A 56,167-nucleotide genomic window follows, 5' to 3' on the forward strand; every position below is an offset into this window, starting at 1 on the left:
GCCGACCTGTGGTCGCACCGACCCGCGGCCGATGTCGACGTGCTGTACGTGCACGGCTGGTCCGACTACTTCTTCCAGAAGGAGCTGGCGCGTTTCTGGCACGATCGCGGGGCACGGTTCTACGCGCTCGATCTGCGCAAGTACGGCCGGAGTCTGCGCGAAGGGCAGACTCCCGGATTCGTCGACGACCTGGCGACGTACGACGAGGACATCGCTGCGGCGCTCGACGCCATCGGCCACGCCTCCGGTGACGGTCGCCGTCTGCTGCTGCTGGGTCACTCGACCGGCGGACTCACGCTCAGCCTCTGGATCGATCGGCACCCCGGCCGGGCGCACGCGCTCGTGCTGAACAGCCCGTGGCTGGAGTTCCAGGCCGGCGGCCCCGGCAGGGCGGCGCTCGCCCCGCTGATCGATCTGCACGCCCGCCTCGACCCGAAGGCGGCCATGCCGAACGTCGACCTGGGCTACTACACACGGTCCGTGTCCGCGACGATGGACGGCGAGTGGGACTACGACCTGGCCTGGCGGCCGGTGCGCGGTTTCCGCATGCATCCCGCGTGGCTGACCGCCGTGCTCGCCGGGCACGCGCGGGTCGCGGCCGGGTTGTCGTTGGACGTGCCCGTGCTGACCCTCCTCTCGGCGCGGTCGGCACTGTTGCCCTACTGGACGCCGGAGATGATGAGCAGCGACGTCGTGCTGGTGGTGCAGGACATCGCCGTGCGGGCTCTGCGACTGGCGCCGACCGTGACGGTCTCGCGCATCGACGGAGCCCTGCACGACGTGTTCCTGTCGCGCGAGCCGGTGCGCGCGGCCGCCTACGGTGAGGTCGAGCGCTGGCTGCGCGGGTACGTCAGCGGAAGTTGACGAACTGGAGGGCGACGTCGAGGTCGGCGCCCTTCAGCAGGGCCATGGTGGCCTGGAGGTCGTCCCGGCTCTTCGACGAGACCCGGAGCTCGTCGCCCTGGATCTGCGCCTTGACCGACTTGGGGGCCTCGTCGCGGATCAGCTTCGAGATCTTCTTGGCGGCATCCTGCTCGATGCCGTTCTTGAGCCCGATCTCGATGCGGAACTCCTTGCCGGACGCGTACGGGTCTCCCGCGTCGAGCGACTTGAGCGTGATGCCACGCTTGATCATCTTGGACTCGACGACCTCGAGCACGGCCTTCACCCGCTCCTCGGTGTTGGCCTTGAGCAGGATCTTCTCGCCGCTCCACTCGACCGACGCGCCGACGTTCTTGAAGTCGTAGCGCTGCTCGACCTCCTTGCGCGCCTGGTTGACGGCGTTGTCCGCCTCCATCTTGTCGACCTTGCTGACGACGTCGAACGTGGAGTCTGCCACGGTGACCATCCCCTCCTGCGAGCTGTCTAGGTCCTCCAGTCTACGAGTCACAACCCGGTGGTCAGCCAGATCACGAGCAGGCTGGTGGCCGCGACGAGGGTGGAGAGCGTCGCGCCGAGCAGGAGGGGGCGCCACCCGGCGCGGCGGATGGCGGCCACGTCGGTCGAGAGGCCGATCCCCGCGAGCGCCACCGAGACCAGGAACACGCTGGCGGTGACGAGGCCGTCGTGCACCGGCGCGGGGATCGGGATGACCGTGTTCGCCACCGCGACCAGGAGGAAGCCGACGAGGAACCACGGCACGAGGCCGACCGCGCGCCGCACGGTCATCGGCTCTCCGGCGGCGCGGCGACGGTTCTCGGCGATGGCCAGGCCGATGCTGATCGGGATGATCATGAGGGTGCGGACGAGCTTCACCACGACGGCGAAGCCGAGTGCGGAGGTCGCGAACAGGCTGGCGGCCGCGACGACCGAGCTGGTGTCGTTGACCGCGGTGCCGGCGAAGAGGCCGAACGTGTGCGGGTCCATCCCGAGCGCGTGGCCGAGGTACGGGAAGACGACGACCGCGACCGCGTTGAACAGGAAGATCGTCGACACGGCGTAGGCGATCTCGGCGCTGGTCGCCCCGATGATGGGGGAGATCGCCGCGATCGCCGAGGCGCCGCAGATGCCCGTGCCGACGCCGATGAGGGTGCGCTCCCGCCCGGGGATGCGCAGCGCGCGGCCGATGAGCCATGCGGCGAGCAGGCACACGACGAGCGAACTGAGCATGACTGGGAGCGATTCGACCCCGACGACGAGGATGCTCGTGAGGGAGAGCTGCACGCCCAGCAGGACGACGGCGAGTTGCAGCAGGAACTTGCCCGAGTAGGCGACTCCCGGCGCGAAGCGCCCCGTCGGCTTGCGCACGACCGCGACGAGCACGCCGAGCAGCAGGGCGGGCAGCGCGCTCCCGAGCGCGGGGACGACCCGGGCGATCGCGGTGGCGACGAGAGCGATCGCCACGGCGATGCCGACGCCGGGTGCGACATCGACGGCGCGAGCGGCGAGGCGGGAGGGGAGGGTGCGGACGGGTGCGACGTTCATCCCGTCGAGCATCCCCCGACGGGCCGGGGCGGGGCTACCGGCGCGCGGTTGTGGCGTCACAAACGATCGTTGTGGCGCTCCGCCCGGCCCGCCGGCAGCCGCGCGACCTCAGCCCTGACGGCCCTTGAAGCGCGGGTTGAGCTTGTTGATGACGAACACCTTCCCGCGGCGGCGGACGACCTGCGCGCCGGGCTGCTTCGTGAGGGATTTGAGGGATGCACGGACCTTCATGGCGACTCCTATTGATAACCGTTATCGTTAAGGATAGACCCATCCGACCGACAGGAGACCTCCCGTGCCACAGATCGACGTGATCGCCGTCGTCGGCCCTCGCGCCCCGGAGCGTGTCCGCTGCGCCAAACGCCTCGCCGAGCGCACGCAGCGCGCGTTCATCCCGGCAGCGCGCCTCTCCGTCGCGGCCGACCCGATCGAGGAGGCCATCGCCCTCGTGCCGTGGACGACTCCGTCGAGCGGTGCCGTGGTCGAGTTCCCTGCGGAGACGCCGGTGCTGGAACTCATCGGCGCGCTGACCGCGCCGGAGGCTCCCACCCGGCTGCTCGCGGTGGTCTGCGTCGCGGACGCCGAACGGCTGGAGGTGGACCTCGCCGACGAGAGCTACGTCACGCGGACGGCCGGAGCCGGTGAGGTCGAGCACACGGCCCGGGCCTGGCTCACGGTGACGCAGGTCGAGCACGCGACCACCATCGTCCTGGCGAACGCCGACCGGCTGCACGCGGAGCGTCGCGACGACCTCATCGGGCTCCTCGGCCTGCTGGCCCCGACGGCGCGCATCCATGCAGCGGGGACGGGGTCCGTCTCGCCGATCCCGCTGGACCTCGCGGAACTCGGGCCCGCCCAGGCGCGGGCCGGATGGTCGCGCGCCCTGAGCGGGGACCTGGTGCGCGCGCCGCGCGGCGCCGCAGGCGCCTTCCGCTACGAGAACGAGCGGCCCCTCCATCCGTGGCGCCTGCACCTGCTCCTCGCCGAACGCTTCGAATCGGGGGAGTTCGGGACCATCATGCGCTCGGCCGGCTTCTGCCGGCTGGCGACCAGGCCCGGCGCGATCGCGCAGTGGGAGCAGGTGGGAGCGATGTTCGACCTGGTGCCGCTGGCGGACGCGGTGTGGTCGGAGGGAGGATCGGCTGCCGAGGAGGTCGAGCTCCTCACACTGGGGCAGGACCTCTTCGTCGCCGGCTACGATCTCGACCGCGCCGCGTTCACGGCCGCGCTCGACGATGCCGCCCTGCACGACGGCGAACTCGTGGCCGGGCCGGACGAATGGCGCACCTACCCGGACCCGTTCCCGGACTGGCTCGTGGCCGACGACCACGAGCATTGACGCGAGACGCGGCAGACCGAACCCCGCCGGGATCGGTCAGCCGAGGGTGACGGCCGTGCCGTAGGCGCAGACCTCGACGCCGCCCTGGCCGTAGTCGTTCGTCTCGAACCGGAAGGCGAGCACGGCGTCGGCGCCCTTCGCCTGCGCCTCGTCGGCGAGGCGGCCGAGCGCCTCCGTGCGGGCGTCGTGCAGCAGGGAGGTGATGCCCTTGAGCTCGCCGCCCGCCAGTGATTTGAAGCCGGCACCGAGGTTCGAGCCGAGGTTGCGGGAGCGCACGGTCAGGCCGAACACCTCGCCGATGACGTTCGTCACGGTGCGGCCCGGGATGTCGTTGGTCGTCACGATCAGCATGGTCAGACACTCGCACAGCGGCGGATGTCGCGCGGCCTCCAGTACGGGGCGCACGACATCGGCGAACGACACGCGCGCGAGTCGCTGCGCGACCGTAGCGCGGTGTCGCTACGCGGTCTGCTCGAGCTCGGCGTAGTAGGTGACGTGGCAGCCGTCGCCGGAGCACTCCACGCACACGGTGATCTCCTCACCGTGCTGGAGCGGGTCGGCACCGGTCCCGTCGCACCGTTCGCAAATCTCCAAGGTCCTCATGCGGACGATTCTGCGCCCGACCCCCGACATCCGCGGAAGGGACGTCGGGGTGTCGCGGATCGACGTCGTCGTCCGCGTGGATGACCCGGGAGGTGGTACGACGGTCCGACGACATCGCGGGCGGCGCCGCGTAGCGTCGGACCATGCGCATCGTCTACGACCCCGAACTGGATGTGGCGCACCTCCTGTTCGACGAGGACGCCGTGGCCACGGCGGTGCGCGGCGCTGTCGCCGGCGTCGCGGCCGGCGGCTACGTGGACGCGGAGTACGACGCCGCCGGACGGTTGGTCGGGCTGGAGGTGCTCGGGGCGCAGCGGGTGCTTCCGCCGGAGGTGCTCGCGGGCGCGGAGCCCGCATGACGGTGCCCCGGTGCGGCCCGGCCGCGTTCTGCTCTGAGCAGAATCCCCCGACCCGCCGGGTCCGGATCCGCGCCGGGCGGCTTAGGCTGGCGCCATGCTTCTGCGGCACGCCCTCGGCTCCGTGCTCCGTCGCATCCGGACGGAGCAGGGCACGACGCTGCGCCAGCTCTCCGAGACCTCCCGGGTGAGCATCCCGTACCTCTCGGAGATCGAGCGGGGTCGCAAGGAGGCGTCGTCCGAGATCCTCGCCGCGCTGTGCCGGGTACTCGGTGTCCCGGAGGGGGAGCTCCTGCTTCGGGTCGCGGCTGAGTACGCCGCCACGGCGTCGCCGGTCGCCGCTCCGGTGCAGGTGCTGAGCCTGGTGCCCGAGCGCGAGCGGGTCGAGACCCGTACGTCCGTGGCCGACGCCCCGGATGCGGCACCCGCCGCGCCCGCGGCGCTCCTCCTCGTCGCCTGACCGGCCTCCTCCTCGCCTGACCGGCCCCCTCGCCGTTTGGACCGAATGTCGTGATTGGCGTGCACTTTCGCGACATTTGGTCCAAATTGCGAGTGCCGAGTCAGGCGCGGAGGGCGCCCGTCGTGCCGACCACCGCGTCGACGAAGCCGTAGTCGAGCGCCTCGTCGGCCGTGAACCAGCGGTCGCGGTCGCCGTCCTCCACGATCTGCTCGACGGAGCGGCCGGTCTGCTCGCTCGTGAGCTGCGCCATCCTGCGCTTGAAGTGCAGGATCTGCTTCGCCTGCGTCTGGATGTCGGCGCTCGTGCCGCCGAAACCGCCGTGCGGCTGGTGCATGACGACGGACGCGTTCGGCAGGGCGTACCGCTTGCCGCGCGCCCCCGACGAGAGCAGGAACTGCCCCATCGACGCCGCGAACCCGAGCGCGACGGTCGCGACGTCGGCACGCACGAAGTTCATGGTGTCGTAGATGGCGAACCCGGCCGTGATGGAGCCGCCGGGGGAGTTGATGTAGAGGAAGATGTCCTTGTCCGAGGCGATCGAGTCGAGCAGCAGCAGCCGCGCGCAGATCTCGTTGGCGGCCTCGTCGGTCACCTCGGTGCCGAGGAAGACGATCCGCTCTTCCAGCAGGCGCTGGACCGGGGAGTTCGTGTCGGTGTCCATGCGCCCATCCTGAGTCGCCGCCCGACCCGGTGTCGCGGCCTTCTGCCGGTCGCGAATTCGCCGCGGGCAGACGCCTCTCCCACCCGATTTCGCGAGTCGGCGTGCGGCAAGTATCCTTATCTGGCGCCTTCGGTCAGCAGCTGACTGGTGGTCGGGAGCGCGAACGGCGAGTTACCCTAGCGGCCAAAGGGATCTGACTGTAAATCAGACGCGTAATGCTTCGGGGGTTCGAATCCCTCACTCGCCACCACCCGAAAGCCCCCGGTGCTCTGCGACCGGGGGCTTTCGTCGTTTCCGGCAGCCGACATTCGGCACGAATGGCGCGAAAGCGAGTGGTGGAGCCGACATTCTGCGCGAATGGGCCGCGCGTGTCAGGCTGGTCCCATGACCTCGAATGCAGAGCTCCGCGACATCGCCGTGTCCATCGCCAAGCGTGCGGCGGCGATCGTCCAGCAGCGGCGGCGAGACGGGGTGGAGATCGCCGCCTCCAAGTCGTCGGTGTCGGACATCGTGACGCGCGCGGACCGGGAGGCGGAAGAGCTGATCCGTGGCGCGCTCTCCGCGGCACGGCCGGCGGACGGGTTCCTCGGCGAGGAGTCGGGAGCCGAGGCGGGGACGAGCGGGCTCACCTGGGTGGTCGATCCGATCGACGGGACGGTCAACTACGCGTACGGCATCCCGGACTACGCGGTCAGCATCGCGGTCGTCGAGGGCGACCCCGATCCGGCGAGCTGGCGGACTCTGGCCGGTGCGGTCGTCGCCCCGGAACGCGGCGACGTGTTCGCCGCAGCGCTGGGGGAGGGCGCGACGCTCAATGGAGGACCGCTGCGGGTGAACGGGGCGGTGGAGCTGCCGGTCGCACTGGTCGGCACGGGCTTCAGCTACGACGCGGAGACGCGGATGCGCCAGGCGGAGTTCGTGGGCCGGCTCATCGGGGAGGTGCGCGACATCCGGCGCATCGGCTCGGCCGCACTCGACCTGTGCGGACTGGCGGCCGGTCGGCTCGACGCGTACTACGAGCGCGGGCTGAATCCGTGGGATCACGCGGCGGGTGCGCTCGTCGCACGCGAAGCGGGAGCGCGGGTCGGCGGGCTCGACGGCGGTCCGGAGGGGAGGCGGCTGCTCCTCGCCGCCGCACCGGGGCTCTATGAGGCGCTCGAACCCCGCATCGCCGCGTTCTTCGGGGCCTGGGACTGAGGAGGGGCGGAGCCGTCCGCGCCGGCGTGCGCGTCTGCGCGCGCCCGGCAGTCGCCTCTCGACTGGCATGATGTTTATCGATTTGTTACTTTTGGTCGAGTGCGCCCGACAACCGACCTCCGCGCCGGCCAGCCAGAGCCGGACGCGCCGCTGACCCGCCGGGCGATCCGGGAGGCCCGCGAAGCCGGGCGGAGGCGCCCCCGTGCGGTTCGCCGTCCCGCCGCTCCCACGGCCCCGGAGTCCCGCCCGCCGCAGGGCAAGCGCGGCCGCGGCGTCAGCCTCGTCGCGATGTTCGCGGTGCTCGGCATCGGCGTGGCCACCTCCCTTCCGGCGATGGCGCTGCTGACCGAGGATCAGGTGCGGGCGAAGGCGATCGCCGAAGCCTTCCCGGTCGCCGGCCAGGGCGAGGTGCAGGCGCTCGACCGCGTCGAGTCCGACCGCAGCGCCGTGGTCGACCGCGAGAGCCCGGAGGTCATCGCCGCCGAGCAGCTCGCCGCGGTGCGCTCGATGCGCATCGCCGACACGTTCACCAACAACCCGCGCGGAGCCGTCCAGTGGCCGTTCCCTGTGGGCGTCCCCATCTCGTCGTACTTCGGGCCGCGCGCGGCCCCGACCGCCGGTGCCTCCACGAATCACCTCGGCGTCGACTTCACGCCGGGTGAGGGCGTGCCCATCCAGATCATCGCCGACGGCGTGGTGCGGGAGGTCGTGCTCGGCGACAACGGCGGCTGCGGGGTCAACGTCACGATCGACCACATGATCGCCGGTGCCCTCGTGAGCAGCAAGTACTGCCACATGCAGCGCGGCTCGGTGCGGGTGCAGGTGGGACAGGTCGTGAGAGTCGCGGACACGGTCGGCAAGGTCGGCAACACCGGCGTCTCCACGGGTGCGCACCTCCACCTGGAGATCCGCCTCAACGGGACGGAGCCGGTCGACCCCTACGCATGGCTGAAGGCCAACGCGTCCTGAACCGACCGGCCCGTCGCTTCACCGTCCGATCGCGTCAGACCAGCCAGGCCGTGGTGTCCTGCGGGAGGCTGCGCCCGTCGAGCCGACCGCTCGACAGCAGCACGTCGCCGGCGGGCAGCTCCAGCGGCTCCTCGCGGAAGTTGGCCACGACGGTGACCTCGCCCGACCGGAAGGCGAGCGTGTCCGGGCCGAGGTCGAACCACTCCAGCTCGCCGAACGCGAGGTCGTGGGCCCGGCGGGCCGCCAGCGCCTCCTGGTACATGGTCAGCGTCGATCCCGGCACACCCTCCTGTGAGGAGCGCGTGTAGGCCGCCCACGAGGCGGGCTGCGGCAGCCAGCTCCGCGCGCCCGGGCCGAACCCGTACGACGGGTCCGCGCCCTCCCACGGGATCGGGACGCGGCAGCCGTCGCGGCCGTACCGCTCGCCGTTCGTGCGGAACCACGTCGGGTCCTGCCGGGCGTCATCGGGCAGGTCGATGGCCTCCGGAAGGCCGAGCTCCTCGCCGTTGTAGAGGTAGGCGGAGCCGGGCAGGGCGAGCATGAGCGCCGTGGCGGCCCGCGCGCGGTTGAGCGCGAAGGCCGGGTCGGGCAGCCCCGTGGTCTTCGGGCCGATGCCGTGCCCCTGCAGGTTCTCACCGGTGAGGGCCAGGCGGGTCGCGTGGCGCACGACGTCGTGATTCGACAGCACCCACGTGCTCGGCGCGCCCACACTGCCGAAGACGGCGATCGAGCGGTCGATCACCGTGCGGAGGGCCGCCGCGTTCCAGGGGGTCTCGAGGTAGCCGAAGTTGAAGGTCTGCTGCATCTCGTCCGGGCGCACCCAGCGCACGAGCTTCTCCAGGGGCTCGACCCAGGCCTCGCCGCAGAGCACGCGGTCGCCCTCGTACTCCGCCAGCACCCGGTGCCAGTCGCGGTAGATGTCGTGCACGCCGTCCTGGGCGAAGTACGGCGGGGTGGCGGGCTCGTCGCCCGCGTGGCCCTCGATGGCCGGCTCGAGCGTGACCGAGCCCGCGCCGCCGCCCATGCTGCCCACGTTCTCGGGCGGCGTGTAGTCGGGGAGGCCGGCCTCCTTGATCATGCCGTGGGCGACATCCACACGGAAACCGTCGACGCCGCGGTCGAGCCAGAAGCGCAGGATGCCGCGGAACTGCTCGCGCACCCACGGGTTGGTCCAGTCGAAGTCCGGCTGGGACTTGTCGAACAGGTGCAGGTACCACTGGCCCGGGGTGCCGTCGGCCTCCTCGATGCGGGTCCAGGCGGCTCCGCCGAAGATCGACTCCCAGTTGTTCGGGGGGAGCTCGCCGTGCTCGCCTTTCCCGTCGCGGAAGAGGTAGCGCCCGCGCTCCTCGCTCCCCGGCCCGGCGGCCAGGGCCTCCTGGAACCACACGTGGTCGCTGGAGGAGTGGTTGGGGACGATGTCGATGATGACGCGCAGGCCCAGCTCGTGGGCGGTCTCGAGCATCGTGTCGAAGTCGGCGAGCGTGCCGAAGAGCGGGTCGACGTCGCGGTAGTCGGCGACGTCGTACCCGGCATCGCGCTGCGGCGAGGTCTGGAACGGCGACAGCCAGACCGCGTCCACACCGAGGGAGCGCAGGGCGGGAAGGCGGTGCGTGATGCCCGGCAGGTCGCCGATCCCGTCGCCGTCGGCATCCGCGAACGAGCGCGGATAGACCTGGTAGATGACGGCGGAGCGCCACCACTCGCGTCCCGGGGAGCTGGGGGCGAGGGAGGAGGAAGGGCCGGGGGTCGTGGCGGCGATGGTGGTCACCTCTCGTTCGGGCTGTCGGCTGACAGGGCTTGCAGGGCGGGATCGGGCGCGGACGTGCTGGCGCGCACCACCAGGTCGGTGGAGACGGGGACGGTCACGGGAGCGGCCGTTCCCGCGTCCGTGCGGCGGCCGGCGGTCGCGGACCCGCGGGGGCCGGAGCGGCGGCGCACGTCCTCGATGCTCTGCACCAGCAGCTCGACGGCCTCCTCGCCCTGGCGTTCCGGGTACTGGGCGATGGTGCTCAGCCCGAAGAACGCGGCGAGGGGATGGTCGTCGACTCCGATGACGGAGAGGTCGCCCGGCACGGTGAGGCCGAGCTCCCGTGCCGCGAGGATGCACCCGATCGCCATCTCGTCGGAGGCGGCGAAGACGGCGGTGGGGCGCTCGTCGGCGCCGGCGAGCAGCTCGATCGCCGCGGCGTGGCCCCCGGGAATGGTGAAGTCGGAGCCGCGGAAGAGCGACGGGTCGGGGGTGATGCCGGCGTCGCGCAGCGCCGACTCGTAGCCGAGCCGGCGATTGCCCGGGGTGTGGAACTCGAGGTCGTACTCCTCGCTGCCCCCCACGTGGGCGATGCGCCGGTGCCCGAGGGAGAGGAGGTGCTCGGTGGCGACTCGCGCCACGGCGACGTCGTCGATCGTGATCGCACTCGCCCCGGGCAGCGGCCCTCCGACACCGGCGATCGGCTTGCCGAGGGAGAGCAGCCGGCTCACCTCGTCCTCGTCCAGGGCGAGCGCGACGGCGATCACCGCATCGACCCTGTTGCGCAGCAGGTGATGGTCGAAGACACGGCGCCGCTCCTCGCCGTCCCCGCTGAGGTTGTAGAGCGTGAGGTCGTAGCCGCGCCGCAGGAGCTCGCGCTCCGCACCCTCGATGACGGCGGTGAAGAACCAGCGGTTGAGGCGCGGGACCACCACGCCGATGTTGCGTGTGCGGCCCGACGCGAGGCTGGACGCGTCAGAGGAGACGACGTAGCCGAGCGCGGCGGCCGCGTCGGCGACGCGGGCTCGCGTGCGCTCGGAGACGGGACCGTTGCCGCTCAGTGCGCGGGAGACCGTGGCGGTCGAGACGCCGGCGAGGCGCGCGACGTCGTCGATGCCGGGCATCGCACCCCTTCCGCGGTCCGAGAGGCCGCGACCGGACGCGCGACCGGGACGAGTCTAGTCGCGGCGCCTCGGCGGGATGCAAGCGTTTCCAGGGTGCGGGCTCCCGAGTGCGGGTCCGGATCGCAGGACGATGCGGACCCGCACCGGCGTCAGCCGGCCTGCCCGGGGCGCTCGCCCTGGCGTTCCCGGCCGATGCGAAGGCGTCGCGCCCCGAGCAGGGAGAGGCCTGCCAGGAGGGCCAGCGCTGCGGCCGCGGCGAGAACGGGGGACGCGGTGGAGCCGGTGTGCGCGAGCGCTCCGGTCGTCGGCAGGGAGGTGGCGCCTGCGTCCGCCGGCCCGGGTGCGGGAGTCGGGGTGGCCGACGGGGCACCGCTCGGCGGCGGAGTGCCGGTTCCGCTGCCGGGAACGACGGGGGTCGCGGCGTAGGTGTTCGTGACCGTCACCCCGATCGGGTCGTCGCCTTCGGGAACCGTGATCGAAGCGGCAGGCGAGTAGGCGATCGATGTCGCGCCGCGGGAGTCGGTCTCGCTCACTGCGCACTGGGCACCCACGGGCACACGGGGGAAGACGTGGGTCTCGTCGGCCGCGATGGAGGCGCTGGCCGGGTAGCCCGCGACCGGGGCGCCACCGAGCGTGCAGGCGACGGTGATCGGGAACCCGCCGGTCGGTGCGACGCCGTCTCCCGCGACGCGCTTGGTGACGGCGAGTTCGCGCGTCGTCTCTCCGCTCGCGGCTCCGCCCGCGGAGACGTACGCGACGGACGCCTCGTCGGATCCGACGCCGTCGCCGCGGACCGTGTTGGCGAAAACGGTCCCGTCGGCTGTGCCGGCGGGGACGCTGAGCTGGTAGAGGACGACGTAGGTGCTCTGCGGGTCGGGCGCGTGGACGGTCAGCGTGAACGACGGAGGGGTCGAGCCGACGGTGTAGGCGCCGGCACCCGTGCCCTCGGCGAGCGGGACGGCGGAGCCGGACCAGTCGCCGCCGTTCCAGTCGGCGTCCGCCACGCGGAGGACCGAGAGGGAGCCGGGGACGAGCGACAGGCGCGCGTCGTAGGTGTCGGTGACCGTGACCTCCGCGCCGTCGTGGAGGAGCTGACTTCCCGGCAGGTAGATCAGCCAGCCGAGCGTGCCGTCCGCGTTCTGCCAGCCGCCTTTCGCCAGCGTGGTCGGCGGCTGGGTCGCCGGGGAGCCTGTGCCCTCCCCGATCCCGCCGCCGGGGACGGTGACGTGGTAGACCGTGCCGTTCGACGACTGGAACAGCAGCGTGCCGCCGGAGGTCTGGACGGCGCTGGCGTAGAAGAACAGCGTGCCGGTGATACCGGTGTGTGTCGCGGCGTAGTCGCCGAGCGTGCAGTGGAAGGAGTCGGAGTCGACGGTGCAGGTTCCGACCTCGGCTCCGGCGGCGTCGGTGAGCGTGAAGGAGGACGCGTAGCCATGGACGGGGGAGGGGAACGACACCGAGAACGTGTCTCCGGGGGCCGCGGCGGCGGGCAGCGACCAGGCGACGTCCACCCGGAACATCTGGCCGACGGTGAGCGGCACGGTCGGGTCGGCGGGATCCGGCGAGGAGATGGTGAGGGACGTGACGACGTCGAGGTCGGCGGCGCGGGCCTCGTCGGCGGCCAGGACGGGGACGAGGGTGAGCGCCGCAACCCCCAGTGCGGCGAGGACGGTTCTGTAGACGGGCATCGGGCTTCCTTGCGATCAGACGGGGAGGCTCGGGTGCCTTCCCGCGCCTGAGAGACCGCGCCGGGCGCGGATCATGACGCCGTTTGTCGAATAAATCTCACTTACGCCAGTGCGAGGGCCGTTCCAACCCGGCCGGGAGACGCGTGCGCGCATCGCCGGAGGCCGCGTTGACCTGGGCCTGGGTGAGGTAGAGCGCGTCGCGGAGGTCGGCGCCGTCGAGGCGTGCATCCCGCAGATCCGCGCCGAGGAGCTCGGCGAACGCGAGATCGGTGCCACGGAGGTCGGCCGCGATGAGGAGCGCCCCGCGCAGCTCGGTCGCGCGCAGGTCGGCGCCGCGCAGGTCGGCGCCGAGGAGGTCGGCGCCGGGGCGCAGGCGGGAGCGGGCGACGCGGGCACGGGCACCGGGAGCCGTCCCGGGGCGCGTTGCGGGCGGCCGCCTGGTCGCGGCCTCCCTGGTCAGGCGCGCGGACTCGCGGAGCAGCTCAGCGGCGGGCGCCCGCAGGGCGTCCACGTCGAGCGCGCGGATACGGTCGGGAGAGTCGTCGGCGGCCGCGCGGACCGCGCGCTCGGCTGCACGCAGACGCGCGTGGAGTCGCTCGGCGGCCGGCATGCCGAGCGCCTGGCGCAGGTACCAGAGCAGCTCGTGCAGCTGGCGGACGATCGGGAACACGGCGAACATCCCGTCGCGCACGTCGCCGCCGTCGCGCCAGGTCGCCCCGCCGAAGGTGTGCTGCGTCACGTGCTGACCGGCTCCGAAGCAGTCGAACACCGTGCATCCCTTGAAGCCGCTCTCCCGGAGGTGCGGATGGATGCGACAGCGGAAACCGTCGTCGAGGTTGTCGCAGGGGTCGCCCGCGGCTTTGTCGACCGCGAAGTCCGCCGAACGGGCGAACGCCAGCGCGACGCAGCACAGGCCGGCGCAGCTCGCACAGTCGGCCGAGAGCGGCGGGGCGGCGGCGACATCCATTCCTCCACAGTAGGGCCGCGCTGCAACCTTTCCACATCTTCATCCGCTCCCGGAATTTCGGCCGGTCGTCCGCGTTAGCGTGAAGGGACCGGAACGACAGACTCATGAACTGGGAGAGACCTTCTATGACTGCACCCCGTCGCACGATCGGAACCTCCGACCTCGACGTCTACCCGCTCTCGCTGGGCGGCAACGTCTTCGGCTGGACCGCGGACGCGGACACCTCGTTCGCGGTGCTCGACGCGTACGTCGCCGCGGGCGGCAACTTCGTCGACACGGCCGACGGCTACTCGGCGTGGGTGCCGGGCAACACCGGTGGCGACTCCGAGCGCATCCTGGGCCGGTGGTTCGACGCGCGGGGCAACCGCGAGGACGTCGTGCTGGCGACGAAGGTGAGCCAGCACCCCGACTTCAGGGGACTCGCCGCCGACAACATCCGTCGCGCCGCCGACGCCTCCCTCGAGCGCCTCGGCAGCGAGTACATCGACCTCTATTACGCGCACTTCGACGACGAGACCGTTCCGCTGGAGGAGACCGTCGCCGCTCTTTCCGGCCTGGTCGACGCCGGCAAGGTGCGTTACATCGGCATCTCCAACTACAGCCCCGAGCGCATCGAGGAGTGGTTCCGCATCACCGAGGCCGAGGGTCTGCACCGTGCGGTCGCGCTCCAGCCGCACTACAACCTCGTGGAGCGCTCCTACGAGCAGAACTACCGTCCGATCGCCGAGCGCGAGAACCTCGGCGTCTTCCCCTACTTCGCCCTGGCTGCGGGGTTCCTGACGGGCAAGTACCGCGACGGTGTGGCTGTGGACAGCGCCCGGGCGGCCGGTGCCGCCAAGTACCTCGACGACACCGGACGCGCGGTGCTCGGAGCGCTGGACGAGGTCGCCGCCGCACACGGCGTCTCGGTCGCAACGGTCTCGCTCGCCTGGCTCGCGGCCCAGCCGACCGTCACGGCGCCGATCGCGAGCGCCCGCACCCTCGACCAGTTGCCCGACCTCCTGGCGTCCGTCACCCTCGAGCTCACCGGCGACGAGATCGCCGCCCTCGACACCGCTTCGGAGGCCGCCCCTGGCGCCTGAGCCGGCGCACGTCGGCCGGGTCCGCGATGGTCGGAAGCACCCCCGCGGTGATGGTATCCTCGTACGGTTGCCAAAATCGTTCGGGCCTTCCGGCCAGGACCGGCTTCGCCCCCTTAGCTCATTGGTAGAGCACTTCCTTGGTAAGGAAGAGGTAGTGGGTCCGATTCCCACAGGGGGCTCTGTCTCCCCGTCCGTCGACGGGAGGCCGCGGCGGGGTAGCTCAGGTGGTTAGAGCACACGGCTCATAATCGTGGTGTCGCGGGTTCGAGTCCCGCCCTCGCTACAAGACCCCCGGAATCCTACGGTTCCGGGGGCTTTCTCGTTTCTCGGGCGGGGAAAGGCAAGATCGGTTTCGACCCACCGCTGGACGTCACTGTGTCGACTCTCACCGAGGTGTCGTGTTTCCTGGTCGGCGCTCGTGTGGGCGCCACGCAGACTCCAGCGCAGCCACCGATGACGGCGTGAGGTTGCTCTGTGCAGTCATCCACTGCTCGCCCAGGTCACCGATCGTCGCACCGGCGACTGACGCGTCGACGTCGGGGCTCGTGCGGGTTCTCGACCTCCGCGGGACGCCAGGCGCTCCGTGCCGTCGGAGGAGTCAGCGACAGCACCTCGGTCACTCCCGCCTCTCTGACAGCACCTTCACCTTCCGCTGGTGCCAGACGATCGGCGTCGGCAGCTCGTCGCTCATCATCGAGAGCACGCGCAGGACGATGATGTCGTGGTCGCCCGCCGGGTAGCTGTGCTCGACGGTGCACTCGAGCCAGGTGGGAGAACCTTCCAGGAACACCGCGCCGGAGGGCAGTTCGGCCTTGCGGACGCCGCGGAGACGGTTCCGCTTGTCGCGGGAGGCGAGCTGTCTCGTCTGTCCCGCGTGGTCCTCGCCGAGGACCGAGACACCGATCGCCGCTGCTGCCGCGAGGTCGGGCCAGGTCGTCGAACTGCGCTGCGCCGCGAAGGAGACCATCGGCGGGTCGAAGGAGACGCCGACCGAGAAAGAGGAGGTGATCATCACGACCGGCTCCTCCCCGATCATGGCGGCGAGGGCGGCGACGCCGGAGGGGAAGCCGGCGAAGGCCGCGCGCATCTGCTCGGGATCCGAGGTGAAGTCGTGCGTCATCGTCATCGCGACCGATCCATCCGCAGAGAGGCGTGGATCGCGGGCGCCCAGGCGTCCACCCATTTGTCGAGCGCGCCCTCCTCGGCGTAGCGGGAGTCGAGCTGGTAGAGCCCCTGGGCGGGGCAGATGGCGCCGAGCTCGACCAGCACGGGCTTGAGGGTGAGCTCGGGGGCGAGCGCATGCGCCGGGCCGGCGCCGAGCATGAGAGGCACGCCGACCTGGTCGGCGAGGCCGGTGCCGGTGGCGAACTGGTCGAGGAAGAGCTTCAGCAGACCGGTGTACGTGCCCTTGTAGGTGGGAGAGGCGGCGACGACCAGATCTGCATCCTGCACTCTGGCGACGGCTTCGGCGACGACCGGGTCCCCAAAACCCAGGAGACGCGGGCCGAGTTCGGAGACCTCGATGGTCGTCGCGCTCGCGCCGAGGACGGCGGCGAGGCGCTCGGCGGCGTCCCGAGTGCGCGACTGCGGCGTGGGGTTGCCCACGATGACGGCGGCAGTGAACATCAGGAGACATTCCTTTCGTGTGGGTTCCGGGCTGCGGCAAGCAGAGAGCGGGCCTCCCGCTCGTCCTGCCGCATGGCCTCGGCCAGTTCGTCGGGACTCGCGAAGGTCTTCTGGTCGCGGAGGAGCCGATCTGCGGTCACCTCGGCGCGGTGCCCGTAGAGGTCGCCGACGAAGTCCAGCACGTGCACCTCGACCGTGTGCGCGCGGCCGGGGAAGGTGTCGTTCGTCCCGATGGAGATCAGGGCAGGCAGCGGCTTTCTCCACGACTGGGAGCGGAAGCCACCGATGTAGACGCCGTCGGCGGGCCGGGTGCCGGGCTCTTCCAGGTCGATGTTCGCGGTCGGGAAGCCGAGGCCGACGCCGGCGCCTGCGCCGCCGACGACGGTGCCGACGAGGACGCCGCGCCGACCGTCGTCGTGGGCATCCGCTGGATGCGCGCCGAGGAGCACTGCGGCGACGATGCTCAGCACGGCCACGAGCGCGAGCGCGGCCAGTGCGGCAGCATTACCCGTCCACGCCAGCACGACGGCGGTCGCAGCGCTGCCGAGCACGGCGCCCAGCTGCTTCATCGCATTGAAGGCCCCGGAGGCGGCGCCGATCGACGATCGTGGGACAGCGCTGACGGTAGCGATGGAGAACGGCGACCAGATGAAGGAGTTCGCGATCCCGAACAGTGCGAACACCGCGGCGATGGTCCAGAGCGGCGCTTCCGCCCAGACCAGCGCGGAGGTGCCGCCGATCGACAGCACGAGCGCGATCCCGCCGATGACGGCGACCGTGCGTAGCCCGACGGTGTTGTTCAGCCGGGCCGAGACGGGAGCCGCGAACAGGCACACCACCCCCATCGGGACCAGGACCAGCGAGGAGGTCACCACATCCAGCCCCCGGTCCTCCTGCAGCGCCAGCATCAGCGGGATCGGCGCGGAGCCGACGCAGAAGGCGGCCGCCGCGGCGCCCCACGATGCGGTGACGAAGCCGTTGCTACGAAACAGGGACGTCGGCAGCAGCGCGCGATCGCCCGAGCGGCGCTGCAGCCACACCACGGTCACGACGATCGCGGCGCCGAGCACGACCAGAAGCCAGCGCGGGACGTTCGCGACGGAGGCGGAGGCGGCGTCGGTGCCCTGGATGCCGAGGACCAGCGCGGCGACGCCGAGGGCGTTGCCCGCCATCGCCCAGAGCGGGATGCGCGCGGGCTGCCGCTCCGACACCGGCACCCAGACCAGCACGGCCGCCGCGGCGACCAGACCGATCGGCAGGTTGACCCAGAAGATCGACGGCCAGCCAGCCGCCCCGACGAGCAAGCCTCCCAGGATCGGACCGGCGGCAGTGGCGGCGCCGCCGACCGCACCCCAGATCCCGAGCGCGACCGCGAGCCGTGGCGGGGCGAACAGGGTACGGATGATCGTCAGGCATTGCGGCGTCATGAGCGCGGCTCCGACGCCCTGCGCGACGCGCCAGCCGATCAGCGAGCCGACATCGTGCGCCAGCGCGCACAGCACGGAACCGACGGTGAACGCGGCGAGCCCGATGAGGTAGATGCGCCGGCGGCCGAACCGGTCGCCCAGCCTTCCGGCGATCAGCAGGGGCACCGCGTACGCGATCAAGTAGCCGCTGTTGACCCAGATCGCGAAGGTCGCGGTCGTTCCGAGCTCGGCGATCAGTGCGGGCAGGGCGACCGACGTTATCGTGCTGTCCAGCAGCAGCATGAAGAAGCCGAGGCAGAGGCTGGACAGAGCGAGCCAATCCCGCGTCGATCGTCGCACGGCGCCACCCACCTCAGACCGCCAGGTTCTCGCGGAGCGTCGAGCCGGGGTACTGCGGCGCGAGGGCACCGCGGCGGCGCAGCTCCGGGACGAGCAGCTCGCTCAGGTCGGCGAGACCGGACGGCATCGAGAGGGGGCTCGAGAGCATGTAGCCGCCGCGCGAGCCGGTCTGGGCGAAGTTCTCCTCCAGGGCGTCGGCCACGGTGGCGGCATCGCCGACGACGGTGTGGTCGAGACCGCTGGCGGCCTCGAAGCCGTGCTCGAAGAACTCGGTCCGGCCGATCGTGTAGTCCTCGCCGAACTCCGCGACGAGCGCGCCGACGAAACCGCCGGGGCTCGCCTGGGACGCGACGATCTCGTCCCGCAGCTCGCCCAGCCGGAACGAGTCGGGCAGCGTCGAGAAGTCGTACCCGGAGTTGTGCGAGAGCATCGTGCCGATGGCCTCCTCCGTCCAGAACTCGAGCACCGCATCCCTCCGCGCCGCCGCCTCCGCAGCGGTGCGGCCGACGATGGCCTGCGTCGCCCAGAGGATGCCGACGTGCGCCGGATCGCGCCCCTCTGCGGTGAGCGCCTCGTCGAGCATGCGACGGTGGCGCTGCTGGCCGGCGATGCTGCCGCCGAACCCGAAGACCAGGTCGGCGAACGCGGCCGACCCGGCGATGCCGCGCGGCGAGTTGCCCGCCTGCACGATCACAGGATGCACCTGCGGGCTCGGCACGGAGGCGAGCGGGCCCTTGACGGTGAAGAATCGGCCGTCGTGGTCGATCGGATGCACTTTCGACGGGTCGGCGAACCGGCCGGTCGCCGGGTCGCGCTCGATCGCGTCCGGGGCCACCGAGTCCCACAGCGCGCGGCAGACGTGGATGAACTCCTCCATCCGCTCGTATCGCAGGTCGTGGTCGACCAGCTGCGCGTAGCCGTAGTTCGCCGCATCCGCACCGCGGCTGGAGGCGACCACGTTGAAGGCGATCCGGCCGCCGGTGACGTGGTCCAGCGAGTTGAGGAGGCGGGCGACGTAGAAGGGGTGCATGAACGTCGACGAGTAGGTGAGCCCGAAGCCGATGCTCTCCGTCACCGTCGACATGGCGGCGATGACCGGCGACATGTCCTGCCGGGGCCATTGGATGCCCCACTCGACCGCCGGGTCGATGCTGCCCCGCCAGGTGCTCGGGATCCCGGAGCCGTCGCCGAAGAACAGCATGTCGACGCCGGCGCGCTCGGCGGTGCGGGCCACCTCCAGATACATGCGCACGTCGGGGAACTGCCGCCCGACCCACGACCCGGGCTGCGCCCAGCGGCCCTCGGTGTGCGTGAAGGAAAGGTCGTAGGCGATGTGCATGCCGCTCAAACGGTCACCTGCTTCCAGAGGGAGACGACCTCGTCGGTGTCCGAGAGGACCGCGACGTTGAGCTCCAACTGCACGAGCGCGGCCTCGTTGACGGCGAGGTCGTACGCGGCCGTCGCATCCGTCGGCACCACGACCGGCCAGTCGAGCTGCATGGCGTCCTGCGCGGTCGCGTCGACGCAGCATTCGCTGGTGAGACCCACGATCGTGAGCCAGTCGTACCCGGCGGCGCGCATCCGCTCGTCGAGGTCGGTGCCGAGGAAGCCGCTGTAGCCGCGCTTGACGACGCGGAGCTCGCCCTCCGCGGGCTGCATCCGGTACCACTCCGCGCCGGGGGTGCCGACGATGCAGGGCTCGGTGGGTCCCATGGGTGCGTCGTAGTCACCCTCGCGCAGCCAGTTGCTCGACCGCCACGGACGGGCCGGGTCGCTGCCGAGCTCCACCCACACGACCGGGACGCCCAGTGCGCGAGCGGAGTCCACGAGCGCACCGATGCGGGTCACGGTGGCGTCGAGCTCGGCGACGACCTCGTCCGTCAGTCCGTAGGCGCCGAGCGCGGCCGGGTCGCCGAAGTCGCGCTGCACGTCCACCACGACAAGGGCCGGGACGCTCCCGGGCCGGGTCAGCTGCGCGAGCTGCGCGTCGCGGAGGTCGCTCACCGGTCACCGCCCGCGTCGTGCGCGCGCAGGGCCGGGAGCACGGTCTCGCCGAACAGGACCATGTCCTGGTCGTACTCGGGGAAGATCAGCATGAGGCCGTCGAGGTCGGCCTCGCCAACGATGTACTGGATGTGCTCGGTCACCGTCTGCGCGGAGCCTGCGACATACGCGGTCTGGAACGCCGCCTCGCCGACCGCGCCGGAGGCCCAGGCGCGGGCCTGGTCCTCCGGCACGCCCCACGACGCGCGCATGTTCGCCAGCGCCTCCCGGTCGACACCGGCGCCCCACTGCTTCACCTTCGCCTCGGCGAGCGCATCCGTCTCGTCCTGGACGACGGTGAGCATGGAGTATGTCTTGCAGGCGCGGCCGTTCGCCGCGGCTCTGGCGTGGACGTCGGCGGAGAGCTCCTTCATCTCCTCCAGGCTGTCGCCGGCGAGGAAGGCCCCGTCGGCGAAGCGCGCCTGGAAGGCGCGGGCGGCCTCCGACTTGCCCGCGCTGATGATGGTCGGCGTGGCCGACGGGTGCGGCCGCGACTCGCAGTCGACCAGGTCGAAGTACGGGGTGTGCATGGTGACGGAGTCCTCCGACCAGAGCCGGGTGACGGCCTCCGTCCACAGCTCCGTCATCGTGTACCGGTCGGCGTGGCTGAGCGCGGGGTCCCAGATGCCGAACTGCTCGAACTCCCCGGCGTAGGCGCCGTTGACGATGTTCATGCCCGCCCGGCCTCCGGAGACGTCCTGCAGCGTGGCGTACATCTTCGCCGCGATCGCCGGGTTGTGCACGTTGGCGTGCATGGTGGCCCAGATCTTCACCCGCTCCGTGGCCTCGGCCAGCGCCGACATCATGGTCATCGACTCCAGCGAGCGGCCCCAGTGATCGGTCGTGCCGCCGAAGCCGCGCCACTTCGCCATCGACATGATGAAGTCGAGGCCGATCTCCTCGGCGTGGAGGGCCGCACGCTTGTTCCAGGAGTACGTGGCTTCGGGGTGGGGTGCGGTGGTGGAGAGCATCCAGCCGCCGTTTCCGATCGGGAGGAAGATCCCATAGTCTTTCGCGGGCATTGAGGGCCTTTCGCTGCGTTCGGTGGTGGGGCTTACGGTGCGGGCCAGATGAGCGTGTCGCCCTTGTAGATGGCCTTGATGTAGGAGTCGTCGAACCACTTCTGCGCCGTCTCGCCGGTCACGCTGTCCGGGACGATCTGGAACTGGTGCAGCATGTCGACGAGCTTCGTCACGTTGGACTCGTCCATCCCGCCGAGCGGCTGGCCGGGGGTGGGGTTGTCGGCGACGACCTTGGTCTCGGTCTTCCAGATGGTCGCGTTGAGCTTCTTGTCGTACGTGGCGCCGCCGGAGAGGTCGGCCGCGAAGCCGACGCACTTCTCGGTGTTCGCATCGCTGGAACTGCAGTAGTCGTAGGCGTGCAGTGCGGCGCGGAGGATGTCCTGCACCGCGGTCGGGTGGGCTTTGGCGAAGGCCGGGTTGACCGCCATCGCGCCGAGCGAGCTGGGGATTCCGTACGTGACCGGCTGCCAGACCGTGACCTTGTCGCCGGCCGCCTTGAGCTGGTTGGGCTCGTTGGAGATGAAGCCGGTGAGGGCGGCGAGGCCGTCCTGCTTGCGCGGCAGCACCGAGGGGTCGTAGCCCTCCTTGACCAGGGTGAGCGACTTCCAGTCGACGCCGGCCTTGACCATCATCGCCTCGACCGCGGCGGGGACGTAGCCCTTGTGGCCGACGACCTTGCCATCCAGCTGCTTGAGGTCGGTGATGTCGGGGTTGGTCATCAGGATGTCGAGGCCCGCGTTCGAGTACGACGAGATCCCCTCGATGTCGATGCCGTTGGCCCGCGCCTGGATGAGGTCCTGCTGGGAGATGGCGGAGACAGACGCCTGCCCGCTGGCCAGCAGCTTCGTGTTCTGGGCGGTGTCGCCGGTCCCGGGCTTCAGCTGCACGTTCAGGCACAGGTCGTCGAAGTAGCCGAGCTTGCTGGCGGCGACGTACTCCAGGATCGAGGCGGACGACTGGAACTGGTAGCCGGAGAGGTACGTGATCGTGCCGGCCTTCTTGTTCTCGGCGCAGCGCTCGGCCGAGATGGCCTTGCCGGACGACGCGGAGTCTGCGGGGGAGCCGGAACTGCACGCGGCGACACCGAGCGTCAGGACGACGGCGGTGAGGGACGCGAGACCGGCCTTGATGAGACGGTGCTGCATGGGTCACTCCTTCGGGGGATGGGGTGGTGCAGGGGTGCGCGATGGCAGGGGTGGGCCTGGTCGCCGGTCGGCGACAGGTGGGAGGAGCGCGAGGAGGGCGGGAGCGCCCTCGCTCAGTCGGTCGAGCTCTCGTGCCAGTGCAGGACGCGACGCTCGATCAGGGTGATGAGGGCGAGCAGGAGGACGCCCATGACCGCGAGGACGAAGATGGCCGCGTAGACCACGGCGAGCTGGTTCATCGACGACGCGACGCTGATGGCCGTGCCGAGACCGCCCGTCGACCCGGAGGCGGAGAGCTCGGCGACGACCGCGCCGATGATCGACAGCGGGAAGACGATCCGCAGGGCCGCGAAGATGTACGGCAGCGCGTTGGGGATGCGGAGGTGGACGAGCATCTCCAGGCGGGATGCATCCATCGTCTTGTACACCTGCATCACCTGCTGCGGCACCGACCGGAGGCCGACCGCGGTGTTGATGAGGATGGGGAAGAAGCAGATCAGCGCGGTGATGATGAGCTTCGGCAGCGGGCCGAAGCCGAACGCGACGACGAGGGCCGGCGCGATCGCCACCAGCGGCGTGACGTTGAGCACGACCGCGATCGGCATGATCGCCCTGCGCGCCACCGGCAGCTCACTGATCAGCACGGCGACGACGAACGCGGCGACGAAGCCGATCGCCAGCCCGGCCGTCGCCTCGCCCAGGGTGATGAGGGCGTTGCCGAGGTAGTAGCCGATGTTGCCGGCCAGGGAGTCGCCGATCGCCTGAAGCGGGGGGAGCAGGTAGGGCATGGATGCGGCGCCCCACTGCCAGAGCCCGGCGAGGAGGGCGAGCATGACGACCAGCGGCAGCCACACCGTGGGCCGGATCCACGCCAGCCGCGACTTCGGGTGCTTGAGGCTGAACCGCGAGGGCTCGGCGGGGACGCCCTCCGGAAGCGAGTGGGACACGGCGGCCCGTTCTGTTGCGACGCTCATCTCGTGACCTCCTACGCCGCGTCCGTCGATCGCCACGCGGAGTGCAAGCGATCCCTGATCAGGTCTTCGTATTCGTGGAAACGGCGGTCCTCGAACAGCTTCTGGTTGCGCGGCCGCGGCAGGTCGATGTCGATCACGTCGACGATGCGCCCCGGACGCGGCGCCATCACGACGACGGTGTCGGACATCCGGACGGCCTCGGAGACCGAGTGCGTGACGAACAGGACCGTGGTCTTCAGCTCGTCCCACAGGTCGAGGAGCTGGTCCTGGAGGCTCTCGCGGGTGAACTCGTCGAGAGCGGAGAACGGCTCGTCCATCAGGAGGACATCCGGCTGAAGGCCGAAGGCCCGCACGATCGCCGCACGCTGCTGCATGCCGCCGGAGAGCTGGGCGGGGAGCTTGTGGGCGGCATCCGCCAGCCCGGCCCGGTCGAGCAGCTCGAGCATGTCGGGGGACTGGTCGCCGCCGCCGCGCTCGGCGAGGTCGCCGATGCGCTGGCGCCGCTTGGCGGCCCCCGGGTTGATCTTCTGCGGCAGGGTCACGTTCTGCAGCACCGTCAGCCACGGCAGCAGCGCCGGGGTCTGCGGCACGAGCCCGATCAGCTTCGCCGCGCCCGCCTCGCCGGGTGTCACGTCGTGGACGCGGACCTCGCCACGACCGGCCGACTCGAGCCCGGCGACGATGCGCAGCAGCGTCGACTTTCCGCATCCGCTCGGGCCGATGAGGCTGACGAACCGTCCCGGCTCGATGGACAGGTCGACGTCGTTCAGCGCGACCATCGCAGAAGGTCCGTACCCGTAGACTTTGCCGACCGAGGTCAGCTCTACCGCTGGCGTCACTCTTCACACCCTCCATGCCGTGCACGGACCCACAGGCCCGTTCCCAGATGGCGGAGAGCGTGCGTGGCGAGTTCGATGTCTGCCACGCGGAGTCCGCTTGATATGACCCAACGATATCCGGGCAATGTTTCGGCGACCGCGCCCGAAGATTGCGTGCGTGTTAACTCTGAGCGTGGAGAGGGACGACCGTGGTGCCGTCGAACAGGTACACCTCGACGCCGAGATCCGCCGCCGCGACGGCCACCCACCCGTTGAGCGCGCGGGCGGTGACCGCGCTCACCACGACCGCCGCTCGCTCGACCTTCGGGGCCGCGGCGCGCAGCCAGAGGAGCTTGAACATGTCGGCCATCACCTTGTTGCGGTAGGACGACCTGTAGGAGCCCTGGTTCGCGACCAGTTGCACCACGATCGCGCCCGCGGCATCCATGCCCTCGACCTCGACGCGGACGCCCCCGGCGAGCAGCAGCTGGCGGGGGCGCAAGGACGTTCCGAGCCGGTCGCCGAGCGCGGCTAGCATCAGCCGCTCGACGGAGCCTTCGCCGAAGCGTTTCCACTCCGCTGCGCCGGACTCGTCTGGACCTTCCATGTGGTCAGGATAGGCGCGCAGGGTTTCCGTCAGGTTTCGGCTGGGTCGAGAGGGCTGGAGCGGATCGCGCAGATCGCGGAGTCCCACACCATCACCGGGTGACGCGGATCTGCTCGTGAAGGTGGCGGCGCGTGGAAGGGGCAGCGCGGGTCGTGCGCGTTCGCCATCACGAACCCGGGCTTGTCGCCCGCCTGGGTCAGGACTCGGCTCCCGGTCACCGGTCCTCGAGCGCGTAGACGAAGGGGTCTGTGCGTGCGCGCGAAGGGCGGCCGTCGATCAGAGCCCGCCGTCACCCGAATGCCGGGCGGCATCGACGGGAGGTCTGCAGCGGTACAGGTCCGTCGGCGACGGGCGCCGGTGGAACGTCCCCGACACGACGTCGTGGAACGCCCGGACGAAGCGGCACTCTCCCGACAGCGCGACGGAGCGGACGGCGTCCGTTGCGTGCCCGCCCTGTGCGACCACCAGCACCCGCACCTCCCCGGACGCGATCATCCCGCGGATCGCGCTCGCCGTGAAGACCGGGACCGACCCGGAGTACCCGCCGTCGGTCAGCACACTGGTGCCGGTGCGGGAGATCACGGCGGCAGACAGGGACCACGAATCCGTCAGCATGAGGGGTCCTCCCGCGGCTCCACCGCCTTCCGCGCGCGCCAGGTCGACGACCTCCTGCTGCTGCCGGGAGAGGGTCGAATGGCCTCCGACGACCGCAGGTGCCGAGATGCGGAACCCCGTGTCCATCGATGACGGCACGGGAAGCCGGACGCCGACGGAGGCGTCGCCTCCCGAACCGTCGCGAGCCGCGTCCAGCGCTTGGAGGCTGAAGGAGGCCTGGCCCGACACGAGGGCGAGCGCGACCAGCAGGGGCAGCACGGGACGGCCGCGCGGGCGCCGGAGCACGAGGCGTCGCAGCGACGGCACGACGAGGACGATGCCGGCCGCGATGCCGAGCAGGAGCAGTACCCCCGCTGCCGCGAACAGCGCGGCGGGTTCGGAGCCGTCCGCGGCCAGTGCCACCGTCCAGCCGGATTGCGCGAGCACCACGCCGGGCAGAGCGAGCCGTGCGGCGCCGGTGCCGTGGAGCGCGAGACGGATGAGCTCACACCATCCGATCGCGGCGAGCAGGGCGAGCTGCACACCGATCGCGGCGACGTACGCCGTGTGGGGGAGATGGATGACGGACAGGACCGCGGCCGCCGTCGCGCACCAGGCGACGAGCCCGAGTCCGACGGCGAACGCCGCCCGGCCGTGGCAGCCCGTCCGCCGCCGTCTCGGCCCCCACCGCACGAACACGAGCACCGCCCCGGCGATCGCCGCCGGATAGAGCCAGCCGATCTGGGTCGCGTACTCCGGCGAGAGCAGCTTGGCGAAACCGCCCGCGGACACCCGTCCCCCGGGGGCGATGAGGGCGGGGAGGACGCCGCCGTGGCCGCCCGGCGCGGAGTGGAGGGCGCCGACGGCCCCCGGCACGGCGCCCGGGAGCAGGCGGTCGATGCCGTTGTAGCCGAAGACCATCGCGAAGACGTTGTCGTTCACGGAGCCGTCGATGAACGGTCGGCCGGCCGCGGGAGTGAGCGCGATGGCCGTGATCCACGCGAGAGAGGCCGCTACGGCGCTCGCGACGAGAGCGGCACACGCCGCAAGCGCGCGGCGTCGGCGTGCGCGTGTGACGGCACCGGCGCACAGGGTTCCGACCACGAGCGCGGGCAGGATGAACCAGGCTTGCATCATCTTCGCCTGGAATCCCACGCCCACGAACAGCCCGGCGACGAGCATCGGCCACACCCGACCGCTCAGCAGACCGCGCTGCCACCAGAGCAGCGCCAGGGCGAGTGCCATCGTGAGCAGCCCGTCCTCCATGGGGTGCCCGAACATCGAGACGAAGATCGGCGTGCTCGCGGCGCAGGCGGCCGCCAGGAGGCCCACCCGCGGACCTGCCCAGCGCAGGCCGATGAGCGACACGGCCCACACGGCGATGACGCCTTCGATCAGCTGCGGGAGGGCGAGCGCCGAGGTGGACATGCCGAACAGCGCGACCGAGGCGGCTTGGGGGACGGCGAACCCGCTCAGCTTGTCGAGCGTGACGGTCGCCGCCGGGTCGAAGGCGCCGAAGGCCAGCGCGCGCAGGGACTCGGACATGGAACGGGCGGACGCGGCGTAGAAGTCGAAGTCGCCGCCGCGAGCGAGGTTCCAGCCGGCGAGCACCGTGAACCCCGCGAGGATCAGGGCGAGAGCGATCATGCGGCTCCGACGTTGCCGGCGCCACCGGGGCAGAGGTCGGGCGGGGGTCACGGGACGACGGTGGCAGACGGGGCTGCGAGGAGGCCCCGTCTCGCCCCCTTCCGTCTGAGGCTTCTCCCATTCCGGGCTGTGTGCCGGGCACACCGGGCTGTGTGCCGGGCACACCGGGCTGTGCGCCGGTGCGGCGACCGGCGGCCCGGCTCATCCCCGCGCGATCGAGTCCCGCCGGACGCGGGACGTCCTCGGGTCGGCCTGATCGGATCACGGCGCGCGCGGGGGAGCCGTGCTCGAACGGATGACCAACTCGGGAACCGGGAGCTCGTCCGCCGGTGAGTCGCCGGTGCCCTCGATCTGCGCGAGCAGCACGGTGATCGCGCGCGTGCCGAGTGAGTCGAAGTCCTGCCGGACGGTCGTGAGCGGCGGCGAGTAGTGCCGTGCCTCCGGGATGTCGTCGAACCCGACGATGCTGAGCTGCTCCGGCACCGAGAGGCCGAGGTCCGCCGCGGCATGGATCAGGCCGAGAGCCATCTGGTCGTTCGACGCGAAGACGGCGGAGAAGTCGGGTTGCTGCAGGATCTTGAGCCCGACCTCGTAGCCGAGGTCCGCTGTCCAGTCGCCCAGGATCGGGGCGGTGATCGGCAGGTCGTGGTCGGAGAGCTCGGCGAGGAACCCGTTCATCCGGTCCTCGGCCTCCTTCCAGTCCTGCGGCCCGGCGAGGTGGCGGATGCGCGTGTGGCCGAGTTCGATGAGGTGCCGGGTGGCGAGGCGGGCGCCGGCCATCTGGTCGAGTGCCGCGACATGCCCGTCGTCGGCACTCTCCCAGTGCAGGCTGACGAGAGGCATCCGCACCGTGACGCGCTGGAGGGCCTCATGGGCACGCTGCTGGGGCGCGATCACCACCACCCCCTCCACACCCTGCGCGACGAAGGCGTCGAGTGCGGCCTCGATGCTCTCGTCGTCCTCCCGGGCGAGCGTCGCGGTCACGATGGCGTATCCGCGGTTCCGTGCCGCCTCGTCGATGGCGGCCGCGGCGCTGAAGGGACCGTAGTGGGAGCGGGCGGACACGAGCAGGCCGATCGTTCTCGAGCGCGCGGTCGCCAGTGCGCGTGCAGCGCTGTTGGGCCGCCACGAGTGCTCGTCGATCACCTTGCGGACCTGTGCCTCGGTGGACGGCTTGATGTAGCGCTCGCCGTTGAGCACCCGCGACACCGTCTGCCGCGACACGCCAGCCAACCGGGCGATGTCCCGGATCGAGAGCGCGCGCCGGTCGGCGGGCGGGGGTTCTTCCATGCGTCCTGATTCCGTCGAGAGGTCGGCTGCGCTGCCGGAGGAGTCGACCTGGTTCATCTTATTTGGCCGGGAGGCTTGACGAACGATGGGTGAGGGTCGTAGCGTCTAACCCGTTCTGGGACCGGTCTCATATATTGCGTACGGCCCAGCATACGACGAGGGAGTCACCGATGTCAGCAGTCCGATCGCACCGCAGCGGTCGCGCGTGCGACATCCCGTCGAGTGCTGGGCGTCGCGGGCGTGACGGTTCCGAGCCCGGCGAATCCGCGCGCATCGGGCGCACGGGTCGCCTCACCGCTCGAAGGGAATCACAGTGAAGTTCAGGAAAGTCGCACTCGCCGCCGCGGCCCTCGGCGTCGCGGTCGCACTCGCCGCCTGCACAGGAGGGGGTCGCGGAGGCACCGGCTCGGGATCGGGCACCGACAACAAGGGCGCGCTCGTCGGAGTCGCGATGCCGACCAAGGTCTCCGAACGCTGGATCGCCGACGGCAACGCCGTCAAGTCCGACCTGGAGAAGGACGGGTACAAGGTCGACCTGGAGTACGCCAACAACGACATCCCCACTCAGGTCCAGCAGGTCAACACCATGATCACCAAGGGCGCCAAGGTGCTGATCATCGCCTCGATCGACGGGGGCTCGCTCACGGACCAGCTGGACGCCGCGGCCAAGGCCGGCATCAAGGTCATCTCGTACGACCGCCTGCTCACCGGCGACAAGAACGTCGACTACTACGTCTCCTTCGACAACTACAAGGTCGGTGTCTACCAGGCCAACTCGCTCCTCACCGGACTCGGTGTGCTCGACAAGGACGGCAAGCCCACGGGAACGAAGGGTCCGTTCAACATCGAGGTCTTCGCCGGCAGCCCGGACGACAACAACGCGACGTTCTTCTACAACGGCGCGATGGACACGCTGAAGCCGTACATCGCCGACGGGACGCTGGTCGTGGGCAGCGGTCAGACCGTCTTCAACCAGGTCGCGATCCAGCGCTGGGACCCGGCGACGGCGAAGGCCAGGATGCAGGACCTGATCGCCAAGTCGTACTCCACCGGCGCGACCGTGCAGGGCGTGCTCTCGCCCTACGACGGCCTGTCCGACGGCATCCTGAGCGCGCTCGAGGGCGCCGGCTACGGGTCGGGCGGCAAGACGATCCCGGTCATCACCGGTCAGGACGCCGAGGTCGCGAGCGTCAAGCAGATCATCGCGGGAACCCAGTACTCGACGATCTACAAGGACACCCGCAAGCTGGCCAACGAAGCGGCCTCGATGGCGAACGACCTCCTCACGGGCAAGAAGCCGGAGGTCAACGACACGAAGAGCTACGACAACAAGGTCAAGGTCGTGCCGAGCTACCTGTTCCAGCCGGTGGTCGTGACGAAGGACAACTACAAGGAGATCCTGGTCGACAGCGGCTACTACAAGGAATCCGAACTGCAGTAGCAGCGGACCACAGGCCGGCGGGTGTGCCTCGAGCCCGCCCGCCGGCCCTCACCACGAGCAAGGGAGACCATGGCCCGCACGATTCTCGAGATGCGGAACATCTCGAAGAGCTTTCCCGGCGTGAAAGCGCTGCAAGACGTCTCGATCACCGTCGAAGAGGGATCCGTCCACGCGATCTGCGGTGAGAACGGCGCCGGCAAGTCCACCTTGATGAAGGTGCTGTCCGGCGTGTACCCGCACGGAACCTTCGAGGGTGAGATCGTCGTGAACGGCGAGCCTGTCGAGTTCCGGTCGATCAACGACTCGGAGGCGGCAGGCGTCGTCATCATCCACCAGGAGCTGGCGCTGTCGCCGTATCTGTCGATCGCCGAGAACATCTACCTCGGCAACGAACGCCAGAAGCGCGGCTTCATCGACTGGAACGCCACGAACCTCGAAGCCGCGAAGCTGCTCGACCGCGTCGGCCTGAGCGACAATCCGATCACCAAGATCAAAGACATCGGCGTCGGCAAGCAGCAACTGGTCGAGATCGCCAAGGCGCTCTCCAAAGAGGTCAAGATCCTCATCCTGGACGAGCCGACCGCCGCGCTCAACGACGACGACTCCGCCCACCTGCTCGATCTCATCCGTCAGCTCCAGACGCACGGCATCACGTCGATCATCATCAGTCACAAGCTGAACGAGATCAAAGCCATCGCCGACCGTGTGACCATCATCCGCGACGGACGCACGATCGAGACGCTCGAGATGGGGGAGCGGGGAACCAGCGAAGAGCGCATCATCAAAGGCATGGTCGGCCGGGACGTCGCCAGCCGCTTCCCCGACCATGTCCCGCACACCGGCGCGGAACTGCTCCGCGTCGAGAACTGGACCGTGCACCACCCTCTCGATCGCACCCGCACGGTGGTCGACGATGTCAGCTTCTCGGTGCGCGAGGGCGAGATCGTCGGCATCGCGGGACTGATGGGTGCGGGGCGGACCGAGCTCGCCATGAGCATCTTCGGTCGCAGCTACGGGGTCGGGATCACCGGACAGGTCTACAAAAGGGGCGTACCGATCTCGGTCAGCACCGTGTCGAAGGCGATCGCGAACGGCATCGCCTACTCCACCGAGGACCGCAAACACTTCGGCCTCAATCTGATCGACAACATCCAGCGCAACATCTCCATCGCGGCTCTCGACAAGCTCGTCAACTGGTTCCACTTCGTCAACGAGCAGCGCGAGCGGCTCGTGGCCGAGGATTTCCGGCGGTCGATGAACATCAAGACGCCGAGCGTCCTGGCGATCACCGGAAAGCTGTCGGGGGGCAACCAGCAGAAGGTCGTGCTGTCGAAGTGGATGTACTCCGACCCGGACGTGCTGATCCTCGACGAGCCGACCCGCGGCATCGACGTGGGCGCGAAGTACGAGATCTACACGATCATCGACCGGCTCGCCGACCAGGGCAAGGGCATCGTCGTCATCTCCTCCGAGCTGCCCGAGCTGCTCGGCATCTGCGATCGCATCTACACCCTCAGCGAAGGCCGGATCACCGCCGACGTGCCGAGAGAGAAGGCGACCGCCGAATACCTCATGCAATTCATGACCCAGGAACGCGAGAAGAAGCACGCATGAAACCGTTTATCAACGCCCTCAGCTATCTGACCGGGCAGCTGCGCCAGATCGGCCTGTTCATCACCCTGATCGCGATCGTGATCTTCTTCCAGGTGGCGACCGGCGGCATCACCCTCGCCCCGATCAACGTGTCGAACCTGATCGTGCAGAACAGCTACATCCTGATCCTGGCGATCGGCATGGTCATGGTCATCATCGCCGGCCACATCGACCTCTCGGTCGGCAGCGTAGTGGCGTTCATCGGCGCGATGGCGGGAGTGTTCATCTCCCAATGGCATCTGCCCTGGCCGCTGGCCGTCGTGTTCTGCCTCGTCCTCGGCGCGCTCGTCGGCGCGTGGCAGGGGTTCTGGATCGCCTACTTCGGCATCCCCGCCTTCATCGTCACCCTCGCGGGGATGCTCGCGTTCCGCGGGGCGGCCCAGATCGCGCTCGGAAACCAGCAGATCTCCTTCTTCCCGAAGGAGTTCCGTGCGATCGGCTCCGGTTTCCTGCCGACGTTCGGCACCACCGGGTATGAGCCGCTCACCATGGTCCTCGGCATCCTGGCGAGCATCGCGATCATCGCGAACGCGCTCCGTCAGCGGGCGGTCCGCCGCAAGTTCGACCTCGAAGACGAGCCGCTGTGGTGGTTCCTCGTCAAGCTCGCGTTCCTGGTGCTCCTGGTGCTGGTGATCACCGTGCTCCTCGCGAGCTACAACGGCACTCCCATCGTCCTCATCATCCTGGCGGTGCTCGTGATCGGCTACTCGGCGATCATGAACCGTTCCGTCTTCGGGCGGCACATCTACGCGATCGGAGGCAACCTCGCCGCCGCCGCGCTCTCGGGCGTCAAGACGAAGCGAGTGACGTTCCTGCTCTTCGTGAACATGGGCGTCCTGTCGGCGGTGGCCGGTCTGGTGTTCACGGCCGGTCTCAACCTGGCGAGTCCGAGCGCGGGCAACGGTTTCGAACTCGACGCGATCTCCGCGGTGTTCATCGGTGGTGCGGCCGTCACGGGAGGTATCGGCACCGTCCCCGGCGCGATCATCGGCGGCCTGATCATCGGAGTCCTCAACAACGGCATGTCGATCCTCGGAATCGACAGCGACTACCAGCTGCTCATCAAGGGCCTGGTGCTGCTGGCGGCCGTCGCGTTCGACGTCTACAACAAGCGCCGCTCCGTCACGGCGTAGCCGGTCGCGCCCGGACAGGTGGTCTCGTGGGGGACCTGGCCGCCATCGCCGATGACTTCGATGGCGGCCAGGTGGCTCGCGTCGCTCAGGCGCTGTGGCGAGGGAGGAACACCCGCATCGTGCTCGGCCCGTTGTTGCCCCAGCCGAAGTAGGGCTTCAACTCGAGGGTGCGCTCCTCGGCCCCGGAGACGATCCCGGGCTGCGGCGCGTACGGCCACTCGGCGCCGGGGCTGCGGACGACCGTGATCCGGGCCTGCGCTCCCGTCGGGGTGGCGGCGAGCGGGAGTCCGTCGTGGATGCGGATCTCGTCCACGTGCACGCCCTCCGGGAGGCCGGTCGACTCCGCGCAGAGCACCAGGGGGCCGCGCTCGACGGCGACCGTCCCGCGCACGGCGTCGATGCCGGGCGCCGGGTACGCGAACCGGGGCTCCATCGGCAGCGACAGGCGGATCGGATCCTCCGGATCGAACCAGGCGCGGATGCGGACATAGCCGTCGACGGCGGTGTGATCGGTGCCCGCGTGGCTCACGTGCGCCGAATGCGCCCAGGCCGGCACCCTGACTGCGATCTCGACCTCCCCGTCCGACCGCGCGGCGATGACGATCTCGCCCCCGAAGGGGTACCCGTTTGTCCGCATCTCGAGCTCGACGGTCACGCCGCCGCCCGTTCGCGTGGCGAGTTCGGTGTCCGCCAACTGGTGCAGCTGAACGCCGTCGTGGGTGGCGGTCGCGATGTACGAGCCCACGCTCGCGAGCGTGCGCGCGAGGTTCGTCGGGCAGCAGGAGACCTCGAACCAGGGCGCCCGGAGGCTGGACTCCGCCCGCTCGCTGAGCTCGTCGTCGGCGGGGACCGTGCCCTGCACCCGCTGGTGGAGCGTGTTCGCGTAGTAGAACGCCCTGCCGTCCTCACGCGGCGAGACGAGGATCGCGTTGTAGAGCGTCCGCTCGATCAGGTCGGCGTACTTGCTCTCACCGGTGGCCAGCAGCAGCCGCCAGCTGAGCATGACCGACCCGATCGCCGCGCACGTCTCTGCGTAGGCCCGATCCGGAGGCAGCTCGAGGTCGGCACCGAATTCCTCGTTCTGATGGTGGGCGCCGACGCCGCCGGTGATGTAGGTGCGGGAGGCCACGGTGTTCGCCCACTGGCGTTCGACGGCGGCCAACAGCTCCGCGTCGCCACGCTCCGCTGCGACGTCCGCCGCTCCGGAGGCCAGATACATGGCTCGCACGGCATGACCGCGCAGTCGATCCGACGATCGCACCGGCTGGTCGTCGAGGAAGTAGTCGCTTCCCTGGAACAGCGTGGTCTTCAGCCGACGCCGCCCCCGGCGTTCGACGAGGACGGCCGCGAGGTCGATGTACCGGGGCTCCGACAGCGCGCGGCCGAGCTCGACGAGTGCGGTCTCGATCTCGGGATGGCCGCAGACGGCGTCGCGTCCGCCCGGTCCGAACTCCGCGTGGACGTGTTCCGCGAGCCGGCGTGCGACCTCCACGATCGTGTCGTGGCGGCCGCTGCGCACGCGGGCCACGGCGGCCTGGAAGAGGTGGCCGAAGCAGTAGAGCTCGTGGCCGAACTCGAGGTCGGAGTAGCGCGCCCGCTGACCCGGTCGGCCGAACGATGTGTGGAGGTAGCCGTCCGGCTCCTGGGCCGCCGCCACCCGGGCGACGAGTCGCTGATAATCCGCTTCGAGCTCCGAACCCGGATCGCGGCCCAGCTCCCACGCCATGGCCTCCAGCAGTTTGTAGACCTCCGAGTCGACGAACTCGATGCCGTCATGGTGCTCGGCGACGGTGCCCGCTGCAGCGCGGTCGAAGTTGGCGATCCAGCCGATGCGTTCCATCCAGCTCAGACAGTGCCGGATGATCGTGCGACCGTTGAGCTCCTGCTTGTCGCCCCAGAAACCCCCGGTGATGCGGAGCTCGTCCGGGCCCAGGGGGCGCAGGGCGGAGCGGCTGGGGTCCACGGGGCCGCCGCGGCGGACGCCGCTGATCGTGTCGGTCATCGTTCTCCTGGTCATGCGGCGCGTGCACCGCGCTGAGCGGCGTCGGAACGCAGGGTGAGGTAGGCGGCGGCAGTCCAGCTGTAGGCGCGGTCGCGCAGGCCCGCCCCGGTTCGCGCATCGAAGTTCTCTGCGAATCCGGAGGTCTCGCAGAGTGCGCGGAAGCGCGCGCTGATCTCGTCGGCCAGGATGGTGCGCCCGGCTCGGCGGAGTCCGTCCTCGATCAGGGCGGTGGACGGTGCCCAGATCGGGCCGCGCCAGTAGCCGTCGTCGTCGTACTCGGGCGAGCCGACCGGTTCGGTGGCCGGTCCCCACGCCGTCAGATGCTCGCCGATCCGTCGCTCGAGCGCATCGGCGACCTCTCGCGGCAGCAGCTCCCCGAGCACGATGGGGAGGCAGTTGAGGAGGCTGCTGGCCGGAGCGGCCTCGCCCGTCGTTGCGAGCCGTGCGACGAAACGCTCGCCGGTCCACAGCTCCTCGAAGAGGGCCGCGGTCAGATCGCCTTCGGCGGCCTCCCACTCGAGTGTCGAGCGGCCGAGCCTGCGGCCGAGCTCGTGGAGTTCTCGAAGCTGCAGGATGAGGAAGCTCGCCAGGTCGGGCGACTCGACGACGCCGCCCGCGTCGAACGTGGTCGAGTTGTCCCAGCCGCTGTCGTTGCCGTGCTGATAGTACGGCAGGCGGTGGCCGGGGCGGCGCCGGTGATCGAGCCAAAAGCGCGTCCAGGCGCTGAGGTGCTCGTAGACGCTGGTGAGCTCCGCCTCCGCGTACGCGTCGCCGGTGCGGCGGCGCAGCTGCGCGAACGCCCAACCGTGGATGGGCGGCTTGACGAAGTTGTAGAGCACTTCGGAGTGCGTCACCGAGTCGGGGATCGCGCCCGTCGCCTCCTGGTGGTCGAAAGGGACCAGGAACTGGTCGAGTGCGGCCCGGGGATCGGCGCCGGCGAGGGCGATGGCGTTGAAGCAGTGGTCCCAGCTCCAGACCTTGTCCATCCAGTGCTTGGACATCAACACGGCCTCGCGCCGCACGAACCCGGCCGGAGCGACCGTCGCCGACCACAGCACGTACGCGGCCTTGATCGCGCCGTCGTCGATGTCCGCTCCGTGCAGCCCGTCGAGGTACTGCGCGAACTCCTGCCGTCGCGCGGCGGCGAGGTCGTCGAACCGCGCCGAGACATCGGGTCGCGGGGGGGGCGCGCCCCCCCGCGCCCCCCCCGGGGGGCGGGGCGCGGCCGCGCCGATCTCCTCCACGAGGACCTCCCATGCGCCCTCCGCGCCGAACTCGATCGAGCGCGAACTCTGCCCGAGCGCACCGACACCGGTCGTCGTGGGGGATCCCTCCACGACGGTGAAGCGGTATCGTCGGCCGGACTCGTAGCTCGTGAGGGTGAGCGCGCCGTCGACGGGGTCCTCGAAGAGGTAGCCGCCCGTGAACGGGGTGAGATGGTCGCCCGCGACGAACCGCATCCCGAGCCCCCGCCCGCGAAAGCGGATATCCCGGCCGGAGGCGAAGACGGCCCGGGCCTCCCCGGCACCCGTTCGCCAGGAGAGCGTCGCAGTCGTGGCGATCACCTGCGGTTCCTCGGCCCCGTCCACCCCGACGGGCACCAAACGGAAGATCGGGTGCATGCCGCCGGTGTGGGTGACCAGATGCACCTCGGGGGAGCTCCTGTGCAGACCGATGACGCGGGACAGGTCGAGCCAGGAGCCGCGGAGCGAGAACGGGATCTCGCCGATGTCGAACGCGAACTGATCGAGGAGTGTCATGTCAGTCCTTCACCGCCCCGGCAGTGACGCCCGCTGCGACGTACTTCTGGGCGAGGACGAGGAGCACGGCTGCCGGGATGGAGGCCACCACGGCAGTGGCCATGATCGCGTTCCACTCCTGGTTGTTGTTGCCGATGTACCTGTAGATGCCGAGCGTGATCGTCTGCAGGGTGCCTCCGCTATTCAGGGTCGACGAGAAGATGAAGTCGGACCAGGCCCACAGGAACGCGAAGAGCGACACCGTGACGATCGCGTTGCGGCTCACCGGGAGGACGATCGAGCGGAAGGTGCGCCACGTGCCTGCTCCGTCGATCTTCGCCGCGCTCATCAGCTCGTCGGGGATCCCCGCCATGAAGGCCGAGAAGATCAGCACTCCGAACGGCACCGCCAGAGTCGAGTCGGCGATGATCAGGCCCCAGATCGTGTTGAGGATGCCGAGGTTGAGGTAGATGGCATAGAAGCCCATCGCCATGATGATGCCGGGGATCATCTGCGCGATCAGCAGCACGAAGTTGAGGACCCCACGCCCCCTCGGACGCAGCTTCGCGAGCGAGAAGGCGGCCGGGGCCGCGAGGGCGATGGTCAGGACGACCGTGCCGACGCCGATGATCAGGCTGGTGCCGAGGTACGGCAGCTGCTGGCTCAGCACGGCCTGGTAGCCCTCGAAGGTGGCGTGGACCGGGAAGAGGTCGGGCGGGCTTTTGCGCATCTCGGTCGTCGGGGTGAGCGAGACGTTGATCATCCAGTAGACGGGGAACAGCATGATCGCGGTCAGCACCACCCCGACCACGGTCTTCCACCACGGCCGCCTGCCGTTCATGAGATGTCCTGCTTTCGCTGCGTGCGGATGTAGATGAACCCGAAGATCAGGGCGATCACGATCAGCACATTGCCGACCGCTGCCGCGGGGCTGAAGTCGGGCAGCGTGGAGGCGAACCCGAGTTGGTACGACCAGGTCGCGAAGGTCGTCGACGCGGTGCCCGGGCCGCCTCGCGTCATGATCCAGATGATGTCGAACACCTTGAGGGTGTAGATCAGGCCCAGCAGCAGGGTGATCGCCGAGACCGGCTTGAGCAGCGGGAAGGTGACGCGCCAGAACTTCTGCCAGCCGTTCGCGCCGTCGAGGGCGGCGGCCTCGTAGAGGTCTGTGGGGATGTTCTGGAGACCGGAGTAGATGATCACCAGGTTGAACGGGATGCCGATCCAGATGTTCGCGATGATGACACTGGTCAGGGCCCAGTCCGGCGAGGTCAGCCAGTTGATGCCTGGCAGACCGATGGCCTGCAGGAACGCGTTGGCGACGCCTGAATCGCTGTTGAGCATCCACGACCACGTGGAGGCCGACACGATGAGGGGCAGCAGCCACGGGACCAGGAACAGGGCCCGCAGGGTCGCGCTCAGCCGGAAGTGCTGGTGGAAGAACACGGCGAGAGCCATTCCGATCGTGAACTGGAACACGATGGAGATGACAGTGAAGAGGGCGGTGTGCAGGAACGCCGGACCGAACGTCGGACTCTGGAACACCGAGATGTAGTTGTCGAAGCCCACGAACGGCGCGTCGCCCATCACGAACGAGCGCACCGTGTAGTCGCGGACGCTCAGCTCGATGTTGCGATACAGCGGGTAGGCGTAGAACACGGCGAGGTAGATCACGACAGGGGCGAGGAACGCCCACGCTGCCCACTGCCCGGTGCGCCGCCTGCGCCGTCGGGACCGGGGCGGGGTGGCGCCGCGCGCCACCCCGCCGTGGTCTCCGACAGAACCGGGCGGCACTGTCTGAATGGTTGTCATCGGTTTGCCTTACTCGGGTTGTGCGTCGGCGCTACTTCGTCGCGGCCGCCGCTGCCGTCTGGGCGGCCTTGAGTGCGTCGGCGGGGGACTGGGAACCGCTCAGCGCGTTCTGCACGGCACCCCAGAGCTGCTGCGAGATTTTCGGGTACTTCGTGCCGAGGTTGTCGCTGGTGCGCCCCTTGGCCGCGGCGACGGCTTCGACCCAGGGCTTCAGCTCCGGGTCGGCCGCGACCTGCTTCTCCTGCGCGGCCGTGGTGGGCGCGATGTAGGAGAGGGTGGTGTCGGTCTTCACGAAGTTCTCGGTGCTGGTGAGGCAGTCGGCGATCTTCTTGGAGGTCGCGTACCGCCCGGTGTCCTTCTGCACAGGGATCGTCATGAACTCGCCGCCGGTCGGAGCCGGCGCGGAGCCACCGTCGATGCCAGGGATGTTCAGGATGCCGTAGTCGATCCCGGCCTTCTTGACGTTGCCGAGCTGCCAGGTGCCGTTCTCGCCGAAGGCGAAGTCGCCGGTCGCGAACTCCTGCCACGACGTGGTCTGGGTGTTGTTGATCACGGAGTTGGGAGCGTAGCCCTGCTTCACCCAGTCGGTCCACAGCGACAGCGCCTGCACGGCCTTGTCGGAGTCGAGCTGCTTGAGGTTGGCGCCGGAGCCCCAGAACCACGGCAGGAACTGGAAGCTGCCCTCTTCGGTGCCGATCGCCGAGAAGGTGATGCCCTTCTTGCCCGCGGCCTTCACCTTGGCGAGAGCGGCGGTCAGGCTGTTCCAGTCCTTGATGGTGGACACATCCACGCCCGCGGCGTTCAGCACGGCCTTGTTGTAGTACAGGGCCAGCGTGTTCGCGCCGATCGGAACGCCGTACGTCTTCCCGTCGAGCTCGCCGGCGGCCAGGATGTTCTTCTGGATGTCCGAGGTGTCGAGCTTGTTCTCAGCGGTGGTCGTGAGGATGCCGGCCTCGGCCAGGGTCGAGACGACCGGGTTGTCGACCAGGAGCAGGTCGGGGGAGCTGCCCTGCTGCCCGGCGAGGAGGGCCTTGTTGGTGAGGTCGCTCGTGTCGTAGCCGGTGCGCTTGACGGTGACCCCGGCGTCCTTGCCGCACTGCTCGACGAGCTTCGTCCAGTCTGCGGACGCGTCGAACTGGGGATACGGGTCCCAGAACGTGTAGGTGCCGCCTGCGCTGCTGGTGGAGCCGGGGCTCGAGCTGGAGCAGGCCGATACGCCGCCGATCACGGCCGCCGCGAGCACGGCGGCGCCGATGAGCCGCGTGCGCTTGTGTGCGATCACAGTATTCCTCCTTGAATCGTGTAGTGCTGTTCGGGTGTCGCGGGAGCGATGCTCTGCTGCGTTGTAGGGACCGGGTTACTCGGTGCTCCCGCGGATGGTGAGTTCGGGTGCTATGAAGCGCGTCACCGGTGCTCCTGCGAGCTCGGGGGATGCGATCCTGCGCACCAGGTGCCGGACCGCTTGCTGGCCCAGCTGATCGGGGGAGCTCTCGATCGCCGTGTACGGGAGCGAGAAGGCTCGACCGAAGTCTTTGGAGTAGAGACTGACCACCGACAGATCCTGCGGCACACGAGTCCCGCGCGCCGACAGCACGGGCGGCAGGGCTGCGATGGTGGCGTCGTTGTGGACGATCATCGCGGTCGCGGTCGGTCGGGCGTCGAGGATGGCGTTGATCGTCTGCCCGATGGCCGGCTGCTTCGCCTCGCCGAAGTACGGATGCATCTGCAGGCCGTACCGGGCGCCACGCTCCAGCGCCGCGTCGCGGAAGCGCCAGCCGTAGGCCCCGCCGCGGTCGAAGACGTGCCGCGGAGGAGAGACGACGATGATCTCGCGGTGCCCGAGCTCGTGGAGGTGGTCGACGAGGATCCGCGCCGACTCGCCGAAGTCGAGGTCGAACACGTCCAGTCCCTCGGTGTGCTTGGGGAGGCCGACGAGTGCTCCCGGCTGGGGCGCGGCGCGCAGGGTGTCCAGCCGCGGATCCTCGTGGACGACATCGAGCAGGACGACCCCGTCGACCATCCCCGCGCTGGTGACTCGGCGGAGCGCGGCCGTCGCGTCGGCTTCGGTCACCAGCAGGATGTCGTAGCCGAGCTCGCGCGCGGTGTCGGACACCGGCAGGACGTACTGCAGCATGGCCGGCGCGAACTCGTCCTGGTGGAACTGGGTGAGCAGCCCGATGACCATGGTCTGGGACGTCGCGAGTGCTCGCGCGCCGGCGTTGGCGGTGAAGCCCAGAGTCGCGATCGCTTCGTCGATTCGCGCACGTGTCGACGGTGAGATCGGTCGCTTGCCCGACAGCGCATAGGAGACCGTGCTGGGTGACACGCCCGCGTGGCGAGCGACATCCGTGATGGTGATGGCCATCGCGTCTCCTTTCATCGTCGAACCGGTTCGATAACTGTAGCGACGCCGAGAGATAAAGACAAGTCGAAGCGGTTCGACTGCTCATCGCGGTCGGGCGGTCTGCTCCCGGTCTCCGCGTGGACGGCCGCCGCCGCTCGCGGCTAGCCGATGTTCCCGGTCAGGCGACCGGGCGGGTGCTCCCTCGATCGACCAGACCCGGCTCGATCAGGCGCACGATCGGGGCCCCCGCCCGCTCCGGATCGGCGATCCGCGTGACCAGCTGGCGGACGGCGAGCTCGCCCAGTCGATCCGGGGAGGTCTCCACGGCTGTGTACGGCAGCGAGAACGTCTGGCCGAAATCCCGCGAATAGACCCCGATGACGGAGAGGTCGTCCGGTGCGCGCACGCCGCGCTTGTGGAGGTATGAGGGCAGCGCGGCGATCATGGCGTCGTTGTGCACGATGAGTCCGGTGGCGTTCGGCGCGGTGGCGAAGGCCGCGTCGAACGCGGTGTCGATGCCGGGCTGGCGTGAGTCGCCGTAGAGTACGGAGATCCGGATGCCGTACCGCGCCGCCCTATCCACGGCCGCGTCCCGGAAACGCCAGGCGTAGGAGCCGCCGCGCTCGTAGACGTGACGGGGCGGCGTGATGAGGACGAGTTCCGTGTGATCGAGCGCGGCGAGGTGGTCGACGGCCAAGCGGGCCGCCTCGCCGAAATCGAGGTCGTAGGAGTCGAAGCCGGAGCTGTCCCTGGCGTAGCCGATGAGCACCGCCGGCTGGGCGGCCTCCCGCAGTGGCTCGAGCCGGACGTCATCGTAGGTCACGTCGAGCAGCACGACGCCGTCGACCATGCGCGACGAGGTCGTCCGCCGCACCGCTTCGACGAGGTCGGTGTCGGTCACCATCAGCAGGTCGAAGCCGTCTTCGCGGGCCGTCGTCGACACCGGGAGCACGTACTGCAGCATGGCCGGGGCGAACTCGTCGTCCTGGAACTGCAGGTACAGGCCCAGCACATTCGTCTGCGCGGTCGCCAGCGCCCGTGCTCCGGCGTTCGGGGTGAAGCCGAGATCGTCGATGGCCGCCTGGATCCGGGCCCGGGTCTCGTCCGAGATCATGCGCTTGCCCGAGAGGGCGTATGACACCGTGCTCCGCGACACTCCGGCAGCGCGGGCCACGTCGCCGATCGTTGCTGCCATCAGTCCTCCGGTAAGGGTCTGCTGATTGTTTCACGTCGTGAGGATGTGCGCATTGACGCGCCGAGATGGTCGTCGAATCGGTTCGCCAGGCTTACACGATGTTCTGTCGACCGAAGGTCGAATTCGCCTCCTCTCTGCATCGAACCGATTCGAGTCCCGCAATGCCGCTTGCCGGGCTCGCGTGCGATCATGTCCCATGCCGTCCTTCACGGAGAGCCTCCCCGACGCGCCGAACCGCCGACCCGACATCGATGACGACTTCCATGCCGGGCTGAGTCCGCAGCGGTGGGTCGCGAGCTATCTGCCGCAGTGGACCACGGCGGAGCGGGCACGTGCGCACTACGAGATCGGCGCCGCCGGGATCGTGTTGCGGATCGACGCCGACCAGCTCGATTGGCGCCCCGAAGACGCGCCACTGCGCGTCTCGAACCTGCAGACCGGCGTCTACTCCGGGCCGGTCGGCTCCCGGCTCGGGACACATCGTCACCGCGAAGATCTCGAGGTGCGCACGGAGACGCCGCAGACGCTCCTCTTCGCGCCGTCGCGCGGGCGAGTGGAGATCACGGCCTCCGCGAGCCGGGACGCCGGCTGCATGCTCGCGGCGTGGCTCGTCGGAACCGAGCACCGATCCCCGTCCGAGTCCGGTGAGATCTGCATCTTCGAGATCGACGCCGACGCGATCGGGGAGACCACCGTGGCCCGCACAGGAATCAAAGCGCATCACGACCCGGGACTTGCCACCGACATGGCCGAGGTCGTCGTCCCGGTGGACGCCTCGTCCCCACAGACCTGGACGGTGGTCTGGGGTGACGGCGAGACCGTGATCGGATGCGACGGCCGCACGCTCCGGCGCATCCCGCAGGCCCCCGACTACCCGCTGTTCCTCATGATCGACCTCTTCGAGATCGGGCCACGCGACGGCCACTACCCCAAGACCGCAACCGTCCACCGCGTCCGCGCCTGGCAGTGAGATGCTGACGACCGCGGTCCAGCGACACCCTCAGCGGCGCGCAGCGAGGAGGGCCTCCGTGTGCTCGACGACTTCGCCGGGTCCGTCATGCCGGCGGAGCGCCGCGCCGATGCGTTCGGCAGCCGCCCGGTAGTCGGCTCCGTCGGAGATCCGCCGCCAGGCGCGCAGGATCGCGCGGGGAGACGGCGTTCCCGTGCGCAGATTCACCCCGGCACCGGACCAGGCGACGCGGGCTGCGACTTCCGGTTTGTCCAGGTCTCCGCCCGCGATCACCAGGGGCACGCCGTGGCGCAACGCCGCCAGCACCCCGCCCCACCCTCCGTTGGTCACCATCACGTCGACGCGGGGGAGCAGCCGATCGTACGGAAGCAGGTCTGCGACGCGCGCGTTCGCCGGCGCGGGGAACGGCAGAGCGCTGTTCCCGCGCACTCCCGTCGCGACGGCCAGCTGCACCTGCTGCCGCCCGAGGGCGGCGAACGTCGGCCGGATGAGGTCGTCGGGGTCCACGTTCTGCGTGCCCTGGGTCACATGCACCAGTGGACGCGGGTCTGCGACCGACTCCGGCCACCACGCGGGCTCGGGGATGCCGCTGCCGGCATGGTCCGCGAGCTCGCCCACCCAGACGATCCTGCCCGGCCACTCCGGGCGGGGGTACTCCAACTGCTCGACGCCGCTGGCGCACACCAGGTCGCGTGAGTACAGCGCCTCCTGGAACGTGAGTGCGGTCGGTGGAAGACCGGCGAGCGCGCGTTGCTCGTGGAACGCGCGCTGGATCGGGCGGGATGCGGCCGAGATCGCCGCCCACAGGGCGCGGTCCCGCAGACGGCCCAGCGCAGACGCCGCCGGACGCAGGCCCAGACCGGGCGGCGGCGCACCCGGCGACGGTGTCGCGAGGGGTACGAGCGAGACGGTCACCCGCGGCGTGCCGGTCCGCTCGGCGGCCAGATGCGCGCCGAGGGAGAGGCTGTCCGCGACGAGGACATCCCAGGGCCGTGTGTCGAAGGCCGCCGTCAGGTCGGCGCATTGCGCCGCTCCCGTCCGGACGAACAGGTCCTCGACGTTCACGATCATCTGGCGGGGCCCTTTCCGGCCGCGCAGCCGCGGAAAGGTCCGGGCCGGATCGTTCTCGTCGAAGTCCGGCGCCCTCACCCACGGCACGGTCTCCGCCCCGTCCGCGCGGAAGGCCTCGGCATGGGCAGACCCTGTGTAGACGCGCACCCGGTGCCCGGCGGCGGCGAAGGCGCGCGCGACCGCACGCATGGGTGCGACGTGACCGGAGAACGGCATGACCGCGAGCATCACTTCTGCCATACCAGACATGGTGACGCATGGGGTCCGGACGGTGCCAGAGGGCGCCTCCCGGACCCGCCGGTGTCAGACGATCCCGCCCACCATCGCATCCCGGCGCAGCTGCGCGTGCGTGGCGTGGAACTTCCCGTCCGGCGTCCACCACGCTTCGTGTCCGGCGGCGTCGGGGTCGTTCTCGACGACGACCGGCCAATGGTCGCGGATGTTCTTGATGTAGTAGCGGAGTTCCCCGCCGACCGTGCGCTTCTCGACCTTGTCGGAGGCTTCCAGCTGTTCCTGAGTGGGCTCGTCCATGCGAGCATCATAGGTCCGCGTCGCCCGGGACCGTGCTCGGTCGAGCCGGGTGGGGAGGGGTGGATCGTCAAGGCGTGGATACCGGGCGGCGTGTGCGATAGACATGCGGTGAGGCGTGACCGTACGGCGAGGGGAGGCGGCCGTGATCGACAGGCGCGGGCTTGCGGAGTTCATCCGGCACCGGCGGGAGGCGCTCCAGCCCGAGGACGTCGGGCTGCCTCCGGGCCGGCGGAGGCGCGCCGTCGGCCTCCGGCGCGAGGAGGTGGCCGCGCTGTCCCACATGTCGACCGACTACTACTCGCGCCTCGAGCGCGGCGACGGCCCACAGCCGTCCGAGCAGATGCTCGCCGCGATCGCCCAGGGCCTGCATCTGACGCTCGCCGAACGCGATCATCTCTTCCGTCTGGGCGGTCGCACTCCGCCGGACCGGGGAGCGTCCACCGAGCACATCAGCCCGGGAATGCTCCGCGTGTTCGACCGGCTCGACGACACTCCCGCCGAGATCGTCACGGAGCTGGGCGAGACCCTGCGGCAGACGGCGCTGAGCGTCGCGCTCGTCGGGGACCTCGTCGCGCTGACGGGGGCGGAGCGGTCGATCGGATACCGCTGGTTCACCGACCCGGGAAGTCGTGCGGCCTACACCGAGGAGGAGAGGGAGGTCCTGTCGCGCGTCTACGCGTCCGGACTCCGGGAACTCGCCGCCGCCCGCGGCGCGGGATCGCTTGCCGATCGTCTGCGGCAGCAGCTGCTCGATTCGAGCGAGGAGTTCCGGAGCGCCTGGGACCACCACGACGTCGGATTGCGTCCCCCGGATCGCAAACGCTTCCTCCATCCCGAGGTGGGCGTTCTCGAGCTGAGCTGTCAGACGCTGCTCGACCCCGAGCAATCGCATCGCCTGCTGGTGTACACGGCGACGCCGGGGAGCGACAGCAGCGAGAAGCTGCGCCTGCTGTCGGTCATCGGCGCCCGGTCCTTCGCGTGACCGTTCCCGCGGAGAGGTGGATCGGATGTCAGTGGATCGCCGCGCACTGGATCGCGCGCGCCGACGGCGCGAGCATGGGATCTCTCGATCGAACTCGACGAAGGGCCTACTCGCCATGAACGCACGACCCGCACTGCTTCCTCCCCTGACGGGCACGCTCGTCGTCGTCACCGGGGCGAGCGACGGCATCGGCCGCGCGATCGCGTGGCGACTGGCGGAGGCGGGCGCCGAGCTCGTCCTCCCGGTCCGCTCGCCCGAGAAGGGCCGGCGCGTCGCCGACGAGCTCGCGTCGCGGTTCCCCGGTGCGATCGTGGCGACGCCCGCCCTCGATCTGGCCTCGCTGGACTCGGTGTTCGCCCTGGTCGACGCCCTCGGCGCGGAGGGGCGGCCCATCGACATCCTCATCAACAACGCCGGTGTGATGACCCCGCCCACCAGGCAGGAGACCAGCGACGGCTTCGAACTGCAGTTCGGCACGAACCACCTCGGCCACGTCGCGCTCACCCTGGGGCTGCTGCCGCTGATCCGAGCGGCTCGCGGACGCGTGACCCACCAGACCAGCATCGCCGCGCGCCGCGGGCGCATCAACTGGGACGATCTGAACTGGGAGCGGTCCTACGACGGCGGCGCGGCCTACGCGCAGTCGAAGCTCTCCGTCGCCCTCTTCGCACGGGAACTCCACGAGCGCAGCCGGCTCGGGGGGTGGGGGATCAGCAGCAACCTCTCGCATCCGGGTGTCTCGCCCACGAATCTGCTCGCGGCACAACCCGGTCTCGGTCGCGATCGGGAGCTGATCGGACGCCGCGTCATCAGGGGTCTGTCCCGCATCGGCGTGACGGGGACGGTGGAGAGCGCTGCGCGCCCTGCGCTGCTGGCGGCCGTCGCCCCCGACGGAGACGAGAGGTTCTACGGCCCGCGGCGCGTTGTGAGCGGGCCGCCGACCGTTCGGCCGCTGTGGCGCCCGATGACCGACGGGCCGGCGGCGGGACGACTCTGGGACGAGTCGGTGCGGCTGATCGGGCCCCGGTTGCAGGAGCGGATGTCCGCGTCGAGCTGACAGCACCCTCGAGTTATGCAACCGGAGGCGCTCTGAGGCGAGCGGGCGGTACGGTGACGGCATGCCCGCCAGTCCGCCCCGTTACTGCCCGAGTCGCAAGCGCGGCCAGCACTGCACGCGTCCGCTCGGTCACGCCGGATTGCACCGCCGCGAGGGGCTTCTGTGGTCCGACCGGGATGCCGACCCCGCTCGGTGTCCCGGATCGGGAGAGAGCGCCGGATAGCCACACACCGTCCGCGCTCCCGGTCGCGCACCTCCGAGAAGCCGAACGAGATCACCGCCCTGGGACGACGCGATCGATGCCGCCGTCCTCTACTCGACGACGCTCGGTTCAGCTGCATTGCGCTTCACGATCGTCAACGTGGTGACGTGCCGGAAGACCCCCGGCCGCGCTCGTCGACGCCGTCACCGCGTGCGACCGTCCACGGCACCGAACCGCTCACCCCGCGGCGAGCGGCGCGAACACGTTGACGAGGTTGCCGTCCGGGTCGGCGATCAGCAGCGACCGGTTGCCCCACGGCATGTCAGCGGGCTCCTGGATGATGCGGGCGGCCCCCTCGCTCAGATCGCGGTGCGCGGCGTCCACCGCATCCGGGCTCCCGACGCGGAAGTCCAGGCACACGGAGTGGTTGTCCGCCGCGCGCATCCCGCTGTCTCCCATCGCGGCGACCGTCCGGGTGCTGGCGATCGCGAGTGTGCCGGACGGTGTGACGAGCTCGGCGAACAGCGGGTGGCGGCGGGTGGCGCCGAGGCCGGTGACGCGCTCGTAGAACGCCACCATCCCGTCGACGTCGTCGGTGAAGATGCGGGTTGCTGCCAGATCCATGGAACGGCCCTTCTCGTCGGGGATCCCGGGTGGATCCGCTTCCGACGCTAGGTCGCATTCCGGTCGGTAACCGGCCGCAATCGATCAGGCCTTCGCGGCCAGGTTCTCGGCGATCGACGCCAGCGAGCCGTCGAGGGCCTCCTGCATGCCGGGGAAGTCGGAGGTGGTGTGGATGGTGAGCTCGACGCCGCCCTCGGTCAGTCGTAGCGAGCCGTGGTAGTCGTGCGGGCCGGGAGCCGACCAGGTGATCTCGCGGGCCGCCCGGTCGACGTCGAACGTCGCCTCCGAGGTGACGGTCTCGTCCCGGCCGTCGCGGTCCGCATCCACGTGGGCCGTCGTCTCGACCTTGCCGTCGGGGAGCTCGTGGGCCTCCGTCATGCGCGGGAAGTAGGCGGGAAGGTTCTCCGGATCGGAGACGTAGTCGAAGTACTCGTCGGCGTCGCCCTCGAGCGGCCGGGTCGCAGTGTAAGTGGGCATGCGGCGACGGTACGGCGAAGGGACCGTGTGCGGGAGGGCGTTGACGCGCGGGCGGGATGGGTGTCGCGCAAGCGACGCGGCCCCGAACGGCGGGGGCCGCGCCGCGCCTGCCCGGCGTGAGGCTCCTACTCGCTGACCGCGTCCCGGCGCGGCCGGCGGCGCAGCAGCAGGCCGCCGCCCACGAGCAGCAGAGCCAGCGCCGCGATGATCGCCGAGCCGCTGAGGTCGGAGCCGGTGGAGGCGAGACTGCTCGCGGTCGAACCGGTGCCGGTGACCGCGGGGTCGGCCGCGGCCACGATGGTGAATGCGGTGGAGGCGACCACCGTGCCGCCGATGGAGGCGGTGACGGTGTGGGCTCCCGCTGCGACGTTCGGAACGGTGAACGTGAAACTCAGCTTCCCGTTCGCGTCGCTCGTGGCGGTGCCGAGCAGCACCGGGGTCGAGTGGAAGACGAACGAGACCGCGGTGCCGGGTGTGAGGTTGCTGCCCGCGACGGTGATCGTGTCGCCGATCGAGCCGGAGTCCGCCGACAGCGTGAGCGCGGGCGTCGGGGTGGTCACCGGGGGGACGCCCTGCTCGCCGAGGGCGAGGTCGCAGGAGATGCGGCCGCTGTAGAGGGCGTGGCCCTCGCCGGTCGTGCCCGTGCCCGTGCCGTAGATGCCGTCATCCGACCACAGGGCCTCGCGGGTGCCGTCGACGCACGTCGAGGCCGGCGCCAGGGCGAAGCCCTCCAGGTTGTCGACCGGCAGGCCGGCCGGCTTGCTGTAGGAGACGTCCGGGACGATCGCGCCCGTGCTGCTCATCTTGAGCACCGTCGACACGACGCCGCAGGTGTTGTCGCAGAGCGCCCAGATGCGCTGGGTGTCCGTGTCGAACGCGACGTCCATGACGTGGCCCATCTTCGTGTCGACGACGGCGACGCGGTGGAAGGTGCCGTCGCTGTTGAGCGCGTAGGCGTAGAGTTTGCCGTCGTTCTCGAGGGCGGCGAAGTAGAGGCCGGTGCCGTGCTTCGGGTAGTCGGCCGGGACGTAGGTGCGACCGGTCGACTGGTCGACGAACCCGTTCGCGGTGAGGTAGCTGTCCGGCACGAAGGTGACGCCCTCGAAGCCGAGGTTGGCCTCCGTCTTGTTGCCGGCGTGGAGCTCCGGGAACTCGGCCGTCAGATTCCACTGCTCCGTCGCGACCAGCTGGGTTCCCGACTGGTTCGGGTCGATGCGCAGGATGGAGTTGAGCGGGATGCTGTTGGCCGCGTTGTTGCGCTCGGTGGTCACGTACAGCGCGCCGTCCGGCCCGACCGTCAGTCCCTCGGAGTCGGGCTGGTTGGTCGCGGTGTCGGTGCTGCCCGGGAAGAAGATCTGCTTGCCCGCGCCCCAGCCGTTGCTGGTGTCGGCGACCCACAGGCCGTCCTGCTTCACCATCCGGAACACCCAGGACTTGTTCTTGACGCTGTAGAGCACGTTCGCGTCCGTCGGGTCGAAGACGAGACCGCTGACGTCGCGGCCCTCGGGGCCGGTGGTCGTCGTCCACGCGCACTGCTTGTCGGCGACGGTGACCTCGGAGCTGCCCGGCCAGGCGGACGGGGGGAGTGCGGTCGCGGGGAGGGCGCCGGTGCCCGAGGGGGCCTCCGGCTGGCAGTTCAGCGTCGGCTGTCCGCCGGTGCCGCCGTCGGCCGGGTTGGTGAGCGGGGTCGTGCAGGCGTCGGCGTTGGAGGCGCCGAAGGTCTTCGTGCCGACCGACACGAAGGCGCCGGTGCCGTCCGGGCAGCGGGCGAACGCGCCTGCCCCGAAGTTGTTGCCCTCGTCGGTGCCGGCCTCGCCGGCGGTGTAGTCGACCGAGTCGACGAGCGTTCCGGCCGTGCCGTTCGCGCCGTCCGGGAGGTACAGCTTCACGCTGTCGCCGCCGCTGCCGAGACCCTTGGTCGACGAGAAGTACACGTAGCCGTGCGCCGGGACGACCGTGGTCGCGGTCCCGTCCGGCAGCGTGGCCGAGAACGCCGTGGCGGCGGAGGCCGCGCCGCTGTCGATCTGCAGCCAGCCGGCGATGCTCACATCCGTGGAGCCGCTGTTGAAGAGCTCGATCGCGTCGCCTACCGGGGTGGCGCCGTTGTCGGAGGAGACCTCGTTGATGTGGATGTTCGTCCACTCGGGGGTCGTGCCGCCGTCGGCCGGCGCGAACCGGCTCTTCCCCGGCGAGCCGATGTCGCCCGTGGTGGACTTCCATGACGCCTCGGAGTCTCCTTCCGCCGAGAGCTGCCACTGCGACGCGTCGTTGGCGCCCAGCGCGGCCTCCGTCTTCGGGATGCCCGAGATGCCCTGCGTGCGCGGACCCTTGACCGCGCCCGTGCCCTGGTCGTTGTACGTCAGCCGGTCCACGAGGTTCGCGACCGCGTCCGGACCACTGAAGAGGTTGATCTCGTCCGCACGCCCGAGCCCGATTGTGTTTCCCGCCAGGATCTTGACCGATGCGTCCAGGCCCCACTCGGCCCGGAACGTCGCGTCGGGCGACTCGGTGATGATCGCCGACTCGCCGACCGCGAGCGTGCCCAGGCCGTCCAGCGGCACCGTGCCCGGCGTCTCGCTGTCGTCGTCGAACGACCAGCCGGCGAGGCTCACCGGCGCCGCACCCAGGTTCGTGAACTCGATGAACTCGCCCGACGAGTTGACGGGGTTGTACATCCACTCGGTGATGCGCACCCCCGAGGCGTCGGCGGCGCTCGCGGCTGCGGGCAGGGCGACGGCGAGCGCGCCGGCGGTGGCGGCCGCGGCGAGCACGGCGACGGCACGGGAGCGGTGAGGTCTCATGGCACGGGAACGTATCGACGCCGGCGGTACGGGGAACGTCGGGAAGGTGAACGGGAGGGGAACGCGGGGCACGCGGACCCGATACCCCTCGACAGTTTGTCGAAGGGGCCACGCGGCGGTCGACAGGGTGTATAGCTGAGCCGTGAGGCGGCCCGCCTAGCCTCGCAGTGACCCATCGAGGAGTGATAGCCATGAGCAGCATCGAACGTGACGTCGTCATCATCGGCGCCGGTGCTTCCGGACTGACGGCCGCGACCGAACTGAAGAAGGCGGGCCTGACCGTCGCCGTGCTGGAGGCGCGTGACCGCGTCGGCGGACGGCTGTGGACCGACGACATCGACGGGGCGACCCTCGAGATCGGCGGCCAGTGGGTGTCGCCCGACCAGGACGCCCTGATCGACACCCTCGCCGAGCTCGGTCTCGAGACCTACGAGCGCTATCGCGACGGCATCAACGTCTACCTCGGCGAGGGCGGGGAACGCCGCACCTTCGAGGGCGAGATCTTCCCCGTCGCTCCGACCACCGAGCGCGAGATCGTCGGCCTCATCGACCGGCTCGACGCGCTCGTCGCCGAGATCGACCCGGACCGCCCGTGGGAGCACCCGCAGGCGAAGGAGTTCGACGAGATCTCGTTCCGTCGCTGGCTGGAGACGCAGACCGACGACGAGGAGGCGCGGCTCAACATCGGCATGTTCATCGCCGGCGCCATGCTGACCAAGCCCGCGCACGCGTTCTCCGCGCTGCAGGCGCTGCTCATGGCCGCCAGTGCGGGCAGCTTCTCGCACCTGGTGGACGCCGACTTCATCCTCGACAAGCGCGTGAAGGGCGGCCTGCAGCAGGTCCCGCTGCTGCTCGCCGAGCGCCTCGGCGACGACGTCATCCTGAACGCACCGGTGCGCACGCTGCGCTGGGGCGACGACGGCGTCACCGCGATCGCCGACGGTGTGGAGGTCCGCGCCCGCCGCGTCATCCTCGCCGTCCCGCCGGTGCTCATCAGCCGCATCTCGTACGAGCCGCCGCTCCCGCGCCGCCAGCAGCAGATGCACCAGCACCTGTCGATGGGCTTCGTCATCAAGGTGCACGCCGTCTACGAGACGCCGTTCTGGCGTGAGGACGGCCTCTCCGGCACCGCGTTCAGCCCGTATGAGCTCGTGCACGAGGCGTACGACAACAGCTACCACGGCGACCCGCGCGGCACGCTCGTCGGCTTCGTCTCGGACGAGTCCGCCGACGACGTCTTCCGCTTGACCCCGGAGGAGCGCAAGGCCCGCATCCTGGAGTCCCTCTCGCACTACTACGGCGAGAAGGCGCTCAGCCCGGTGGTCTACTACGAGAGCGACTGGGGCAGCGAGGAGTGGACCCGCGGCGCCTACGCGGCCAGCTTCGACATGGGAGGCCTCGCCCGCTACGGCTCCGACCTCCGCGTCCCTGTCGGCCCCGTGCACTTCTCGTGCAGCGACATGGCCGGTCGCGGCTACCAGCACGTGGACGGCGCGATCCGCGTCGGCCGCGAGACCGCCGCGGCGATCCTCGCCTCCCTCACCACCGCAGGAGCCGCTTCGGCATCCTGACCCCAGACGGCGTGCGGCCTGTCGTGGATGCCGCACGCACTCCTCCGTCGGCCCCCAGCGCCGGCGGAAACGCAGAACGGGCCGGCTTTCGTGGAGCCGGCCCGTTCGGCGCCTGTGCCTTCGGCATCTGCGGCGTCCGCGCTGCTCCTACGCCGCGGCGCCCGTCCCGACCAGCTCCTGCACCGCCTTCTGGACCGCGGCGAACTCGTCCTGCTTGCGCGCCACGAACTCGAGGGCGTCGAGGCCTACCGTGAGGAGCTCCTCCGTCAGCTCGCCCGGGTCGGTGAACTTGTGGCTCGCGTCGCCCGCCAGGCCGCCTTCGAGGGCGAGCCGGCCCACCAGGTCGAGCTTGAGCACTTTCGTGCCCTCCGCGAAGCTGACCTTGTCGAAGTCGACCCAGACGACGTTCGGTCGCGTCGTCGACTCGAACGCGTAGCGCCTGTTGGTGAGGTCGAGCACGACCTGCCAGATCGTCTGCGAGGCGTCCGGCTTGCCCGGTTCCGGCGTGCGGAACGGCTGCGCCGCGTTGCGGATGATGCTGAACATGGCCGCCATCGCGGCGATCTGCGTCTTCGGCTGCACCTGGTGCGCGACGTAGTACGACGCGCGCGCGAACCGGTCGCTCGCGAGCGTCGACCCCGGGAGCGGCTGGTCTCCGCCGAGCCCGTCGATCTGCTTCACGAGCTCGAGCTGCTGGTCGAACGCGGGGGAGTTGGTCATGACCTGGTAGTCCCGGCTGTGGTAGACGGTCGGCGTGCCGTCGGTGTACTCGATGATCGCCGAGTCGCCGGTTGCGTCGTTGATGGCGAGGTGGAGGGTCGGCACGATGTGGCCGGTGGGGTCGAAGAGCTGCGCGATTCCGACCTGCGTGCTGTTGGTCCACTCGACGGCCTCGGCCACCGTCGCGAAGTTGTCGAGGTAGTACTGCAGCCACACCGCCTGGCTCAACTGGGTGGAGCCGTCGGCCGGCTTACCGTAGTCCGACTCCGCCAGCCACAGGATGTGCCCGGCGAACCCCTTCTCGTTCATGCCGTCGGTCGCGATGAGGTCGAAGGCCGTCGCCACCACGCTGCCGTACTTCGCCTTCCAGGTGAGCGTGCCGTCGACGCCGTCCGAGCGCTCGATGCCCCGCGGCAGCTTCCAGAGGTTCGTCAGGAGATCGAGGTGGAAGTCCATGTTCCGCCCCACGATCACCGAGCCGTTGGCATCGGGCCAGACAACGCGTGTGCACATCGATCGCATCCGTTCTCTCGTTCCGCCCCCGGCGTCTCGGGGCCGGGCATTCCCCATCCTGCTCGTGGCGCGGCCGGGACCGAATAGGCGATTTGTGCGGCAAGCGCCCCGCATCCAAGGGACGCGGTCGGGGGTGTCCGGCGTCTCAAGCACCCAGAATCTAAGTTTCTAGGCGCTGGAGCACTTTTTGCAGATGTGAAATGCTATGCGCCATACGGCGACAAAGGTGTCGCTTGTGGAAGGAAAGATGCAATGAAGAACGCATTTATGAGAACGATGGCGACGGTGGGCTCTGTGCTGGCGACGGCCGTCCTCGTCATTTCATCGGCGATCCCGGCCCAAGCTCGTTCGGATATCGATCTCGAGGGGATTCGATCTCGGTTGTCCGATGCCGGAGTGGACGCTGCGACTCAAGATCGGCTGATGGCCAAACTCCTCGCCGGAGGGACGTGGGATTCTGTCAGCGGAGCACAGCCGGTCGCCGAGACCACGGTCGTCAGCGGCGATCGGGAGATCACGACACGCTTATACGCCGACGGGTCACCGATCGTGTCCTCCATCGAAATACCGCGGAACGGCCTCCAGGATCGAGTGGGCCGAGCGATCTCGGGCTGTAGAGAGGGGTCGGGCGCGGGTAACTTCCCGTTCTACGACTGCCGGGTTCAAACGAACACCGCCCTCTACACGATCTCGTTCCTTTCCGATGGGCGACGGAGCTCGATCGGCCAGGCCCAAGTCTCGAACTATCGGCAGATCGGTTACTGGACGGGTGCCGCGACCGTCAACTCGACCGGCTTCAACCTTGTACGGCGTGACCAGAGCGGTTCCTCTCCGGCTCATGTTCAGGGCACGCTCTATGTGACCTTCCTCCTCGGCAGCGGTTCGGGGGTCTACAACCTCTCGTTCTACGTGAGGGATACATCGCGTTGGGACTCGACGCCGTGATGGACATCATCCACGGTCTCGCCATCGTTGGCGTGGTCGGCGGGATCGCCGGCGTCCTCGCCGCCGGTGTGGTCGGCGTCCTCCTCCTCGTTCGCCGTGCATCACGGCGACAGCCGCGGGACTGACCCCGGACGCGCAGGACGGGCCGGCTCCTTCGAGCAGGCCCGTCTTGCGTGGTTGCGACCTCGGCGGTCGCGGGTGCGCTACTTTGTCGAGTGCTCGAGCTCGTCGAAGTCGTCGACGCCGGCCTCGGCGGCCTCGCGCCGCCGGGCGCGTAGCGACGGGGCGGCCAAGGCTGCGATGATGGCGAGCGCGCCGACACCGGCGGAGACCCAGAAGCCGATGGTGAACGCGTCGTCGGTGGGGGCGCCCTGCGGGGTGACGTTGGACGAGACGATCGCGGCGATGACGGCGGTGCCGATGCTGCTCCCGACGGTGCGGACGACCGTGTTGGCGCTGATCGCCTCGCCGGTCTGGGCCGTGGGCACGCTCTCGACGATCGCGTTGGAGATCGCCGCCAGGGCCATTCCGATGCCGAGGCCGGTGAGGATGCCGGAGACGATGATCTGCCACTCCTCGCTGTGTCCGAGCGCGGGGATGAGGAAGGCGACGGCGACCGCCACCCCGCCGATGACCATGGGGATCTTCGGGCCGGCTTTGCGGATCACGACACCCGCGACGACGCCGGCGATGACCATCGCGACGACGGTCGGCAGCAGGTAGAGTCCCGAGTCGCTGACGGACTTGCCGAACCCGTATCCGAGCACGGTGGGCAGCTGGAGCAGGGTGGGCACCAGGATGAACGTGCCGAACATCGCGAAGCCGAACGCGAGGGCGACGGGTCGCTCGCGGCGCTCGAGCTTCCTGGCGCAGCTTTCAGCCGGATCCGCGACCACTGTCGCAACCATGGCGCAAACTCGGCTCGAATCTTGTCGTCGCCAAGGAAGCCGAAGTCCCGGCAGACGTGAAATACGAGTTCGGACGCAAATCCCGGACGAGTGGCCCCAAGATCACGTATCACGGGTAGGCATTGGCGGGGACGAGCCCGAGCCTCGGCACGTCCCCGCCTAGTCCCGCGCCCGTATCGAAACGTTCGGAGAGACCCGCGTCCAGCCTCTGCCGACCTCGCCGCCTCCGTCGACGACGAATCGCGCTGTGATGGTTGGGCTCAGGACGTCGAACTGGGGTGCCGTTCCGCACCCCTCGACCGGATCCTCAGAGTCGTCGACGAGCACCAGGCAGACCCCGTGCTCCGTCGCGCGAGGCAGGGCGAGGTAGACCCTGTTGCCGTCAACGATCCCTGCGAGTCTGGTCGAAGTGGGATCTGCGAGCTCGAGGCGACGCGACACGTCTGTGGGGACGTCGTCGTCCGGTGTGCGTTCCGATGAGAACGGCGAGGGAGTTGCGACACACGCTGTCAACGCCCAGAGGCTCGAGAGAGCGGCTGCCCCAGACAGGAGGCGGCGTGCCGGGATCGGCGGGGGCGAAGACCTATTCATTACCTAGATGGTAGGTTGTCGCCTCGCTACTGCGCTAGAGAAGTGAGAAGTATGTGTGCAATACATTCAAAGATGGCGCAGACCTCCGCGCCACCTCGCCTGACGGCTGAAACGATGCCCGATCACGCCAGCGTGCGAATCGTCCACGACGCGGTCGTGGATGCGCCCGGCCGCAGCACGATCAGGTCGGTGCCGGAGTTGAAGGCGTCCGGCGGGCACGTCATCGGCTCGACGGCGAGACCGAGGCGGTCGAGCGCCGGGTCGGGCTGGTCGGCGGTGTGGATCTGGACCCACGGGCAGGCCTCGTCCCAGACCATCTCGACACCCGTTCCGTCCGCCGCGCGCAGGGCGACCGTGGCGAGGCCGTCCGCGTCGCGGGTGAGCCCGGTGAACGCGTGGTCGATGAATGTGTCGCCGATACGACGCTCGGCGCGGAAGTCGAACGCGCCGTCGCCCTCCGTCTCCACGCTGGTGAGGTCGATCGGGATGAGGCGCTCCGGGTCGACCGAGAGCACCGTGTCGGCGGGGAGGCGGAGCGTCCAGTCGTCCACCCGTCCGTCGCCGGCGACGAGATACGGGTGCGGTCCGGTGCCCCACGGTGCGGCCGTCGGGCCGGTGTTGGTCGCGGTGACCTCCGTGCGGAGGCCGCACTCGTCCAGACTGAAGGCGACCGAGACCTCGACGCGGTGCGGGTAGCCGGCCTGGGCCTCGATCGTGGCGGCGAAGGTGACGCTGC

At 69.9% G+C, this 56,167-nt stretch carries 53 protein-coding genes and 3 tRNA genes (2 of these 56 only partly in view); 19 read left to right on the top strand and 37 right to left on the bottom strand.

The window, feature by feature from the left end; genetic code table 11:
- Window positions 1-864: the 3' portion of an alpha/beta hydrolase gene (locus LLS1_RS15995; protein ID WP_226657082.1), read on the top strand. The gene continues 132 nt to the left of window position 1, outside the view; the window shows 864 of its 996 coding nt (coding positions 133-996); its start codon lies off the left edge, out of view; the stop codon is at window positions 862-864.
- On the opposite strand, the gene LLS1_RS16000 is transcribed toward LLS1_RS15995, so the two are convergent.
- From LLS1_RS16000 to ykgO, 3 genes are all read right to left on the bottom strand, one after another.
- On the bottom strand, window positions 851-1,339 hold the full coding sequence (locus LLS1_RS16000) for a YajQ family cyclic di-GMP-binding protein (RefSeq protein ID WP_223359327.1): 489 nt from the start codon (window positions 1,337-1,339) through the stop codon (window positions 851-853). The two genes, LLS1_RS15995 and LLS1_RS16000, sit on opposite strands and share 14 nt — an antisense overlap.
- 47 nt (window positions 1,340-1,386) lie before the next feature.
- Window positions 1,387-2,424 (bottom strand): YeiH family protein, encoded by a 1,038-nt coding sequence (locus LLS1_RS16005; protein ID WP_226657086.1) that lies wholly within the window; start codon window positions 2,422-2,424, stop codon window positions 1,387-1,389.
- Window positions 2,425-2,532: 108 nt separating this feature from the next.
- Window positions 2,533-2,655: a type B 50S ribosomal protein L36 gene (gene ykgO / locus LLS1_RS16010; protein WP_223359425.1), complete on the bottom strand. Its 123-nt coding sequence runs from the start codon at window positions 2,653-2,655 to the stop codon at window positions 2,533-2,535.
- Between the two features lie 64 nt (window positions 2,656-2,719).
- Between ykgO and LLS1_RS16015 the strand changes: the two genes are divergently transcribed.
- On the top strand, window positions 2,720-3,763 hold the full coding sequence (locus LLS1_RS16015) for a GTP-binding protein (protein WP_226657088.1): 1,044 nt from the start codon (window positions 2,720-2,722) through the stop codon (window positions 3,761-3,763).
- A gap of 36 nt (window positions 3,764-3,799) precedes the next feature.
- Here the strand turns inward: LLS1_RS16015 and LLS1_RS16020 are convergent, their stop codons facing one another.
- Window positions 3,800-4,186, bottom strand: a complete 387-nt coding sequence (locus LLS1_RS16020; protein WP_226657090.1) for a YbjQ family protein — start codon at window positions 4,184-4,186, stop codon at window positions 3,800-3,802.
- 36 nt (window positions 4,187-4,222) lie between these two features.
- Window positions 4,223-4,366, bottom strand: coding sequence for a hypothetical protein (locus LLS1_RS16025; protein WP_223359428.1), 144 nt, complete (start codon window positions 4,364-4,366; stop codon window positions 4,223-4,225).
- Window positions 4,367-4,509: 143 nt separating this feature from the next.
- Between LLS1_RS16025 and LLS1_RS16030 the strand changes: the two genes are divergently transcribed.
- Window positions 4,510-4,725, top strand: coding sequence for a DUF2283 domain-containing protein (locus tag LLS1_RS16030; protein ID WP_226657092.1), 216 nt, complete (start codon window positions 4,510-4,512; stop codon window positions 4,723-4,725).
- Window positions 4,726-4,819: 94 nt separating this feature from the next.
- Complete coding sequence (locus tag LLS1_RS16035) at window positions 4,820-5,182, top strand: helix-turn-helix domain-containing protein (protein ID WP_226657094.1); 363 nt, start codon at window positions 4,820-4,822, stop codon at window positions 5,180-5,182.
- A gap of 100 nt (window positions 5,183-5,282) precedes the next feature.
- Here LLS1_RS16035 and LLS1_RS16040 read toward each other — a convergent pair whose 3' ends face one another.
- Window positions 5,283-5,900 (bottom strand): ATP-dependent Clp protease proteolytic subunit, encoded by a 618-nt coding sequence (locus tag LLS1_RS16040; RefSeq protein WP_226657218.1) that lies wholly within the window; start codon window positions 5,898-5,900, stop codon window positions 5,283-5,285.
- Window positions 5,901-6,008: 108 nt separating this feature from the next.
- Here LLS1_RS16040 and LLS1_RS16045 point away from each other — a divergent pair.
- The 3 genes from LLS1_RS16045 (at window position 6,009) to LLS1_RS16055 (ending at window position 8,009) form a co-directional block, all read left to right on the top strand.
- Window positions 6,009-6,093: transfer RNA gene (locus LLS1_RS16045), tRNA-Tyr, on the top strand.
- 134 nt (window positions 6,094-6,227) lie between these two features.
- Entirely contained in the window at window positions 6,228-7,040 is an 813-nt protein-coding gene (locus LLS1_RS16050) for an inositol monophosphatase family protein (RefSeq protein ID WP_226657096.1), read from the top strand.
- Between the two features lie 99 nt (window positions 7,041-7,139).
- A complete protein-coding gene (locus LLS1_RS16055; RefSeq protein ID WP_226657098.1) occupies window positions 7,140-8,009 on the top strand; it encodes a M23 family metallopeptidase in 870 nt (289 codons plus the stop codon).
- A 34-nt stretch (window positions 8,010-8,043) separates the two neighbouring features.
- Here LLS1_RS16055 and LLS1_RS16060 read toward each other — a convergent pair whose 3' ends face one another.
- The 4 genes from LLS1_RS16060 to LLS1_RS16075 form a co-directional block, all read right to left on the bottom strand.
- The gene (locus LLS1_RS16060) at window positions 8,044-9,777 is read right to left on the bottom strand and encodes a glycoside hydrolase family 13 protein (RefSeq protein ID WP_226657100.1); all 1,734 of its coding nucleotides are present in this window, start codon (window positions 9,775-9,777) and stop codon (window positions 8,044-8,046) included.
- Window positions 9,774-10,880 (bottom strand): LacI family DNA-binding transcriptional regulator, encoded by a 1,107-nt coding sequence (locus LLS1_RS16065; protein WP_226657102.1) that lies wholly within the window; start codon window positions 10,878-10,880, stop codon window positions 9,774-9,776. The genes LLS1_RS16060 and LLS1_RS16065 overlap by 4 nt, the downstream gene beginning before the upstream one ends.
- Before the next feature lie 149 nt (window positions 10,881-11,029).
- Window positions 11,030-12,568 carry a DUF5979 domain-containing protein gene (locus LLS1_RS16070; RefSeq protein ID WP_226657104.1) on the bottom strand — a complete coding sequence of 513 codons (1,539 nt, stop codon included), beginning with the start codon at window positions 12,566-12,568 and terminating at the stop codon, window positions 11,030-11,032.
- A 97-nt stretch (window positions 12,569-12,665) separates the two neighbouring features.
- Window positions 12,666-13,535, bottom strand: a complete 870-nt coding sequence (locus tag LLS1_RS16075) for a pentapeptide repeat-containing protein (RefSeq protein WP_226657106.1) — start codon at window positions 13,533-13,535, stop codon at window positions 12,666-12,668.
- A 125-nt stretch (window positions 13,536-13,660) separates the two neighbouring features.
- Here LLS1_RS16075 and LLS1_RS16080 point away from each other — a divergent pair, with 125 nt between their 5' ends.
- The 3 genes from LLS1_RS16080 (at window position 13,661) to LLS1_RS16090 (ending at window position 14,900) form a co-directional block, all read left to right on the top strand.
- Window positions 13,661-14,617, top strand: a complete 957-nt coding sequence (locus LLS1_RS16080) for an aldo/keto reductase (RefSeq protein ID WP_226657108.1) — start codon at window positions 13,661-13,663, stop codon at window positions 14,615-14,617.
- Between the two features lie 107 nt (window positions 14,618-14,724).
- A tRNA-Thr gene (locus LLS1_RS16085) sits at window positions 14,725-14,796 on the top strand.
- A gap of 30 nt (window positions 14,797-14,826) precedes the next feature.
- Window positions 14,827-14,900: transfer RNA gene (locus LLS1_RS16090), tRNA-Met, on the top strand.
- 333 nt (window positions 14,901-15,233) lie between these two features.
- On the opposite strand, the gene LLS1_RS16095 is transcribed toward LLS1_RS16090, so the two are convergent.
- From LLS1_RS16095 to LLS1_RS16150, 12 genes are all read right to left on the bottom strand, one after another.
- A complete protein-coding gene (locus LLS1_RS16095) occupies window positions 15,234-15,743 on the bottom strand; it encodes a flavin reductase family protein (protein WP_226657109.1) in 510 nt (169 codons plus the stop codon).
- The gene (locus tag LLS1_RS16100; protein WP_226657111.1) at window positions 15,740-16,243 is read right to left on the bottom strand and encodes an NADPH-dependent FMN reductase; all 504 of its coding nucleotides are present in this window, start codon (window positions 16,241-16,243) and stop codon (window positions 15,740-15,742) included. Before LLS1_RS16100 ends, LLS1_RS16095 begins: the two co-directional genes overlap by 4 nt.
- On the bottom strand, window positions 16,243-18,009 hold the full coding sequence (locus tag LLS1_RS16105; RefSeq protein ID WP_226657113.1) for an MDR family MFS transporter: 1,767 nt from the start codon (window positions 18,007-18,009) through the stop codon (window positions 16,243-16,245). Before LLS1_RS16105 ends, LLS1_RS16100 begins: the two co-directional genes overlap by 1 nt.
- A gap of 13 nt (window positions 18,010-18,022) precedes the next feature.
- On the bottom strand, window positions 18,023-19,348 hold the full coding sequence (locus LLS1_RS16110) for an NtaA/DmoA family FMN-dependent monooxygenase (protein ID WP_226657220.1): 1,326 nt from the start codon (window positions 19,346-19,348) through the stop codon (window positions 18,023-18,025).
- 5 nt (window positions 19,349-19,353) lie between these two features.
- On the bottom strand, window positions 19,354-20,013 hold the full coding sequence (locus LLS1_RS16115; protein ID WP_226657115.1) for a cysteine hydrolase family protein: 660 nt from the start codon (window positions 20,011-20,013) through the stop codon (window positions 19,354-19,356).
- Window positions 20,010-21,074: an LLM class flavin-dependent oxidoreductase gene (locus LLS1_RS16120; protein ID WP_226657117.1), complete on the bottom strand. Its 1,065-nt coding sequence runs from the start codon at window positions 21,072-21,074 to the stop codon at window positions 20,010-20,012. The genes LLS1_RS16115 and LLS1_RS16120 overlap by 4 nt, the downstream gene beginning before the upstream one ends.
- 32 nt (window positions 21,075-21,106) lie before the next feature.
- Entirely contained in the window at window positions 21,107-22,219 is a 1,113-nt protein-coding gene (locus LLS1_RS16125) for an ABC transporter substrate-binding protein (RefSeq protein WP_226657119.1), read from the bottom strand.
- A 113-nt stretch (window positions 22,220-22,332) separates the two neighbouring features.
- On the bottom strand, window positions 22,333-23,193 hold the full coding sequence (locus LLS1_RS16130) for an ABC transporter permease (protein WP_226657121.1): 861 nt from the start codon (window positions 23,191-23,193) through the stop codon (window positions 22,333-22,335).
- Window positions 23,194-23,204: 11 nt separating this feature from the next.
- Window positions 23,205-24,032, bottom strand: a complete 828-nt coding sequence (locus LLS1_RS16135) for an ABC transporter ATP-binding protein (RefSeq protein ID WP_226657123.1) — start codon at window positions 24,030-24,032, stop codon at window positions 23,205-23,207.
- A gap of 160 nt (window positions 24,033-24,192) precedes the next feature.
- Complete coding sequence (locus LLS1_RS16140) at window positions 24,193-24,618, bottom strand: hypothetical protein (RefSeq protein ID WP_226657125.1); 426 nt, start codon at window positions 24,616-24,618, stop codon at window positions 24,193-24,195.
- A 276-nt stretch (window positions 24,619-24,894) separates the two neighbouring features.
- Window positions 24,895-26,859 (bottom strand): glycosyltransferase family 39 protein, encoded by a 1,965-nt coding sequence (locus tag LLS1_RS16145; RefSeq protein ID WP_226657126.1) that lies wholly within the window; start codon window positions 26,857-26,859, stop codon window positions 24,895-24,897.
- Window positions 26,860-27,120: 261 nt separating this feature from the next.
- Window positions 27,121-28,149, bottom strand: coding sequence for a LacI family DNA-binding transcriptional regulator (locus LLS1_RS16150; protein ID WP_226657128.1), 1,029 nt, complete (start codon window positions 28,147-28,149; stop codon window positions 27,121-27,123).
- 313 nt (window positions 28,150-28,462) lie between these two features.
- On the opposite strand from LLS1_RS16150, the gene chvE reads away from it, so the two are divergent.
- From chvE to mmsB, 3 genes are all read left to right on the top strand, one after another.
- Window positions 28,463-29,590: a multiple monosaccharide ABC transporter substrate-binding protein gene (gene chvE / locus LLS1_RS16155; RefSeq protein ID WP_226657130.1), complete on the top strand. Its 1,128-nt coding sequence runs from the start codon at window positions 28,463-28,465 to the stop codon at window positions 29,588-29,590.
- 69 nt (window positions 29,591-29,659) lie between these two features.
- Window positions 29,660-31,204: a multiple monosaccharide ABC transporter ATP-binding protein gene (gene mmsA / locus LLS1_RS16160; protein ID WP_226657132.1), complete on the top strand. Its 1,545-nt coding sequence runs from the start codon at window positions 29,660-29,662 to the stop codon at window positions 31,202-31,204.
- A complete protein-coding gene (mmsB, locus tag LLS1_RS16165; protein WP_223359558.1) occupies window positions 31,201-32,376 on the top strand; it encodes a multiple monosaccharide ABC transporter permease in 1,176 nt (391 codons plus the stop codon). The genes mmsA and mmsB overlap by 4 nt, the downstream gene beginning before the upstream one ends.
- 85 nt (window positions 32,377-32,461) lie before the next feature.
- Here the strand turns inward: mmsB and LLS1_RS16170 are convergent, their stop codons facing one another.
- From LLS1_RS16170 to LLS1_RS16200, 7 genes are all read right to left on the bottom strand, one after another.
- Window positions 32,462-34,378 (bottom strand): glycoside hydrolase family 127 protein, encoded by a 1,917-nt coding sequence (locus tag LLS1_RS16170; protein ID WP_226657134.1) that lies wholly within the window; start codon window positions 34,376-34,378, stop codon window positions 32,462-32,464.
- Between the two features lie 11 nt (window positions 34,379-34,389).
- On the bottom strand, window positions 34,390-36,138 hold the full coding sequence (locus LLS1_RS16175; RefSeq protein ID WP_226657136.1) for an amylo-alpha-1,6-glucosidase: 1,749 nt from the start codon (window positions 36,136-36,138) through the stop codon (window positions 34,390-34,392).
- 1 nt (window position 36,139) lies between these two features.
- Complete coding sequence (locus tag LLS1_RS16180) at window positions 36,140-36,958, bottom strand: carbohydrate ABC transporter permease (RefSeq protein ID WP_226657138.1); 819 nt, start codon at window positions 36,956-36,958, stop codon at window positions 36,140-36,142.
- Window positions 36,955-37,929: a carbohydrate ABC transporter permease gene (locus LLS1_RS16185; protein WP_226657140.1), complete on the bottom strand. Its 975-nt coding sequence runs from the start codon at window positions 37,927-37,929 to the stop codon at window positions 36,955-36,957. The genes LLS1_RS16180 and LLS1_RS16185 overlap by 4 nt, the downstream gene beginning before the upstream one ends.
- A gap of 31 nt (window positions 37,930-37,960) precedes the next feature.
- On the bottom strand, window positions 37,961-39,211 hold the full coding sequence (locus tag LLS1_RS16190; protein ID WP_226657142.1) for an extracellular solute-binding protein: 1,251 nt from the start codon (window positions 39,209-39,211) through the stop codon (window positions 37,961-37,963).
- A gap of 75 nt (window positions 39,212-39,286) precedes the next feature.
- Entirely contained in the window at window positions 39,287-40,294 is a 1,008-nt protein-coding gene (locus LLS1_RS16195; RefSeq protein WP_226657144.1) for a LacI family DNA-binding transcriptional regulator, read from the bottom strand.
- Between the two features lie 157 nt (window positions 40,295-40,451).
- On the bottom strand, window positions 40,452-41,468 hold the full coding sequence (locus LLS1_RS16200) for a LacI family DNA-binding transcriptional regulator (protein ID WP_226657146.1): 1,017 nt from the start codon (window positions 41,466-41,468) through the stop codon (window positions 40,452-40,454).
- 196 nt (window positions 41,469-41,664) lie between these two features.
- On the opposite strand from LLS1_RS16200, the gene LLS1_RS16205 reads away from it, so the two are divergent.
- Window positions 41,665-42,438 (top strand): hypothetical protein, encoded by a 774-nt coding sequence (locus LLS1_RS16205; RefSeq protein ID WP_226657148.1) that lies wholly within the window; start codon window positions 41,665-41,667, stop codon window positions 42,436-42,438.
- A 30-nt stretch (window positions 42,439-42,468) separates the two neighbouring features.
- On the opposite strand, the gene LLS1_RS16210 is transcribed toward LLS1_RS16205, so the two are convergent.
- Complete coding sequence (locus LLS1_RS16210) at window positions 42,469-43,749, bottom strand: glycosyltransferase (RefSeq protein ID WP_226657150.1); 1,281 nt, start codon at window positions 43,747-43,749, stop codon at window positions 42,469-42,471.
- A 63-nt stretch (window positions 43,750-43,812) separates the two neighbouring features.
- Window positions 43,813-44,040 (bottom strand): hypothetical protein, encoded by a 228-nt coding sequence (locus LLS1_RS16215; protein WP_223359575.1) that lies wholly within the window; start codon window positions 44,038-44,040, stop codon window positions 43,813-43,815.
- Between the two features lie 142 nt (window positions 44,041-44,182).
- On the opposite strand from LLS1_RS16215, the gene LLS1_RS16220 reads away from it, so the two are divergent.
- Together LLS1_RS16220 and LLS1_RS16225 are read left to right on the top strand one after the other, a co-directional pair.
- Window positions 44,183-45,022, top strand: a complete 840-nt coding sequence (locus LLS1_RS16220) for a helix-turn-helix transcriptional regulator (RefSeq protein WP_226657151.1) — start codon at window positions 44,183-44,185, stop codon at window positions 45,020-45,022.
- Between the two features lie 115 nt (window positions 45,023-45,137).
- Complete coding sequence (locus tag LLS1_RS16225) at window positions 45,138-46,079, top strand: SDR family oxidoreductase (RefSeq protein WP_226657153.1); 942 nt, start codon at window positions 45,138-45,140, stop codon at window positions 46,077-46,079.
- 439 nt (window positions 46,080-46,518) lie between these two features.
- Here the strand turns inward: LLS1_RS16225 and LLS1_RS16230 are convergent, their stop codons facing one another.
- The 3 genes from LLS1_RS16230 to LLS1_RS16240 form a co-directional block, all read right to left on the bottom strand.
- Entirely contained in the window at window positions 46,519-46,905 is a 387-nt protein-coding gene (locus LLS1_RS16230) for a glyoxalase/bleomycin resistance/extradiol dioxygenase family protein (protein WP_226657155.1), read from the bottom strand.
- A gap of 84 nt (window positions 46,906-46,989) precedes the next feature.
- On the bottom strand, window positions 46,990-47,382 hold the full coding sequence (locus tag LLS1_RS16235) for an SRPBCC family protein (protein WP_226657157.1): 393 nt from the start codon (window positions 47,380-47,382) through the stop codon (window positions 46,990-46,992).
- Window positions 47,383-47,507: 125 nt separating this feature from the next.
- The gene (locus tag LLS1_RS16240; protein ID WP_226657159.1) at window positions 47,508-50,183 is read right to left on the bottom strand and encodes a lamin tail domain-containing protein; all 2,676 of its coding nucleotides are present in this window, start codon (window positions 50,181-50,183) and stop codon (window positions 47,508-47,510) included.
- A 191-nt stretch (window positions 50,184-50,374) separates the two neighbouring features.
- Here LLS1_RS16240 and LLS1_RS16245 point away from each other — a divergent pair, with 191 nt between their 5' ends.
- Window positions 50,375-51,754, top strand: a complete 1,380-nt coding sequence (locus LLS1_RS16245; RefSeq protein WP_226657161.1) for an NAD(P)/FAD-dependent oxidoreductase — start codon at window positions 50,375-50,377, stop codon at window positions 51,752-51,754.
- A gap of 147 nt (window positions 51,755-51,901) precedes the next feature.
- On the opposite strand, the gene LLS1_RS16250 is transcribed toward LLS1_RS16245, so the two are convergent.
- Window positions 51,902-52,987 (bottom strand): linear amide C-N hydrolase, encoded by a 1,086-nt coding sequence (locus LLS1_RS16250; RefSeq protein WP_226657163.1) that lies wholly within the window; start codon window positions 52,985-52,987, stop codon window positions 51,902-51,904.
- A gap of 252 nt (window positions 52,988-53,239) precedes the next feature.
- Between LLS1_RS16250 and LLS1_RS16255 the strand changes: the two genes are divergently transcribed.
- Both LLS1_RS16255 and LLS1_RS16260 read left to right on the top strand, forming a co-directional pair.
- Window positions 53,240-53,932, top strand: coding sequence for a hypothetical protein (locus tag LLS1_RS16255; RefSeq protein ID WP_226657165.1), 693 nt, complete (start codon window positions 53,240-53,242; stop codon window positions 53,930-53,932).
- Window positions 53,914-54,057, top strand: a complete 144-nt coding sequence (locus tag LLS1_RS16260; protein ID WP_226657167.1) for a hypothetical protein — start codon at window positions 53,914-53,916, stop codon at window positions 54,055-54,057. Before LLS1_RS16255 ends, LLS1_RS16260 begins: the two co-directional genes overlap by 19 nt.
- Window positions 54,058-54,135: 78 nt before the next feature.
- Here the strand turns inward: LLS1_RS16260 and LLS1_RS16265 are convergent, their stop codons facing one another.
- Entirely contained in the window at window positions 54,136-54,840 is a 705-nt protein-coding gene (locus LLS1_RS16265) for an MFS transporter (RefSeq protein ID WP_226657169.1), read from the bottom strand.
- Window positions 54,841-55,553: 713 nt separating this feature from the next.
- On the bottom strand, window positions 55,554-56,167 hold the 3' portion of the coding sequence (locus LLS1_RS16270; protein ID WP_226657171.1) for an aldose 1-epimerase family protein. The gene runs 313 nt beyond the window's last position; 614 of the gene's 927 nt are visible here — the last part of the coding sequence; its start codon lies off the right edge, out of view — the gene reads right to left on this strand; it ends in the stop codon at window positions 55,554-55,556.

This window comes from Leifsonia sp. LS1 (genome assembly GCF_020521355.1).
Classification (GTDB): Bacteria; Actinomycetota; Actinomycetes; order Actinomycetales; family Microbacteriaceae; genus Leifsonia.

Bases quoted from the DNA above. Each gene is read 5' to 3' on its own strand.
- ykgO (WP_223359425.1), bottom strand. From the start codon at position 2,655: ATGAAGGTCCGTGCATCCCTCAAATCCCTCACGAAGCAGCCCGGCGCG.
- LLS1_RS16225 (WP_226657153.1), top strand. From the start codon at position 45,138: ATGAACGCACGACCCGCACTGCTTCCTCCCCTGACGGGCACGCTCGTC.
- LLS1_RS16205 (WP_226657148.1), top strand. From the start codon at position 41,665: ATGCCGTCCTTCACGGAGAGCCTCCCCGACGCGCCGAACCGCCGACCC.
- LLS1_RS16030 (WP_226657092.1), top strand. From the start codon at position 4,510: ATGCGCATCGTCTACGACCCCGAACTGGATGTGGCGCACCTCCTGTTC.
- LLS1_RS16235 (WP_226657157.1), bottom strand. From the start codon at position 47,382: ATGCCCACTTACACTGCGACCCGGCCGCTCGAGGGCGACGCCGACGAG.
- LLS1_RS16200 (WP_226657146.1), bottom strand. From the start codon at position 41,468: ATGGCAGCAACGATCGGCGACGTGGCCCGCGCTGCCGGAGTGTCGCGG.
- LLS1_RS16110 (WP_226657220.1), bottom strand. From the start codon at position 19,348: ATGCACATCGCCTACGACCTTTCCTTCACGCACACCGAGGGCCGCTGG.
- LLS1_RS16065 (WP_226657102.1), bottom strand. From the start codon at position 10,880: ATGCCCGGCATCGACGACGTCGCGCGCCTCGCCGGCGTCTCGACCGCC.
- LLS1_RS16245 (WP_226657161.1), top strand. From the start codon at position 50,375: ATGAGCAGCATCGAACGTGACGTCGTCATCATCGGCGCCGGTGCTTCC.
- LLS1_RS16095 (WP_226657109.1), bottom strand. From the start codon at position 15,743: ATGACGATGACGCACGACTTCACCTCGGATCCCGAGCAGATGCGCGCG.
- LLS1_RS16075 (WP_226657106.1), bottom strand. From the start codon at position 13,535: ATGGATGTCGCCGCCGCCCCGCCGCTCTCGGCCGACTGTGCGAGCTGC.
- LLS1_RS16230 (WP_226657155.1), bottom strand. From the start codon at position 46,905: ATGGATCTGGCAGCAACCCGCATCTTCACCGACGACGTCGACGGGATG.
- LLS1_RS16240 (WP_226657159.1), bottom strand. From the start codon at position 50,183: ATGAGACCTCACCGCTCCCGTGCCGTCGCCGTGCTCGCCGCGGCCGCC.
- LLS1_RS16140 (WP_226657125.1), bottom strand. From the start codon at position 24,618: ATGGAAGGTCCAGACGAGTCCGGCGCAGCGGAGTGGAAACGCTTCGGC.
- LLS1_RS16025 (WP_223359428.1), bottom strand. From the start codon at position 4,366: ATGAGGACCTTGGAGATTTGCGAACGGTGCGACGGGACCGGTGCCGAC.
- LLS1_RS16050 (WP_226657096.1), top strand. From the start codon at position 6,228: ATGACCTCGAATGCAGAGCTCCGCGACATCGCCGTGTCCATCGCCAAG.
- LLS1_RS16210 (WP_226657150.1), bottom strand. From the start codon at position 43,749: ATGGCAGAAGTGATGCTCGCGGTCATGCCGTTCTCCGGTCACGTCGCA.
- LLS1_RS16195 (WP_226657144.1), bottom strand. From the start codon at position 40,294: ATGGCCATCACCATCACGGATGTCGCTCGCCACGCGGGCGTGTCACCC.
- LLS1_RS16100 (WP_226657111.1), bottom strand. From the start codon at position 16,243: ATGTTCACTGCCGCCGTCATCGTGGGCAACCCCACGCCGCAGTCGCGC.
- LLS1_RS16265 (WP_226657169.1), bottom strand. From the start codon at position 54,840: ATGGTTGCGACAGTGGTCGCGGATCCGGCTGAAAGCTGCGCCAGGAAG.
- LLS1_RS16070 (WP_226657104.1), bottom strand. From the start codon at position 12,568: ATGCCCGTCTACAGAACCGTCCTCGCCGCACTGGGGGTTGCGGCGCTC.
- LLS1_RS16255 (WP_226657165.1), top strand. From the start codon at position 53,240: ATGAAGAACGCATTTATGAGAACGATGGCGACGGTGGGCTCTGTGCTG.
- LLS1_RS16180 (WP_226657138.1), bottom strand. From the start codon at position 36,958: ATGAACGGCAGGCGGCCGTGGTGGAAGACCGTGGTCGGGGTGGTGCTG.
- LLS1_RS16125 (WP_226657119.1), bottom strand. From the start codon at position 22,219: ATGCAGCACCGTCTCATCAAGGCCGGTCTCGCGTCCCTCACCGCCGTC.
- LLS1_RS16170 (WP_226657134.1), bottom strand. From the start codon at position 34,378: ATGACCGACACGATCAGCGGCGTCCGCCGCGGCGGCCCCGTGGACCCC.
- LLS1_RS16215 (WP_223359575.1), bottom strand. From the start codon at position 44,040: ATGGACGAGCCCACTCAGGAACAGCTGGAAGCCTCCGACAAGGTCGAG.
- mmsB (WP_223359558.1), top strand. From the start codon at position 31,201: ATGAAACCGTTTATCAACGCCCTCAGCTATCTGACCGGGCAGCTGCGC.
- LLS1_RS16145 (WP_226657126.1), bottom strand. From the start codon at position 26,859: ATGATCGCTCTCGCCCTGATCCTCGCGGGGTTCACGGTGCTCGCCGGC.
- LLS1_RS16150 (WP_226657128.1), bottom strand. From the start codon at position 28,149: ATGGAAGAACCCCCGCCCGCCGACCGGCGCGCGCTCTCGATCCGGGAC.
- LLS1_RS16005 (WP_226657086.1), bottom strand. From the start codon at position 2,424: ATGAACGTCGCACCCGTCCGCACCCTCCCCTCCCGCCTCGCCGCTCGC.
- LLS1_RS16130 (WP_226657121.1), bottom strand. From the start codon at position 23,193: ATGAGCGTCGCAACAGAACGGGCCGCCGTGTCCCACTCGCTTCCGGAG.
- LLS1_RS16120 (WP_226657117.1), bottom strand. From the start codon at position 21,074: ATGCCCGCGAAAGACTATGGGATCTTCCTCCCGATCGGAAACGGCGGC.
- mmsA (WP_226657132.1), top strand. From the start codon at position 29,660: ATGGCCCGCACGATTCTCGAGATGCGGAACATCTCGAAGAGCTTTCCC.
- LLS1_RS16185 (WP_226657140.1), bottom strand. From the start codon at position 37,929: ATGACAACCATTCAGACAGTGCCGCCCGGTTCTGTCGGAGACCACGGC.
- LLS1_RS16175 (WP_226657136.1), bottom strand. From the start codon at position 36,138: ATGACACTCCTCGATCAGTTCGCGTTCGACATCGGCGAGATCCCGTTC.
- LLS1_RS16250 (WP_226657163.1), bottom strand. From the start codon at position 52,987: ATGTGCACACGCGTTGTCTGGCCCGATGCCAACGGCTCGGTGATCGTG.
- LLS1_RS16080 (WP_226657108.1), top strand. From the start codon at position 13,661: ATGACTGCACCCCGTCGCACGATCGGAACCTCCGACCTCGACGTCTAC.
- LLS1_RS16035 (WP_226657094.1), top strand. From the start codon at position 4,820: ATGCTTCTGCGGCACGCCCTCGGCTCCGTGCTCCGTCGCATCCGGACG.